Genomic DNA, 56,679 nt, shown 5'->3' with positions numbered 1-56,679 from the left:
GTGAGCAGAGCCCACAGGACGCCGGGGGCGGACGCGGCGAACGGCTCGTCCTGGTCGTACGGGGCGGTCGCCACGGGGACGAACAGGCCGTGCACACCGGCCACGGCGTCGGCGAGCGGGGTACCTGCGGGGGCCACGGCGACGACGGTGCAGCCCCTGCGATACGCCTGCTCGGCGAGCAGCGACAGTCCGGGTTCGGTGCCGTCCGGGGTGGTGATCAGCAGGAGGTCCACGGAGCCGACCCAGCCGGGCAGTTCCCACCGCAGGGCTCCCGCGGCCGGGGCGACGCCGGTGGGGGCGAGTCGGGTGACCGGGCTGCCGGCGCCGGCGAGCGTGCCGATGAGGTCGGCGGCGTGGGTGGCGGCGGCACCCGGGCCGGCGATGAGGACGGCGCGGGGGCGGCCGTCCGGCTTGAGGTCGTTGACGCCGGCCTCTGCGGCGTGGCGGGCGGCTGTGCGCACGCGGGCGCCGGCTTCCGCGGCGCCGCGGAGCAGCCCGCGGTGGTCGGCCTCGGCGAGGCCCTCAGGAGAGTCGAGCAGCGATTCGTCGAGCATGGGCGGCATTTCCCATCGCCGGGGTCCGTTGTGAGGGTGTCCTGGATCGTGCCCGCTGGGCCGGGGGTCATGTGCGTCGGGTGTCGCGCGGCTGCGTGTGAAGGCGGTCGCCTGGTCGAGACAGCCGCTGTGCGCGGTGCCGGATCAGGAATCCGGCACCCGGCTCTCACGCGGGGCGGCGGGCCTCGTCGACGAGCAGGACGGGGATGCCGTCGCGGACGGGGTAGGCCAGGCCGCAGCCGGCGTCGGTGCAGATCAGCTCGGCGTCCTGCTCCGTGAGGGAGGAGTGGCAGGCCGGGCAGGCGAGGATCTCGAGGAGGCCGGATTCGAGGGGCATAGGGGTTCCTCCGGGGGTGCGGGCGCTTGAGGTCGTGCCTGGTCAGGTTACCGCCGGTGGGGGCGGGGCCTCAGCCCCTGATGATTCCCAGTACCTCGTCCCGCACCCGGGCCATCGTGCCGGCGTCCCTCGCCTCCGCGTTCAGGCGCAGCAGCGGCTCCGTGTTGGACGGGCGGACGTTGAACCACCAGTCGGCGGAGGAGACGGTGAGGCCGTCGAGCTCGTCGAGGGTGATGCCCTCGCGGCTCCCGTACGCGGAACGGATGGCGGCGAGGCTGGCCTGCTGGTCGGCGACCGTGGAGTTGATCTCGCCGGAGCCGGCGTAGCGGTCGTACTGGGCCACGAGGGCGGACAGAGGGTCGTCCTGGCCGCCCAGGGCCGCCAGGACGTGCAGGGCGGCGAGCATGCCCGTGTCGGCGTTCCAGAAGTCGCGGAAGTAGTAGTGCGCGGAGTGCTCGCCGCCGAAGATCGCGCCGGTGCGGGCCATCTCGGCCTTGATGAAGGAGTGGCCCACGCGCGTGCGGACCGGGCTGCCGCCGTTCTCCTCGACGACCTCCGGCACCGACCAGGACGTGATCAGGTTGTGGATGATCGTGCCCTTGCCGCCGTGCCGGGCCAGTTCGCGGGCGGCGACCAGGGCGGTGATCGCCGACGGGGAGACCGGCTCGCCGCGCTCGTCGACGACGAAGCAGCGGTCCGCGTCGCCGTCGAAGGCGAGGCCCAGGTCGGCGCCCTCCTCGCGGACACGCTTCTGCAGGTCGACGAGGTTGGCCGGGTCGAGGGGGTTGGCCTCGTGGTTGGGGAAGGTGCCGTCGAGCTCGAAGTACATCGGCACCAGGGTCAGGGGCAGGCCGGCGAATACCTCGGGGACGGTGTGCCCGCCCATGCCGTTGCCCGCGTCGACGACGACCTTCAGGGGGCGGATGGAGGTCAGGTCGACCAGGGAGCGCAGGTGGGCCGCGTAGTCCGACAACGTGTCACGGCCGGTGATGACGCCCGCCTTCGCGGCCGGTTCCGGGGCGCCCGACTCGCTCCAGCGCTCCACCAGTTCACGGACCTGCGCGAGACCGGTGTCCTGCCCGACGGGAGCGGCGCCCGAGCGGCACATCTTGATGCCGTTGTACTGCGCCGGGTTGTGGGAGGCGGTGAACATGGCGCCCGGCAGGTTCAGAGCGCCCGAGGCGTAGTACAGCTGGTCCGTCGAGCAGAGGCCGATCTCCGTCACGTCGGCGCCCAGGGCTGCCGCCCCGCGTGCGAAGGCCCGCGACAGGCCCGGGGAGGAGGGCCGCATGTCGTGCCCGGTCGTGATGGCGCTCGCGCCGGTGACCCGCACGAAGGCCGCTCCGAAGAGCTCGGCCAGGGACTCGTCCCACTGGTCGGGGACGACCCCGCGTACGTCGTACGCCTTCACGACCTGCGACAGATCAGCAGCCACGGCCAACCTTCCTGAAAAAGTACTGTCGGTCCGCCCAAACTACCCTCGCCCACCGGCAACGCACCGGGCGGACTCCAAGAGGACTCCCAGCCGTAACCTCAGGTCAGGGCGGCCCTGCAGTCAGGGCCGGGGTGCGCCGACCACGATCACGCACGTCACCGGCAGCGGGCCCGGTTCCCGAGAGCTTGGATGCGCGGGTCGGGCGAGAGCCGCCCGAAGGACCGGTGCAGGGGCGGGTAACCATGTCCGCGCCAAGCTCGCGCCTATGGGTCGTGGGTCGCGCGTGAGGAGCTCGGGGGGCGGGGTCAGTTGTCGGGCGATCGCAGGACCCGCAGGTGGCCGCGCCGCGCGACCTCCCTCGGGTCGGCGCCGCGGCCTGCGCCGCCCGCCTCGGCCGCACGCTCCTGCGGACGGGCCGCCTCGCGCACGGCGTTGGCGAGCGCTTCCAGGTCGTCGCCGCTGGGGCGGGCCGGGGCCGAACCGTCGAGGAGCCGGACGACCTCCCAGCCGCGCGGGGCGGTGAGGCGCTCGGAGTGCTCGGCGCACAGGTCGTAGCAGTGGGGTTCGGCGTAGGTGGCGAGCGGGCCGAGGACCGCGGTCGAGTCGGCGTAGACGTACGTCAGCGTCGCGACGGCGGGACGGCCGCAGGCGGTGCGCGAACAGCGACGTACAGGGCTCACGACGTTGGACGGTACCGCACTCTTGAGCGGGCCGCGACGACTCTCCACCAGGTCACTCCCCCGTGTCGTGCTGTGAAACACCGCACACACCCCTTCGGGCGCGCCTTTCTGACCTGCCAGGACATCGGCGCCCGAGAGGGAGTTCGACCTCGCAAGCGATCAAGAGTCATCACAAAACCCTCGAATACCGTGAGAGGCCCGCTCTCGACGGGATACGGATTTGAGCCCAACCTTGGCTTGAATGGTCATGTAGCGACATGCCGCACGGCGGCGGCCGGAAGCCGCCCGTGCCGTCGTGCGGTGCCGGGCGCGGGAGCGCGGCGGGGACTACCCTTCACCAGTGATGGACAAGCCCGTAACGCCCCGTGCCGCCGCCCCCGGGCCCCGCCGACGTGATCGCCACGGTCGGGGCATGCGCGGCCCGATCGCACCGCCGCAGGTGCCGCTCGCCGCGAGCCGCGCGGAGGCGTTCGCCGATCTGGTGCAGGACTCCGTGGAGCGCCTGGAGCGGCGGTGGCCGCAACTCGCCGACATCGACTTCCTGGTCCTCGAGGTGCCGCGGCTCGACGGGCCCGGCCAGGCGTGGAACGACGAGGCCGTGCCGCTCGGCGGCACGATCAGCGCGCGCGAAGGACGCCCCGCGCGCGTGGTCGTCTACCGACGGCCGGTCGAGATCCGCACGAAGGGGCGCGACGAGCGGGCGGCTCTGGTGCACGAGGTCGTCGTCGAGCAGGTCGCCGAGCTCCTCGGGCTGACTCCGGAGACGGTGGATCCGCGGTACGGCGAGGACCAGGGCTGAGAGGGTCGGCCTGCCAGGGCTGAGACAGCCGGTTTGCCAGGGCTGAGACGGCCGGCCTACTTCTGGAGCACCGACAGGTCCTCCTCCGCCTCCGGTACGGCCACCGTCCCCCGGTCGTCCGGCAGGGTCTGCACGGTGAAGGCGGGGACGCCGCCCTCGTTCGCCGCAAGGGTGCGGGCCCCGTAGACCGGGCCGCCGGAGACCGGCTCGACCGTGAGCGCGTAGGTGCCCTTCAGGCCGCCGGGGACCGGGGGCTCGATGTCCTGGGTCGTGCCGGCCTTGATCGTGTACGTCTTCGACACCGGTGTGCCGCCCTCGCTGCCGGCCGAGGCGGTGACCTTGACCGTGGCGGCGGCGCCGGGGGCCGTCAGGGACAGGGTGCTGCCCTTGCCGCTGTTGTCGGCGGACGTGGCGCGTGTGCCGACGGGGCGGGTGGCGGGGATGAACGCCGTCTCCTGCTTGTCGCCCTTGCCGCGCACGACCCGCAGGGCCGCCACCACCGGCACGGACCGGTCCGTCGGGGTCAGCACCAGGGAGCCCGCCTCGCCGCGGGTGACGTCGCCCAGGTCGGCGGCGGTCGTCATGCCGCCCTTGACGTGCACGGTCTCGTGCCCGGCCGGGGTGATCAGCCCGGAGGGTGAGGCGAGGCGCACCTTGAGGTCCGCGTCGGAGTCGCCGGGGGTGAAGGCGACCAGGCTCACGGAGGTGGCGTCCTTGGGGATGCCGGGCAGGACCAGGCTGCCCGACGGGTCCGTGGACGCCGGCAGCCAGTCGCCGCCGAGCTTGTCGTCCAGGGCCTGCACGGCGGCGCCGACGCGTCCGCTGCGGACGTTGACGTGCACGGTGAGGTCGCTGCGCCGCTCGTCGGTGAGGGTGGACAGCAGGACCGGCTCGCTGGAGTGCGGCTGGACCGTGATCCCCTCCCCCACTGCGGACTTCAGGGCGCCGTCCTTGCCGTAGAGCTCGATGTCGACCACGGCGGCCGAGTCGTCCGGGTTCGTCAGGTGGACGTAGTCGGTGCGGTCGGCTTGTGTGCCGGCGCCGGGGAACCAGAAGTCGGTGTCCGGGGCCGTGCAGTTGACGCCCTGCAGGCCGCGCCCGGTCCCCGCGGCGACCTCGGTGGTCTCCTGGACGGTCCAGCCGGGCGCGAACCTGCCGTCCGCGGTCCCGACCAGCGCGGGCGCTTCGCCGCCGGAGCTGTCGCCGGTGACCGGCTTGCCGGGCTCCTTGGGCGTCAGCACGGGCTCCGCGGGCTTGTCCTGGCCGGACTTCCCGTCGCCCTTGCCCTGGTCCGTGCCCTTTTCCGTGCCCTTGCCCGTGCCCTTGTCGTCGGGCGAGGCGTCCGCGGACTCCTCGGTGGCCGCCCGGAGTTCGGCCTTGCCGCCGCTCCCGGCGCCCTTCGTGACGGGCGTGAAGGAGGTGTAGGACGTCTCCGCGAGGTCGGACGTGCTGGGCGCCGGGCACAGCAGGCTCGTGCGCTCCACGGGCAGCTGGGCGGCCGCCTTGGCGGTGCCGGGGCCCGGGGCGTCGTCCGGAGCGGACAGCGCGGCGAAGCCGGTGACGGCGGCGAGCGCGGTCGTGCCGGCGATCAGGGACAGGGTGGTGCGGTTCACTGCTGGCTCCCGTCGGGACGCTCGCTGCCCGTGCCGTGGGGGTGGTGCTCCTGCGCCGGGTCGTACGGCGTGCCGTAGCCCTGGCCCTGGTCGTAGGCCTGGTCGTAGCCCTGCTGGTCGTAGGACGGGATCTGGCCCTGGCCGCCGTAGGCGTACGGGTCGTACTGGCCGCCCTGGTACGGGTCCGCCGGGTACTGCTGCCCGTAGGCGTCCGCGGGGTACGGGGTGTTCTGGTACTGGTCGCCGTAGCCCGTGTACGCGCCGCCCTGGTGACCGGCGTTGTCCCACTGGCCGTAGTTCTGCTGCTGGGGCACCGCCGCCGGCGGTTGCTGGGGCTGCGGGGGCTCGAACTCCTCGGGGACGGCGGCCTCTTCGGACTCGGCCTCCGCCTGGGCACGCAGGCGGCGGGCTCGGCGGCCCTCGCCGGCGACGGCCTCGGCCGGGGCCGGGGCCGCCGGCTCGTCGGGGAGGTCGTCGTCGATGTCGCGACGCCGGCCGGGCAGGGCGAGCACCACGAGGACGACCGCGAGGAGGCCCTGGGCCCACAGCCAGGCCGTGTGGCCGACCGGGTCGTCGTAGGTGACGTCCAGCGTGCCGCCGGTGGCGGGGAGCCGGAAGCCCTGGGCCCAGCCGTCGACCGTGGTGGGGGTCAGCGGCTTGCCGTCCAGCGTGGCGGTCCAGCCGTCGGAGGCGGAGTCGGCGAGGCGCAGCACGCGTCCGCCGGCGCCGGCCGGGATCGTGGTGTGGATGTCGACGGGCCCGGCGGCGACGGGCTGCGGGGTCCCGGCGCCGGAGGCGGGGTCGATGGTGGCGCGCGCGACTTCGCGGTTGACGCGCCACAGCGCGCCGCCGGCCTGCTGGCTGAGCCGGGTCAGGCCGGGCGTGGCGTCCAGGACGCGGGTGACCTCGCGGGGCGCGCCCTGATGGACCAGGATGTAGCGCACGGCGAAGCCGCCGAGCTGGTCGGCCTGGTCGGCGCCGGAGCCCGCGACCAGGTTGGCGACGACCTTGTCGAGCCCGCTGTTCTCGCCGTCGGCCGCGGCGATCTCGCCGTCGCCGAGGCGGGCACCGGAGCCGCGGACCAGCATGTAGCCGACGTGGGCGCCGGAGTCGCTGTCGAGGACGAGGGTGCGGGCCTGGTCGCGGGTGCCGCTCTCCTCGGCGACGAACGCGGGGACCTGGGTCGGGTCGCGTCGCTCCAAGGGGTTGTCGGCGCCGCGGATCATCCAGCCGGCGGCGATGAGCAGCGGGCCCGCGGCCGAGGCGAAGGCGATCAGCACGGCGACCGGTTGGCGCCAGCCGAAGCTCTGCTCGGCGACCCGCGCGCGTGCCCCGTCGGCGCCCAGCGCGGCGGCCGCCAGGAGGGCGATGCCGTAGACGAGGGTCGCCGGTCCGGCCCAGGTGGAGCTGTTGGACAGGACCGCGAAGACGAAGCCGGTCAGGGCGACCGCCCAGGCCGTCCAGATGCCCGACTGGCGTTCCGAGCGCAGCAGGGCGGCGAGGGCGGCCAGCACGATGCCGATGAGCATGAGGCCGCTGACGGTGCCCGGGCCGCCCGGGCTGGCGCCCAGCAGGTCGAGGGCGGACGCGGCCGAGGGGCCGTACGCGAGGCCCGCTTCCTTGAGGAAGCCGAACGGGAGCAGCGTCAGCGACCAGGGGGCGAGGAGCAGCAGGGGGGTGCCGAGCTGGGCGAGGAACCGCAGCCCGTAGGCCGTGATGTCGCTCCGGCGCAGCACCAGCAGCCCGATGCCGAGGAGCAGCGCGATGGGCCACACGATCGGCGTGAAGGCGGTGGTGATGGTCAGCAGCATCGCGTATGCCCAGGTGGCGCGCCAGCTGCCGCGGGTCCCGGCGGAGTTCGTCAGGCCGGCGGCCGCGATGCCCGCGCGGGCGATGAGCGGCAGCAGCGCGGCCAGGACGGCGGTGCCGATGCGGCCGCCGGCGAGGGCGCCGGTGGCGGCGGGCAGGAAGGCGTAGACGACGGCCGCCCAGGCGCGCAGCAGCCGGGACTCGACGAGCGGGCGGGAGGCGAAGTAGGCGGTGACACCGGCCAGCGGCACCGAGCAGACGAGCAGGACGGTGACGGCGAGGCCGGTCGAGCCGAACATCAGGGACGCCAGCATCGCCACGAGCGCGATGTACGGAGGTGCGGAGGAGGTGCCGCCGGCGCCGACCGGGTGCCAGGCGTCCAGGTAGCGCGACCACAGCTCGGCGGAGTCGGCCGGGGCGGGCAGCAGGGCGCCGCCCGCGAGCGCGCCGCCGCCGAGGAGCTGGCGGCAGGCGACCAGGGAGACGAGCAGCAGTACGAGGAAGAGCACCGGGCCGGGCTTGCGCGCGATGCGCTTGAGCCGGGCGAACTGCTCGATCTCCAGGAAGTCGGCGTCGTCGCCGCCGGGGCCCGACTCGACGGCGCTGCCGTGCCGTCCGGCGCCGGCCGCGGCCTCCGGGTCGGAGCGGCCGACGAGGCTGCCCGCGATCTGCTCGACGGTGACGCGGACGGTCGCGCCGGGCGGCGGGAACAGCGCCCGCAGCTCCCCCTTGTCGATCCGGGGTGCGCCTCTGCCGCGCCGCCCGGCGAGGATCCGCTCGGGCCGGAGCAGGGTGCCCATCAGGCCGCGGATCTCGTCGACGGCCTGTCCGGGGACCTTGCCGACGAGATAGGCCACGGTGCGCAGCAGGGTGCCGAGCACGATCCGCAGCAGCACCCAGGGGAGGACGGCCGTACGCGAGTTGACGAGCAGGGTGTAGACCGCGCCGGCCTTGTCGACCTTGTGCGGGGAGGCCGCGGTGCGGCCCACGCAGTCGACCGTGCGGCGCTCGCGGCTGGACGCCTCGGCGTGCCGGACGACCGCCTCGGGGGCGACCAGGACCCGGTATCCCGCCGCGTGCGCGCGCCAGCACAGGTCGACGTCGTCGCGCATGAGGGGCAGGTGGCGGTCGAATCCGCCGAGCTGCTCGAAGACGTCGCGGCGCACGAGCATGCCGGCGGTGGACACCGACAGCACGGGCCGGACGTGGTCGTGCTGGCCCTGGTCCTGCTCGCGGCGGTCCAGGCCGGTCCAGCGGCGGCCGGAGTTGGCGATGGAGACACCGACCTCCAGCAGCTGCCGCCGGTCGTACCAGCCGCGGAGCTTGGGGCCCACGACGGCCACGTCCTCGCGGCCCAGCTCGTACTCGTTCTCCACGACCCGCAGCAGCTGGGCCAGGGCGTCCGGGTCCGGGGCGCAGTCGTCGTGCAGCAGCCACAGCCACTGCACCGGCTCGCCGTGCGGGAGCTCGGGCAGGTCGTAGGCGTCGTCGCGCCAGGAGCGCGTGACCGGGTCCCAGCCGCTGGGGCGCTTCAGGTACGGCAGCTCGTCCGGGGTGAGGACCGGGGCGACGCGGCCGCACTCCTCGACGGCCTGGCCGAAGCCGGTGCGGCGGGCGAGGTGCAGCACCCGGTCGGCGCCGAACGCGTCGGTGACCAGCTGCGCGGAGGCGTCCGAGCTGCCGGTGTCGGCCCCCATCGCGTACTGGACGGGACGCTCCTGGCCGAGCAGTCCGGCGAGCGCGTCGGGCAGCCAGCGGGCGCCGTCGTGGGAGACGAGGACCGCGGTCACCACATGACGCGGGAACTCAGGTGCGGCAGCGGTGTCGTGATGGGCTGCCGGGTGGCTGTGCACGGACATCGAGGTACGGGCCCCGGTTCGGTGGACTGCGGTGGACGCCTGCGCCCGGTGGGGGCGGCGGGGCGTCTCGGACGAGCGACCACACTATCGGCTGCGCACCGAGCGGCCCGCCGCCTGTGGATAACCCACGGGCGACGGGCCGTTCACGCAAGGGGGTGAGGGGTCAGACGGCCGCCTTCTTCAGCCGGCGGCGCTCCCGCTCGGACAGGCCGCCCCAGATGCCGAATCTCTCGTCGTTGGCGAGGGCGTACTCGAGGCACTCGGAGCGGACCTCACAGGCGAGGCAGACCTTCTTGGCCTCCCTGGTCGAGCCGCCCTTCTCGGGGAAGAAGGACTCGGGGTCGGTCTGGGCGCACAGCGCGCGCTCCTGCCAGCCGAGTTCCTCGTCCGCGTCGTCGACCAGCAGTTGCTGCACCGTCTCGGTCATGTGCGCCCCTCGTCTGTCTTCGCGTCCCCGTGATCTAGCCGTTACCGATTCCGGCTGAACGACACGAGTGAAATTACAAGTGTGCTGCTCCGGGCGAGTCAAGCCGAGATCTGCTATTGAGCCCCTTATTCACTCTGCGGAACCAAGCCCATGCGGAAAGTGTTCAAATCACCATAAAACCTGACACACAGATAGAGCCCGCGAGGGCTCACATCTTCCGCCGGTCCCCACGCAGCCCTGTACGAACAAGGACGCCCAGGAGTTCGATCTCGTTCCGGCACGCACGTCGAAGCGAAACGGATCACAGTCGGATCACGAGTACGCAACGGGGTTTGTGCGCCCCGGATGGACGCCATGTGTCCCGGGCGGGCCATGAACAAACCTTTCATCTGAGCGATCGACCGGATGAGGTGAACCACGTCCCACATACCGGGTGTCGAGTTGACAGTGATGGTGTGAACCGGTGTCCTTGTGGGCATGCTCGCGAACTTGGCGCTCACCTCGACCCGCACCGCCGGGTCCCACGGTGCTGCTCGCGCTCGCTGTAGCTGTTGCTGTTCCAGCTGTTGAGCCACACCTGCTCCAGCTGAAGGCCGAGCCACCCGTCTCTCGGCTCCCGTTCCCTCTGACCTTCTTCACTGAGGAACCACGCACCCCATGAACAGCGACAGCGACCTCCAGATCGCCGGCGACATCCTCGAAGTCACCCACCTCCTCCAGACCCCGCGCGAGCACCCGGCCACCGTCGCCGAGTTCGTCGGACTGGCCCGCTCCCTCGCCGAGGACCGCTCCCAGTGGGAGCACCTCGTCCGCTACGACGCCGCCAGCCGCTGGTACCACCGGCTGCGCACCGGCCCGGGCTACGAGGTGTGGCTGCTGTCCTGGGTTCCGGGACAGGGCAGCGGACTGCACGACCACGGCCGCTCCTCCGGTGTGCTCACCGTCCTGGACGGCACACTGACCGAGCGCACGGAGCGGGGCACGCGCGCGTTGCGGGCGGGCGCGCAGCGCGTGTTCGCGCCGGGGTACGTACACGAGGTCGTCAACGACGCGCTGGAGCCGGCGGTGAGCCTGCACGTGTACTACCCGGGCCTCACCGAGATGCCGATGCACACCGCTCAGCACTGCGAGGCGCGGGACGTACCGGGTGTGGTGACTGCCTGACCGGTTGTCGCAGGGGCCTGCAAGACTGTCCCACCCGTCGCCCGGCCACCACCCCTCAACGAGTCAGCCTGACGGCTGACACACTGTTTCAATGCGCATTGTGGTTCTGGCAGGCGGCATCGGCGGTGCCCGGTTCCTGCGTGGTCTGAAGCGGGCCGTCCCGGACGCGGACATCACGGTCATCGGCAACACCGGGGACGACATCCACCTCTTCGGGCTGAAGGTCTGCCCGGACCTCGACACGGTGATGTACACGCTCGGCGGCGGCATCAACGAGGAGCAGGGCTGGGGGCGTACCGACGAGACCTTCCACCTCAAGGAGGAGCTCGCGGCCTACGGCGTCGGGCCCGAGTGGTTCGGCCTGGGCGACCGGGACTTCGCCACGCACATCGTGCGGACGCAGATGATCGGCGCCGGATACCCGCTCAGCGCGGTGACGGAGGCGCTGTGCGACCGCTGGAAGCCGGGCGTGCGGCTCCTCCCCATGTCCGACGACCGCGTCGAGACCCATGTGGCCGTCGAGATCGACGGCGAGACCAAGGCGATCCACTTCCAGGAGTACTGGGTGCGGCTGCGCGCCTCGGTGCCCGCCCGGGCCGTCGTGCCGGTGGGCGCCGACCAGGCGAAGCCCGCCCCGGGCGTCCTGGAGGCCATCGGCGAGGCGGACGTGATCCTCTTCCCGCCGTCCAACCCGGTCGTGTCGATCGGCACGATCCTCGCGGTGCCCGGCATCCGGGAGGCGATCGCCGACGCCGGGGTGCCGGTCGTCGGCCTCTCCCCCATCGTCGGTGACGCGCCCGTGCGGGGCATGGCCGACAAGGTGCTCGCCGCCGTGGGCGTCGAGTCGACCGCCACGGCGGTGGCCGAGCACTACGGCTCGGGCCTGCTGGACGGCTGGCTCGTCGACTCGGTGGACGCCAAAGCGGTGGAGCGGGTCAAGGCGGCCGGGATCCGCTGCCGGGCCGTGCCGCTGATGATGAGCGACGCCGACGCGACCGCGCGCATGGCCCAGGAGGCGCTGGCGCTGGCCGAGGAGGTGCGGGGAGCGTGAGCGGCGAGGTCACCGGCGCGGAGCCGGCCGCCGCCGGTGGTGCGGGGAGCGTGAGCGGCGACGTCACCGGCGCGGAGCCGGCCGCCGCCGGGTACCGGGTGTGGGCCCTGGGCGGGCTGCCCGAGATCACGGCCGGGGACGACCTGGCCAAGCTGATCGCTGCCGCCGAGCCCGGCCTTGCCGACGGGGACGTGCTGCTCGTCACCTCGAAGATCGTGTCCAAGGCGGAGGGCCGGATCGTCCGGGCCACCGACCGGGAGGCGGCGATCGACGCGGAGACGGTCCGGGTGGTGGCCCGGCGCGGCGCCCTGCGGATCGTGGAGAACCGGCAGGGCCTGGTCATGGCCGCGGCCGGGGTCGACGCGTCCAACACCCCTTCCGGGACCGTTCTGTTGCTGCCCGAGGACCCGGACGCCTCCGCCCGCGCCATCCGTGACGGACTGCGCGACGCCCTCGGCGTCGACGTCGGGGTCGTCGTCACCGACACGTTCGGCCGGCCCTGGCGCTCCGGGCTCACGGACGTCGCGATCGGCGCCGCCGGAGTGCGCGTGCTCGACGATCTGCGCGGCGGCACGGACGCGTACGGCAATCCGCTCAGCGCCACCGTCGTCGCCACGGCCGACGAACTCGCCGCCGCCGGCGACCTCGTCAAGGGCAAGGCCGCGGGGCTGCCCGTCGCGGTGGTGCGCGGGCTCGCGCACCTGGTCGCGCAGGGCGACGACGGCGAGGGAGCGCGGGCCATGGTCCGCGGCGCACGCGACGACATGTTCCGCCTCGGCACCTCGGAGGCGGTCCGGCAGGCCGTGACCCAGCGGCGCACGGTCCGGTCCTTCACGGACGAGCCCGTCGACGCCGGTGCCGTACGGCGGGCCGTGGCCGCTGCCGTGACGGCTCCGGCCCCGCACCACACGACACCGTGGCGGTTCGTCCTGCTGGAGTCGCAGGAGTCGCGGACCCGGCTGCTCGACGCCATGCGGGACGCGTGGATCGCCGACCTGCGGCGGGACGGCAAGAGCGAGGAGTCCATCGCCAAGCGGGTCCGGCGCGGGGACGTGCTGCGCGACGCCCCCTACCTCGTCGTCCCCTGCCTGGTCATGGATGGTTCGCACACGTACGGCGACACACGCAGGGACGGTGCCGAGCGGGAGATGTTCGTGGTCGCCACCGGTGCCGGCGTGCAGAACTTCCTGGTCGCGTTGGCCGGGGAGCGGCTGGGTTCGGCGTGGGTGTCGTCGACGATGTTCTGCCGGGACGTGGTCCGCGAGGTGCTGGATTTGCCGGCGGACTGGGACCCGATGGGAGCGGTGGCGGTCGGGCACGCGGCCGGGGAACCGCGTCCGCGGCCCGAGCGGGACGCGGACGTGTTCATCGAGGTGCGGTGACAGGAGCCGGGCGGCGCCTACGCTCGTAGGGCCACTCCCCACGGAACCCCAGGGACGTCATTCATGGCAGGACGGTTCGCACCGCGGCCCACGCGTACTTCGGTGCGCGGCGGGCACGTCGCCGTGCCCCCGGGTGTGCCGCGGCAGGCGACGGGGCCGGGGCGGGTACGCACCTGGGTGCCGGACGGGCCGCTGGAACTCGGCCTGGTCCTCGGGCCGTTGCGGCGCGGGCCCGGCGATCCGACGTTCCGGGCGGCACCGGACGGGTCGGTGTGGCGCACCAGTCTCACGCCGGCCGGTCCCGGGACGCTGAGGGTGTGCCCCTACGGCGGTGGAGTGCGCGGGGAGGCCTGGGGGCCCGGGGCCCAGTGGCTGCTGGAGGGGTTGCCGGAGTTGCTCGGGGCGGCGGACGATCCGTCGGCGTTCGTGCCGCGGCACCGGCTGCTGGCGGCGGCCCAACGCCGGCGGCCGGGGTTGCGGCTGACGCGGAGCGGGCTGGTGCTGGAGTCGCTGATCCCGTCGATCCTGGAGCAGAAGGTCACGACCGACGAGGCGTACCGGGCGTGGCGGCTGCTCGTGCGGAAGTTCGGGGAGCCGGCGCCGGGGCCCGCGCCCGCGCGGATGTACGTGATGCCGGAGCCGCGGACGTGGGCGCTGATTCCGTCGTGGGAATGGCACCGGGCCGGGGTCGACGACAAGCGGGCGTCGACGATCCTGCGTGCGGTGCGGGTCGCCGCGCGGCTGGAGCAGGCCGTGGGGATGGAGCCCGGGGCGGCCCGGGCGCGGCTGGAGCTGGTGCCGGGGGTCGGGCCGTGGACCTCCGCGGAGACGGTGCAGCGCAGTCATGGGGCGGCGGACGAGGTGACGGTGGGGGATCTGCATCTGCCCGGGATCGTGGGGTGGGCGCTGGCCGGGGACCGGGATGCGGACGATGCGGCGATGCTGGCGCTGCTGGAGCCGTATGCGGGGCAGCGGCATCGGGCGGCTCGGTTGATTCTGCTGAGCGGGAGGGTGCCGGCTCGGAGGGCGCCGAAGATGCCTCGGTGGGACATCGGGCAGTTGTGAGCTCTCGGTGTCGGGTGCTCGGCGTTTGTGCTGGGGGCGGGGGGTTTCGCAGCCCGGCGTAGCGGGGTCCCGCTGCGCCCACCCGTGCCGCCCTTAGCGGCACGATTGCCCGCAGCGGGGGGCGGGCGGACGGGCGGCGGCACGCATGCCCGCAGCCAGGGCGGAACGGGCCCGCAACGGGGGCGCGCGCATGCCCGCTGAGCGGGACGGGCGACAGCGCGGGCGGGCGGCGCGCATGCGCGGCTGGGCCGGTGCGCGTTCCTGCGGCTGGGTAGCGGGGTCCCGCCCCCTGCGATTTCTTTACTGGTCCGACGAGAAGCGGACCGCTCCTGCTGGGATGCGGGCGTCGCACCATATGCGGGCGCCCTCCAGGAGTTCGTTGTCGGGGCCTATCACCGCGCCGTCTCCTATGACCGTGCCGGTGAGGACCGAGCGTCGGCCCACACGGGCGCGGGTGCCGATCAGGGAGTCGGTGATGACCGCGCCCGGCAGGATGGTGCTGCCGAAGATCCGCGCGCCCTCGGCGACGAAGGCGCCCTCGCCCACCACCGTGCCGCCCGCCAGCTTCGCGTCGGACGCGACCCGGGCCGTGGGCAGGACCAGGCGGTCGCCGCAGCGGCCGGGGACGGCGGGCGAGGGTGCCCGGCCGAGTACCAGGTCCGCCGAGCCCCGGACGAAGGCCGCCGGGGTGCCCAGGTCCAGCCAGTACGTCGAGTCGACCATGCCCTGGAGGTGCGCGCCGGCCGAGAGGAGGCCGGGGAAGGTCTCCCGTTCCACCGACACCGGCCTGCCCAGTGGGATCGAGTCGATGACCGAGCGGCGGAAGACGTACGCCCCCGCGTTGATCTGGTCGGTGACGATCTCCTCGGGAGTCTGCGGCTTCTCCAGGAACGCCAGGACCCTGCCCGTGTCGTCGGTGGGGACCAGGCCGTAGGCGCGCGGGTCGGTGACCTTGGTGAGGTGCAGGGAGACGTCCGCGCCGGTCGTCTCGTGGGTGTCGACCAGGGCCCGGATGTCCAGGCCCGTCAGGATGTCGCCGTTGAAGATCAGGACCGGGTCGTCGGGGCCGGAGTGCAGCCTGGAGGCCACGTTGCGGATGGCGCCGCCCGTGCCGAGCGGCTCCTCCTCGGTGACGTACTCGAGGTGGAGTCCCAGCGCGGAGCCGTCACCGAAGTACGGCTCGAAGACCTCGGCCAGATAGGAGGTGGCCAGGACGATGTGCTCGACACCGGCCGCTCTCGCTCTCGCCAGCTGATGCGTGAGGAAGGGCACCCCGGCCGCCGGGACCATGGGCTTGGGCGTGTGCACCGTGAGCGGGCGCAGCCGGGTGCCCTTGCCGCCGACCAGGAGGATCGCTTCAGTCACGTGTCGTCTCTGCTTCCTGCCGGGACCGGCCGAACTGTCTTTCGGCCGGTCAGTGTATGCAGATCGTTCCGTGGCGCCTTCGTTGGCCGTGCGGCGTGCCGCCCGCTGCCCCCCGACGGCGGTGAACGTGTGCTCAGCGGCCCTGGTAGCCGGCCGCCTTGGAGCGGGCCGAGCCGAGCTTTCCGTAGAGCTTGCGTCCCGGGCACTCGGTCTTGAAGCCGTCCCGGTGCCCCGAGATCACATTCAGTCGAACCTTCTTGCCTTTTCCGTAGAGATTGCTGCCGGCCGACTTCAGGTATGTCTTTCCCTTCGGGTTCACCCGGTACAGCCCCAGCTTCCAGGCGGTCAGCCGGGCGATGGCCTTGACCGCGGATTTCGACGGCTTCTTGGTGCCGTAGGACCCGAGGACGGCGATCCCCATGCTGTTGCTGTTGAAACCCAGCGTGTGCGCGCCGAGGACGGGTTTCGCCACGCCCCCCGCGCGGCCCTCGTAGATCTTTCCGCACTTGTCGATGAGGAAGTTGTAGCCGATGTCCCGCCACCCCATGCTCTTGACGTGGTAGCGGTAGATACCGCGGATGAGTGACGGGACCTGCGAGCAGCGGTAGTTGTTGCCGCTGGCCGTGTGGTGCACGAAGGCCGCCTTGACCTTCTTCGTGTACCGGAGGCCGCTCTCCCGCAAGCCTTCGTTCGCACCCCAGCCGCGCCGCGTGACGATCCCCGGGCGCGGGCCGATGTACGGCTTCGCCTGCCGCTGCTGCTCCGTCAGCTTGACGGCGTCGAAGGCGCGGTACTCCTGCTCGGTCCCGGCGCGGCTCAGTGCCGCGATCTCGGTGGCGCCGAGGGGGGCGAGGTCGGAGTTGGCGGCGGAGGCCTCGGCGAGGGCGGAGGACTCGGCGTTCCGGGCGTCGGCGGCGCGGGGGCCCCCGACGCCGAGGGATGTGGTGTCGGCCTCGCCCGGGTCGACGAGTTCGAGGCGCAGGCCCGAGGGCAGCGGGAGCGCGGCGCGCAGGTCGCGGGCGTCCGGGGTGCGCGAGCGGGAGCCGGCCGCCTTGCCGCCAGACTCGGAGCTGACCCGGAGTTCCACGCCGTTGGAGTCGCCCACCCACAGCGGTGCGGTGGCGCCGCGGACCCGGCCCGAGGCCCTCTCGGGGGTGCCCGGGTCGGCGGCGTGGTCGGCGTTGTGGGTCTCCAGGTCCTGCCAGCCCGACCAGGTGCCGGTACCGGCGGCGCGGGTGCGGACCCGGACGCGGCCGTGCAGTTCGGCGTCGGGGTCGTCCCAGATGACGCCGACGAGGGAGAAGTGCCGTACGGCGCGACGGGACAGGCCCTGCTCGGTGGAGGGGGTGGCGCGGGTGCGGGTGAGGGGTTCGAGGGGGAGGGACTGGGTGCTGCCGGCGGCGTACGGTTCGGCCGCGCGCCGGTCGGCCGGGTTCATCGCCGGGGAACCCGCGGGGAGCGCAGGTCTCGCGGCTTCCGTGGCCGGCGCCGGTCTCGCCGACGCCGCGAGGGCGGGTGGGGTGAGGGGGAGGGCCAGAGCGGCCGCGCAGGTGACACCGATCGAGGAAGCAAGGAATCCACGCATGCCCCTGATCTTGGACATAGTCGTATAAGTCTGTCCATTTGGGAGTTGACGGACCATCGGTCGGGGTTCGGCCGAACCGGTGGCGGATCCGGGGCGCGGCGCTGGGCGGGCCGTTGGGCGGGGGCCGGTGCGTTGCGTACGCTTGCGCGGGTGAACGCCACCGATCGCACCCCTGCCGACCTGCTGGGTTCCGCGCTCGCCGCGGATCCGGGACGCCCCCTGGTGACCTTCTACGACGACGCCACGGGCGAGCGGGTCGAACTGTCCGTGGCCACCTTCGCCAATTGGGTGGCCAAGACCGCGAACCTCCTCCAGGACGAGCTGTCCGTCGAGCCCGGGGACCGGGTGGCGCTGCTGCTGCCCGCGCACTGGCAGACGGCGGTGTGGCTGCTGGCGTGTGCGTCGGTGGGCGTCGTCGCGGACGTGTCCGGGGAGGTCCGGGCGGCCGAGGTCGTGGTGAGCGGGCCGGACCGGCTGGAGGAGGCCCGGGCGTGCTCCGGTTCGCGGATCGCGATGGCGCTGCGGCCCCTCGGAGGGCGGTTCCCGCAGGTACCCGAGGGCTTCACCGACTACGCGGTGGAGGTGCCGGGGCAGGGCGACCGGTTCGTGCCGTACGCACCCGTGGATCCGGAGGGTCCCGCACTGATCGTGGCCGGGCGGGAGTTCAGCGGGGCCGAGGTCGTCGAGCGGGCCCGGGCCGAGGCGACCGGGCTCGGGCTGACCGGGCCCGGGTCGCGGATCCTGTCGGGGCTGCCGTACGACACGTGGGACGGCTTGAACGCCGGGCTGTTCGGGCCCCTGGCCACGGGGGGTTCCGTGGTGCTGTGCCGGCACCTGGAGCAGGCCGGGGACGGGGTGCTGGACAAGCGGGTGGACAGCGAACGGGTCACGGTGATACGGGGTGCTGGACAAGCGGGTGGACAGCGAACGGGTCACGGTGATCGCCCACGGCACGGCGGGCCGCTGACGCCGGGCGCCGCACAGCGGACACCGCCACCCCGCCCACGGCACGGCGGGCCGCTGACGCCGGGCGCCGCACAGCGGACACCGCCACCCCGCCCGCGGCACGGCGGGCCGGTTGTCCTGCCGCTCCCCCGTTCGGGCCATCCCCATCCGCCCCCCGGCCGCCATCCGCGCCATGGTCGTAGGAGCAGTGCGCGCGGGGCGTTCCCGGTTCAGGAGGGGTGGTTGCTGCCGTGGGCTACAGGGTCGGTCCGGGCGCGGGGGCGTCCGCCAGCGGGCGGGGGCTGGTGCGGCGGCGCCGACGGCGGTGGGTGCGCATCACGGCGTTCGGGGCCACGGCTCTCCTCGTGGCGGCCGGCGGGGCCGGCTGGGCCGTGTACGCGAAGCTCAGCGGGAACATCACGCCCGACGAGGCGGCCGCCGCAGAACTCGCGCGGTACGACAAGGAGCGGCCCACCTCTCTGGTCAAGGACGCCCGGAACATCCTGCTGATCGGTTCGGACTCGCGCGAGGGAACCGACAACGCCCGCTACGGGCGGGACTCCGGCACCGAGCGGTCCGACACCACGATCCTGCTGCACCTGTCCGCCGGCCGGGGCAGCGCCACCGCCGTCTCCCTCCCCCGGGACCTGATGGTGGACCTGCCGGGCTGCCGGCGCCCGGACGGGTCCCGCAGCGCGCCCCGGTTCGCCATGTTCAACCAGGCCTTCCAGCTGGGCGGTTCGGCCTGCACCATCCGGACCGTGGAGAAGCTGACCGACATCCGCGTCGACCACCACGTCGTCGTCGACTTCCACGGCTTCAAGGAGATGGTCGACGCGGTCGACGGCGTCGAGGTGTGCCTGCGGGAGCCGATCGACGACCGGGCCGCCAAGCTGCGGCTGCCCGCCGGGCACGTGACACTGAACGGCGAGCAGGCCCTCGGCTACGTCCGCGCCCGCAAGACCCTCGGCGACGGCAGCGACACCGAGCGGATGGAGCGGCAGCAGCGATTCCTCGGAGCACTGGTCAACAAGGTGCGCAGCAATGACGTCCTGCTGAATCCGGTGAAGCTGTATCCCGTGCTGGATGCCGCCACGTCGTCCCTCACCACCGACCCGGGACTGGCCAGCTTGCGCGGTTTGTACGATCTTGTGCGCGGCCTGCGCGACATCCCCATGGAACAAGTGCAATTCCTGACCGTCCCCCGGGAGTCGTATGCGTACGACGCCAATCGCGACCAACTCGTGGAGCCCGCGGCGGACCGGCTCTTCGAGCGGCTGCGTACGGACGCACCCCTGGTCGTGGAGGGGAACGGCCCGCCGGGTTCCGCCCCGCTGAGCCTCTCCGGCACGCCCGGCGGGTCGCACGGGGACGCACATCGGGGCTCTCGCCTCGGGCCCGCCGTCACCGTTTCTCCTCCACCGACGTATCGGGGGAACACGGCAGCCGAGGACACCTGCGGGTAAAGCGGGCACCAAGGCCACTCCAAGGCAAGGAACTCTCCACCCGGGAATAGGCGAATTGCCCGAGTGTGAGGAAGTGGCGTGGGTCACCGTCGTCGCCCGGCGCCGAATGGGCCGGTTAGTGTGAGCGATCCGGTGCGCCCGGCCCCGAGGAACGGTCCCGAGGTCGCGCACTGTGTGACCGAGACCCGGGCGCCTTGGAGGGGGAAGGCGCCGCGTCCCCCGACGGAGGAATCAGGCAACCGTGGACGCGCAAGGCCGTGGGCGGGCGGACGACATGGACCCCGCAGATCAGTGGGTGCTCAACCCGAACACCGGCGAGTACGAACTGCGCCTTGGGCATTCGGCGCCGCAGGCGGGCGTCCCCTCACCTCGCAGGCCCCGGTCCTCCGATGCGCCTCCGTCCGGGCGCGGCCGCACGGAGGCCCGCGGACGTACTCAGACGCCCGGGCGGTCACGGCCCGAGACGCCCGGCCGCGCGGTGCCGCCGCCGCGCAGGCGCCGCGGGGCGCCGGAGGAGCCGCTGCCGGGGCGGCGCGGACGACGCCCGGCGAAGAAGGCCTCGAAGAGCAGGAAGGTCCTGCTGTGGACCGGCGGCACGATGGCGTTCGTGCTGGTCGCCGGCGCGGGTGCCGCCTACTTCTACATCGAGCACCTGAACAACAACATCGCGTCCGTCTCCGACGACGGGGCGAGCACCGGTGGCTTCAGCAAGGACAAGGCGATCAACATCCTGCTGATCGGCACCGACAAGCGCACCGGCAAGGGCAACGCCGACTACGGCGACGCGGGCAGTGTCGGGCACGCCGACACCACGATCCTGCTGCACGTCTCCAAGGACCGTTCGAACGCGACCGCGCTGAGCATCCCGCGTGACCTGATCACGGACATCCCCGACTGCCCGACGACGCAGGAGGACGGCACGCAGAAGATCATCCCCGGCACACGGCAGGTCCGCTTCAACACGAGTCTCGGCCAGGACGGCCGTACGCCCAGCTGCACGATGCGGACCGTGACCGAGCTGACCGGGGTCAAGCCGGACAACTTCATGGTCGCGGACTTCAACGCGGTCAAGACGCTGACCAGCGCGGTGGGCGGGGTCGAGGTCTGTGTGGGCAAGGACCTCGACGACCCGGACTCGCACCTGAAGCTGTCCAAGGGCATGCACACCATCGAGGGCGAGCAGGCGCTGGCCTTCGTGCGCACCCGGCACGCCGTCGGTTTCGGCGGGGACCTGAGCCGGATCGGGCTGCAGCAGCAGTTCCTGAGCGCGCTGATGCGCAAGCTGAAGTCCAACGACACCCTCACCAGCCCGTCGAAGATGCTCGACCTGGCCGAGGCGGGCACCAAGGCGCTGACTGTCGACTCGCAGCTGGACAGCATCGGCAAGCTCAAGGACCTCGGGCTGGAGCTGGGCAAGCTCAACACCAAGAACCTGACGTTCACCACCACGCCGGTGATCGACAACCCGGCGGAGAAGGTCAAGGCCACCGTCGTCCTGAACGAGTCGACGGCCCCGCAGGTCTTCGACATGATCAGGAACGACGTCTCCTTCACCGCCGTCAAGGAGCAGAAGAAGAAGGAGGCCGCCGCGGTCGCCGCCCGCCTGAAGGGCACCAAGGCACCGGCCTCCGAGGTCCGGGTGCGGATCCTCAACGGCGGTGCCGTCGCCGGCAGCGCCCAGGAGACCCTCAGCTGGCTGCAGAACGAGGAGGGCGTGACCAAGTCCGAGAACGCGGGCAACGCGCCCGCCGCACTGGCGAAGACGACTCTCGAGTACGCGCCCGATCAGGCCGACCAGGCCCGCCGCCTCGCCGACCTCATGGGTCTGTCCGGGTCCGCGATGAAGCCGGGCAAGAGCGTGACCAACGACCAGGGGCTGCCCGCGATGACGCTGACCCTGGGCAAGGACTTCGAAGGGGCGGGGGTCTCCCTCACCGCACCCACAAAGGCACCGGAGGGGGTGCAGAAGTCCACCGCCGACAAGGTGGAGTGCGCCAAGTGACGTGAATGTCCTTCGCGTTCACCCAACTTCCTTCAAACAAATGGGCGGGATTGCCCAGTTGTGAGAACGTGCAATTTCTCACCCACGTCGCTTGACGCCGAAGTGTGCGGATAGTGTGTGCGATCCAGTGCTCTCACTCATGAGCTCCGTCCTGGGGAGTGCACTGCTTGACCAGCACCGTGCGCCTTCCGGGGGAGGGCGCCGCGTGGCCCGACGGAGGAACAGGCAACCGTGGACGCGCAAGGCCGTGGGCGGGCGGACGACGTCGATCCCGCAGACCAGTGGGTACTCAACCCGAACACCGGCGAATACGAACTGCGACTGGCCCCTTCCGCAGCGCAGTCGTCCGTTCCCGGGCCCCGTGGCTCCGGTGGCCGTAACCCGGCCGGGGCGGGCGGCGCGGCACGCGCCCGCCGGACCGAACCGGCCCGCCGGACCGAATCCGCCCGGCGTTCCGGGGCGGCGGCATCCGGCGGTGAGGCTCCCTCCCCGCGCAGACGCTCCGGCGCCCCGGCCGACGCGGCCGCGGGCCGGCGCGGGCACCGTCCGGCGCAGAAGAAGGGGAAGGGCAAGAAGGTCCTGATGTGGACCGGCGGCTCCCTGGCCTTCGTGCTCGTCGGGACGAGCGCGGCCGCGTACCTCTACTACGAGCACCTCAACAACAACATCACCTCCGTCTCCGACGACGGCGCCGGCACCGGCGGGTTCAGCAAGGACCGCGCGATCAACATCCTGCTGATCGGCACCGACAAGCGCACCGGCAAGGGCAACGGCGGCTACGGCGACAAAGAGAGCGCCGGGCACGCGGACACCACGCTCGTGCTGCACGTCTCCAAGGACCGCACGAACGCGACCGCGCTGAGCATCCCGCGTGACCTGATCACCGACATCCCGGACTGCCCGACGACGCAGGAGGACGGCTCGGAGAAGATCATCCCGGGCAAGCAGCGCACCCGCTTCAACAACAGCCTGGGGCAGGAGGAGCGGACGCCGAGCTGCACCATGCGCACGATCACCGAGCTCACCGGGCTGAAGATGGACCACTTCATGGTGGCCGACTTCAACGCGGTCAAGACGCTGTCCAGCGCGGTGGGCGGGGTCAAGGTCTGTCTGGCCAAGGACATCAAGGACCCCGACTCCAAGCTCGACCTGCCCAAGGGCGAGCACTTGATCGAGGGCGAGGAGGCACTGGCCTTCGTCCGGACCCGGCACTCCGTGGGCTTCGGCGGTGACCTGAGCCGGATCGAACTGCAACAGCAGTTCCTGAGCTCGATGATGCGCAGCCTGAAGTCCAACGACACCCTGGGCGACCCGTCCAAGATGATCAAGCTGGCCGAGGCGGGCACCGAGGCACTGACCGTCGACTCGCGGATCAGCACGATCAAGAAACTGGCCGATCTCGGGGCGGAGCTCGGCAAGTTCGACACGAAGAACCTCACGTTCGCGACCGTGCCCGTCGACGACAACCCCGCGGAGAAGGTCAAGGCCACGGTGGTCCTGAAGGAGCCTCAGGCCCAGCAGCTGTTCGCGATGGTCCGCGACGACGTGTCGCTGACCGCGGTGAAGCAGGAGAAGAAGAAGGAGAAGGCCGCCGAGGCCGCCCGGCTGAAGGGCACCAAGGCACCGGCCTCCGAAGTGCGGGTGCGGATCCTCAACGGCGGTGCCGTCGCCGGCAGCGCCCAGGAGACCCTCAGCTGGCTGCAGGTCCAGGAGGGCGTGACCAAGTCCGAGAACGCGGGCAACGCCGAACAGCCGCTGGCCAGGACCACGCTGGAGTACGGGCCCGACGAGGCGGACCAGGCGCGCCGGCTCGCCGAGATCATGGGCCTGTCCGGGGCCGCCCTCAAGCCGGGCAAGAGCGTGACCAACTCCCAGGGCCTGCCGGCGATGACGCTGACCCTGGGCAAGGACTTCGAGGGCGCGGGCGTTCCCCTCACCACTCCGGCGAAGGTGCCGGACGAGGTGCAGAAGGCCACGGCCGACAAGGTCGAGTGCGCGAAGTGACCTGACCGTCCCTTCCTGCGTCTAACAGGTGGACGGAGCAAGCCCGGACGAATCGGCCGGGTGTACATCCGACCGGGCATGTCAGAGGTCCAACCAGAAGCGGGGACGCCCGTGCTCCGGCGGAGCAGCGGGGGAACCCGTGGTCCGGACGGACACGGGTCGCCCGCGATCCGAACACGACGCGGGGCGGACCCGTGGGTCGGCCATTGGGGTGGGGAGGCAGGGGTATGGCGCAGAGTGACGTGCGTGCAGGCGGCACACGGCACGATTCGGGCGGCCCGGCCCAGGACAAGCGTCCGGGGACGGCGGCGCCCGCCGCGGGCGGGGGCGAGGGGGGCAGAGGCGGCCGCGGTCGTCGGCGTGGCCGGCGGCGCGGCGGCGGACGCCGGATATTGCGCTGGTCCGCGATCGTGCTGTCGGTCCTGATACTCGGGACGGCCGGCGCCGGATACCTCTACTACCGCCATCTCAACGGCAACATCGACAAGGGCAAGCGCAACAGCGGCGAGTCCGACGTCACGAAGACCGGCCCCAACGCGGCGGGCCAGACGCCGCTCAACATCCTGCTCATCGGCTCCGACAGCCGGAACTCGGCGGAGAACGTCAAGCTCGGCGGCGGCAGGGACAACGTCGGCAGCAAGCCCCTGGCGGATGTGCAGATGCTCCTGCACGTCTCGGCGGACCGCGAGAGCGCGTCCGTGGTGAGCATCCCGCGGGACACCCGGGTGGACATCCCCAAGTGCGTCGACCCCGACACCGGGGAGAAGTACCCGGCGAAGAACACGATCATCAACGAGACGCTCCAGCGCGGCGGCCCGGGCTGCACCCTCGCCACCTGGCAGAACCTGACCGGTGTGTACATCGACCACTGGATGATGGTCGACTTCGCCGGAGTGGTGGACATGGCGGACGCCATCGGCGGAGTCCCGGTCTGCGTCAACCAGAACGTGTGGGACCGGCCGCTGTCCGGCCAGCGCGGCGGCTCCGGACTGAAGCTGACGGCCGGCACGCACAAGGTGCAGGGCAAGGAGGCGCTGCAGTGGCTGCGCACCCGCCACGCCTGGGGCAGTGACCCGCTGCGCGCCAAGGCACAGCACATGTACATGAACGCGATGATCCGGACGCTGAAGCAGCAGAACGTCTTCACCGACACCGGCCGCCTGATGGGCCTGGCCGAGGCGGGCACGAAGGCGCTGAAGGTGTCCGAGGAGATCGGCACGGTCAAGGAGCTGTACGACGTCGGCATGCAGCTCAAGTCGGTCCCGACGAACCGCATCACGATGACGACGATGCCGTGGCTGGAGGACCCCCTGGACCGCAACCACCTGGTGCCCAAGCCGGAGGACGCCGACAAGCTGTGGGCGATGCTCCGCGACGACGTCTCCTTCGACAAGAGCGGCAAGGCGCGCACGGCGGCCGCGGACGCGGGCCCGTCCCCGGCTTCGGTGAAGGCCACCGGGCCCGCCGCCGCGCCGGCCGCGGGGCTGTCGGTCTCCGTCGTCAACGGCACGGCCGATGACGAGCAGGCCGCCGTTCCCCAGCGGGCCGCCGCGATCGTGGCGGCGCTGCAGCGGGAGGGCTTCACCCAAGCCGTCGCCTCGAGCGGGCAGGACCCGCAGGCGCGGACCCGGGTGACGTACCCGAAGAGCACGGGCGAGCAGGGCCGGGCCAACGCGCTGTCGGTGGCGAAGGCGGTCGGCGTCCCGAGCAGTCAGGTGCGGGCCACGGACGACGTGACCACGACGCTGACCGTCGGCAGCGACTGGCGGGAGGGCACGACCTACCCGAAGCAGAAGGCGCCCGAGGCGGGCGACCTGCCCGACTCCGCGGACGCGCTGACCGCGGACAAGACGGAGTGCATGGACGTGTACAAGCCCTATCGGTGGTGACCGGCTGCGCGGCATGAGGGAGCGGGGCCCACCGTCCGGGAGGACGGCGGGCCCCGCTTCGTATCCGGGGGCGGGTCAGCGGCGCAGTGCCTCCGCCGGACTCCAGCGCCGAGTCGCTCGTGCTGTTCGGCCCGCGGGAAGGCCACAACGCTCAGGCGAAGCAGAACGGCAAGGCCATCCCCAAGGGGGGTGCCGGGGCCAATCCCTGCGCGACCTCGCCTCCAAGGGCCCAAGTCCACCCGGACCAGGAGGAGTTCGCCCCGTGTCGGGTCAGCTCGCGGCGGCGTCGGCGCGCACCGCGGGGCGCCGGGAGGCGATGACCTTCCTCGCCAGCGCCCGCGGGCTGGTCAGGAAGCCCCAGCCCCACGACATGTGCATGGTGGCCAGCGCCACGGGGATCTGCAGCCGCGCTTTCAGCGGCAGGCCCTTGCCCGCCGGGACCGAGCCGAGCAGGATCGCCGCGAGATAACCGCCGGGCACCACGAAGCCCCACGGCGTCAGCAGGGCGCCCACCAGGATCCCGGCCCCGATCGCGCACACGGCGGTCGGCGGGGCGAGGTAGCGCAGGTTGATCGAGCCCTCGTGGAAGCGGGCGACCACGTGCCGCCAGCGGCCGTAGTCCTTGTACTGCTTGGCGAGCGCCTTCACGCTCGGCCGCGGCCGGTACGACACCTTCAGCTCGGGCGAGAACCAGACGAGGCCGCCCGCCTCACGGATGCGGAAGTTCAGCTCCCAGTCCTGGGCGCGGATGAACTCCACGTTGTAGCCGCCCTGCTGTTCCAGCGCCTCGCGCCGGAACACCCCCAGGTAGACCGTCTCGGCCGGCCCCGCCTGGCCACCGGTGTGGAAGGCGGCGTTGCCGACCCCTATCTTCGAGGTCATCGCGGCGGCGACCGCGTGCTCCCAGTCGTTCTCGCCCTCGGCGTGCATGATGCCGCCGACGTTCTGCGCGCCGGTCTCCTCCAGGAGCCGTACCGCGGTCGCGATGTAGTTCGGCGAGAGCATGCCGTGCCCGTCGACGCGGACGACGATCGGATGCCGGGAGGCGTTGATCGCCGCGTTCAGCGCCGCGGGCGTACGGCCGGTGGGGTTGGGGACGGTGTGGACACGCGCGTCTTCGGCCACGAGCTCGGCGGCGATCTCGTCCGTGCGGTCCGTGGACGGACCGAGGGCGATCACGACCTCCATCTCGCCGGCGTACTCCTGCGCGAGGATCGCTTGGACTGCTCCCCGCAGATGCCGTTCCTCGTTGAGGACGGGCATGATCACGGAAACGGCGGGGTGGCGCACGTCGGGATTGGCGTTCATAGGGGGGTCACGTTACCGCGAACGGGGGACACCGGTGCGCGCCGCCGGGGCGGTACCGCGGGCCGCAGATCGTATCGGCCTACGGTTTCACAGATCCCACGTACGGCCGTCGTCCGGAGGTGTTCCCATGCCCACGCCGCCGCGGTCCTCCCGGTCCACCGCCGGCCCTCAGCGCCGCCCGCAGCCCCCCGTCCCCCGCCGCGCTCCGCGCAGGCCCGCACCGCCCGCGCGCAAGCCGCGCTGGGCCTTGCGGGCGGCCACCACGTTGTCCGTGGTGGTCCTCGCCTCCGCCGGCATCGGGCACGCGGTGATGACCAGCCTGGATGCGGACATCGCCCGGGTCGACCCCTTCAAGGACATGAAGAACCGTCCGCAGGCGGGCCACGGCATGAACCTGCTGCTCGTCGGCACCGACGGCCGGGAGAAGATCGGCCGGGAGGAGCGCCGCACGTACCGGCTGGGCGGTGCGCCCTGCCACTGCACCGACACGATCATGATCGTGCACATCTCGGAGAACCGGGACCGGGCCAGCGTGGTGAGCCTGCCGCGCGACTCGTACGCGGTGACGCCGGCGCATGTCGACCGTACGACCGGCAAGCGGCACGACGGACACCCCCTGAAGCTGAACGCCGCGTACGCCGAGGGCGGGCCGCAGCTGACCGTGCGCACCGTCGAGGACATGACCAAGGTGAAGATCGACCACTACCTGGAGGTCGACTTCACCAGCTTCATGAAGACGGTGGACGTGGTCGGGGGCGTGCAGATCTGCACGGCCGACCCGCTGCACGACAGCTACACCGGGCTGAACCTCCCGGCCGGCCGGCACACGCTCCGGGGCGGGCAGGCGCTCCAGTTCGTGCGCGCCCGCCATGTCGACGGAGCCTCCGACCTGGGCCGCATGAAGCGGCAGCAGCGCTTCATGGCGGCGCTCGTGGAGCGGCTCACCTCGTCCGGGATCCTCCTCAACCCGCTGAAGTTCCGGGACGTGACGCGGGCGGTGCTGGGCTCGGTACGGGCCGACAAGGGCTTCGGCACGGACGAGATGCTGGACCTGGGCCGCGCCATGCGGAACTTCTCCCCCTCCTCCTCCGAGTTCACCACCGTCCCGGTCGGGCAGATGGGGTTCTTCGTGCAGGGCGTCGGCTCTACGCTGAAGTGGGACCCCGTGAAGGCGGAGCGCCTCTTCCAAGCCCTGCGCAAGGACCGGCCGCTGTCGGTGCACCGGCCGCGCGGCGCCGCCCGGGTCGTCCCGGTCGCCCCGCAGCAGATCCGCGTCCAGGTGGAGAACGGCACCCGCACGCCCGGCCTCGGCCGCAGGGTGGACGCGGCCCTGGCGGCGACGGGCTTCCGCACGACCCGCGCGCCCGTGAACGCCGCCACGCTCGACGTGAAGCGCACGGTGGTCGCCTACGACCCCGGCTGGGACCGCTCGGCCAAGTCCCTCGCGGCCGCCCTGCCGGGCAGCGAGCTGCGCGCGGTCCCGGGCCTGGGCGCGACCCTGAAGGTGATCGCGGGCCAGGACTTCGAACGCGTCCGCAAGGTGCGGGCCGAGGATCCGGGACAGGGCGAGGTCGGGGTGGTCCGGGGGGACGAGGTGGCGTGCGGTTAGGGCCTGTCGTCCTGCCCTGGAGCCTGGCGCTCGGCCCGGGAGAGTCCGGCCGTCGGACCTCGAGCCTGTCGCACCCGGGCTCGCGGACCCAAGGGCCGAACGACAGGCTCCGAGGGCGAGCGCCGGACTCGGGTCAGTCCTCGAAGCCCTCCGCCGCGCGCTTCTCGCGCAGGTCCATGATCGCTCGGCGGCGGGCCAGGCGGTGGGTGCGGCGGATCTGGGCCTCCTGGTAGCGGCGCTTGTCGCGCTCCGTCTCCGGGAGGACCGGCGGGACCCGGCGGGGCCTGCCATCGGCGTCGACGGCGGCGAAGACTAGGTAGGCGGAGCCGACCTGGGTGGCCGGGTCGGACTCGTTCCAGCGTTCGGCCAGGACCCGGACCCCGACCTCCATGGACGTCCGGCCGGTCCAGTTGACCTGCGCCTTGACGTGCACCAGGTCACCGACGCGGACCGGCTCCAGGAACACCATCTCGTCCATGGACGCGGTGACCGCCGGCCCGCCGGAGTGCCGTCCGGCCACGGCCCCCGCCGCGTCGTCGACCAGCTTCATGATCACCCCACCGTGCACGGTCCCCAGAAGGTTCGTGTCGTTGTGGGTCATGATGTGGCTGAGGGTGGTGCGGGACGCCGAAGTCGGCTTGCCCGGGATATCCGGACTGCCGGACTCCGCAGCTGGGGCCAGGTCTGTCATGGCCTCTACCTTAAGCCGAGGCTGTGCGTGGGGGTTTTGTGTCAGCTTCGCCACAGCCGTGCTCTGATTTTCCGACGACTCTTGTATGGCGCACTACGGGGACCTGCACACTGGGGCGCATGAATGACTGGCCCGAGGGATCCTCCGGTGACAACCGCGGCAACCGCTTCGGACGCGGCAGCTCGAGCGCACGGCCCGAGAGCGCCCGCGTCATGCGGCAGGTCCGCCGCGGCCCGGCGGCATCGCCCGGGCAGGCGGGACACGGCGGCGCCCCGCCGTACGGCGGCGGCGTACCGCAGCAGCCGTCCTACGTGGACGGCGGCGGCTACGGCCCCGGTGACGGCTACGACAGCGGGTACAACACCGGCCATGTCTACGGCTCCCCCGGCGGCAGAGGCCCCGGCGGCCCGGGCGACGGCGGGTACGAGCCGCGTCCCGCGCCGAACTGGCGCCGCCGTATCAAGGTGACGGCCATCACGCTGGTGACGCTGCTGGTCGTGACGAGCGTCGGCACGTACTTCTGGGCCGACTCCAAGCTCAACCGCGAGGTCGACCTGTCGAAGGTCATCGACCGGCCGGAGGCGGGCGAGGGCACGAACTACCTGATCGTCGGTTCCGACAGCCGCAAGGGCATGTCGGCCGAGGAGAAGAAGAAGCTGCACACCGGGTCCGCCGAGGGCAAGCGCACCGACTCGATGATGATCCTGCACACCGGCGACGGCGCCCCGACGCTGGTCTCGCTGCCCCGCGACTCGAACGTCACCATCCCGTCGTTCAAGGGCTCCGACTCCGGCAAGCTCTACCCGGCCACGGGCCGCCAGACCAAGCTGAACGCGGCCTACGCCGAGGACGGCCCGGAGCTGCTGGTCCGCACGGTGGAGGCCAACACGGGCCTGCACATCGACCACTACGTGGAGATCGGCTTCGCCGGCTTCGCGAACATCGTGGACGCGGTCGGCGGCGTCGAGATGGACATCCCGCAGGACATCAAGGACACCAAGTCCGGCGCGGACCTCAAGAAGGGCAAGCAGACGCTGAACGGCGAGCAGGCCCTCGCCTTCGTCCGCACCCGCTACGCGCTCGCCGGCTCCGACCTGGACCGTACGAAGAACCAGCAGAAGTTCCTCTCGGCCCTGGCCAACCAGGTCGCCACCCCGGGCACGGTCCTGAACCCCTTCAAGCTGTACCCGACCATGAGCGCCGGTCTCGACACCCTCGTGGTCGACAAGGACATGGGCCTGTTCGACCTGGCGGACATGTTCTGGGCGATGAAGGGTGTCAGCGGCGGCGAGGGCAGGTCGATGAACATGCCGATCGCCGGCAACACCCCCAACGGCAACCTCCAGTGGAACACCGCGAAGGTGAAGACGCTGGTGAACGAGCTGAAGAACGACGAGACGGTCACCGTCTCCGGCAACTGAGCGGGCAGGCGAGGCGAAGGGGGCACCCGGGTGGGTGCCCCCTTCGCCGTGAGGCGGTTCTCACATCGAGGCGCCCGACATCGAGCGGCACGACTCGGCGCAGCGGCGACAGGCCTCGGCGCAGCGCATCATCTGCGCGTCCTCCGGCATGGACATACACGCCTCGGCGCACATGTCACAGGCCCGGGCGCACATCGCGCACATCTCGGCCATGAGCGGCGAGCGGCGCATCATCATGTCGGCGCACATGCGCGTCATCTCGGCGCAGTCCATGACCGCGCGCATGATCTGCATCTGGGCCGGGCCGCCCATCTGAAGGCAGGAGCTCATGGTCTCCTCGCACACGCTGTGGCAGGTCATGCAGGTCTGGACGCAGTCCTGCATCTCCTTGCTCAGCGGGGTGGTGGTGGCGGGCTGCTGGGTCATGACGTCCTCCCAGGGGATGGCGGGAGCCGCGGATCGGCGCCCGCACCTCTCGTCCTACGCCTGCGGCCCCATGAGCACCACAGGGCGGACCCTCCCGCGTGTGTGAAGCACGACTCAGCGGGCTCTGCGTGAAAGCGCCGACAGCGGCAAAAAGGGGTTGCAGGCGCGCCGGGGCCCGGCGCGGCAGGGCGGGGCGGCGCAACCGTGCAGGGGGGAGACCCACACATGACACAGCAGACGTACGACGAACCGCGGGCGCAGGAGCCGGAGGGCGAGCGGGAGGCGAGAGGACCGGAGGCGAGAGGGCCAAAGGATCAGAAACTGCGGTTGCGCAGACGGCTGGAGCGGTTGATCGGCATCGCCGCGACCGAGGGCAACGAGCTGGTGCCGCTGCGCAACGGCGACGAGATCTTCCCGGCGATGCTGGCCGCCATCCGGGCCGCCGAGCACACCGTCGACATGATGACGTTCGTGTACTGGCGCGGCGAGGTCGCCCACGAGTTCGCCGCGGCCCTGGCCGAGCGGGCCCGGGCGGGTGTCCGGGTGCGGCTGCTGCTGGACGGCTTCGGGGCCAAGGAGATAGAGCCGGACCTGCTGGACGCCATGGACGAGGCGGGCGTCCAGGTGGCCTGGTTCCGCAGGCCCACGCGCCTGTCACCGATGCGGCAGAACCACCGCTGCCACCGCAAGGTGCTGGTCACCGACGAGCACACGGCCTTCACCGGTGGCGTGGGCATCGCCGAGGAGTGGTGCGGCGACGCGCGCAACCCCGGCGAGTGGCGGGACACCCACGTCCGGGTCCGCGGGCCCGCCGTGGACGGCATCGCCGCGGCCTTCGCCCAGAACTGGGCCGAGTGTCACGACGACCTCTACGACCAGCACGACCGCTTCACCACCCAGGAGCAGCCGGGACAGGCCACGGTCCAGGTCGTACGGGGCTCGGCCTCCTTCGGCTGGCAGGACATGCAGACGATCCTGCGGGTCCTGATCACCTCGGCGCAGGAGCACCTGCGGCTGGCCACGGCCTACTTCGCTCCCGACGCCTACTTCGTCGACCTCCTGGCCGCGGCGGCCCGTCGCGGGGTCAGGGTCGAGATCCTGCTCCCCGGACCGCACACCGACCAGCGGGCGTGCCTGCTGGCCGGGCGGCAGCACTACCGGACGCTCGTCGACGCCGGTGTGGACGTGCGGGAGTACCAGCCGACGATGCTCCACACGAAGATCATGACGGTGGACGGGGTCTGCTCCCTCATCGGCTCCACGAACTTCAACCGCCGCTCCATGGAGCACGACGAGGAGGTCGTCCTGGCCGTCCTCGACGAGGACTTCACCGCGCGGCTCGACGCCGACTTCGAGGCCGACAGGAAGCGGAGCGAGCCGATCGACCTGGCCCGCTGGAAGCGGCGGCCCTTCACCGAGCGTCTGGCCGAGGCAGCGGTGACCCCGATCCGCCGCTTCCTGTGAGAACGCCGGGGGCCGGAACGTCCGGCCCCCGGAGGCGGGCTACGGCAGGTTGCGCGCCATGACGATGCGCTGGACCTGGTTCGTGCCTTCGTAGATCTGGGTGATCTTGGCGTCGCGCATCATGCGCTCCACCGGGTAGTCGCGCGTGTAGCCGTAGCCGCCGAGGAGCTGGACGGCGTCCGTGGTGACCTCCATCGCCACGTCCGAGGCGAAGCACTTGGCGGCGGCGCCGAGGTAGGTGAGGTCGGCGTCGACGCGCTGGGAGGCGGCGGCGGCCTGGTAGGTCAGGGCGCGGGCGGCCGAGATCTTCATGGCCATGTCGGCGAGCATGAACTGGATGCCCTGGAAGTCGGCGATCGCCTTGCCGAACTGCTTGCGCTCCTGGACGTAGCCCTTGGCGTAGTCGAGGGCGCCCTGGGCGATGCCGAGGGCCTGGGCGGCGATGGTGATGCGGGTGTGGTCGAGGGTCTTCATCGCCGTGGCGAAGCCGGTGCCCTCCTCGCCGATCATGCGGTCGGCGGGGATGCGGACGTTGTCGAGGTAGACCTCGCGGGTCGGGGAGCCCTTGATGCCGAGCTTCTTCTCCGGCGCGCCGAAGGAGACGCCCTCGTCCGACTTCTCGACGACGAAGGCCGAGATGCCCTTGGAGCGCTTGGCCGGGTCGGTGACGGCCATCACCGTGTAGTACTCGGACTCGCCGGCGTTGGTGATCCAGCGCTTCACGCCGTTGAGGATCCAGTGGTCGCCGTCGCGGACGGCCTTGGTCTTCATGCCGGCGGCGTCGGAACCGGCGTCCGGCTCGGACAGGCAGTAGGAGAACATGCCCTCGCCCTTGGCGAGCGGGGTCATGTACTTCTTCTTCAGGTCCTCGGAGCCGGAGAGGATCACCGGCAGGGAGCCCAGCTTGTTCACGGCCGGGATGAGGGAGGAGGAGGCGCACACGCGGGCGACCTCCTCGATCACTATGACGGTGGCCAGCGCGTCCGCGCCGGAGCCCCCGTACTCCTCGGGTACGTGCACGGCGTGCAGGTCGTTCGCGACCAGGGCCTTCAGGGCCTCGCGGGGGAAGCGGGCCTCCTCGTCCACCGCGGCGGCGTGCGGCGCGATCTTCGCCTCGGCCAGCGAGCGGACGGCGTCACGGAGCATGTCGTGCTCCTCGGACGGGCGGTACAGGTCGAAGTCAGCCGATCCGGCCAAGGTCTCTCACGCTCCAAAACGCTGCGATGCTGAAGCTAACTACCGTTAAGTAATCAAAAGTTTATGGGGTCGCCCACCCCAGTGATACGTGAGCTAGGCGACAGCGGAGAAGTTGCCCATGAGGGCGCGCCGCCATGCCCCGGATATGCTCGGGCGCGCACCGCATGCCGTAGACCCCTGGAGCACCCCATGGCCCTGAAGATCACCGTGATCGGCACCGGTTATCTCGGCGCGACACATGCGGCGGCCATGGCCGAACTGGGCTTCGAGGTTCTCGCCCTGGACGTCGTGCGCGAGAAGATCGAGAAGCTGGAGCGGGCCGAGGCCCCGATGTACGAGCCGGGCCTGGAGGAGCTGCTGCGCAAGCACGTGGCCGGCATCGAGGGCTCCAGCGGCCGGCTGCGCTTCACCCAGGACTGGGCCGAGGTCGGCGCGTTCGGCGATGTGCACTTCGTCTGTGTGAACACCCCGCAGCGGCACGGCGAGTACGCCTGCGACATGAGCTACGTCGACTCCGCGTTCGCCTCCCTCGCCCCGCATCTGCACGGTCCGGCGCTGGTCGTCGGCAAGTCGACCGTGCCGGTGGGCTCCGCGGACCGCCTCGCGGCCTACCTGGCCGCGCACGCGCCCGCCGGTGAGGACGCGGAGCTGGCGTGGAACCCGGAGTTCCTGCGCGAGGGCTTCGCCGTGGACGACACGCTGCACCCCGACCGTCTCGTGGTGGGCGTGCGCAGCGAGCGGGCCGAGAAGCTGCTGCGGGAGGTGTACGCGACGCCGATCGCCGAGGGTTCGCCGTTCGTGGTGACGGACTTCCCGACCTCGGAGCTGGTGAAGACCTCCGCGAACTCCTTCCTCGCCACCAAGATCTCGTTCATCAACGCGATGGCGGAGGTGTGCGAGGCCGCGGGCGGTGACGTGGCCAAGCTCGCGGAGGCCATCGGGTACGACGACCGGATCGGCAGGAAGTTCCTGCGGGCCGGGATCGGCTTCGGCGGTGGCTGTCTGCCGAAGGACATCCGGGCGTTCATGGCGCGCGCCGGTGAGCTGGGCGCGGACCAGGCGCTGACGTTCCTGCGGGAGATCGACTCGATCAACATGCGCCAGCGCGGGCAGATGGTGGAGCTGGCCCGGCAGGCGCTGGGCGGCGGGCCGTTCCTGGGCAAGCGGGTGGCGGTGCTGGGCGCGACCTTCAAGCCCGACTCGGACGACGTGCGGGACTCCCCCGCGCTCAACGTGGCCGGGCAGATCCACCTCCAGGGCGGCCAGGTCACGGTCTACGACCCGAAGGGCATGGACAACGCCCGCAGTGTGTTCCCGACCCTCGGCTACGCCGACTCGGCGCTGGACGCGGTGCGCGGCGCCGACATCGTGCTGCATCTGACGGAGTGGCGGGAGTTCCGGGAGCTGGACGCCGAGGCCCTGGGCGAGGTCGCGGCGGTCCGGGTCATCCTGGACGGGCGCAACGCCCTGGACCCGGAGCTGTGGCGCAAGGCCGGCTGGACGTACCGGGCGATGGGGCGGCCCAGGGCCTGAGCGCGTTGATACAGGCGATGGGGCGTCCCAGGGCCTGAGCGCGTAAGGCGTGATACAGGCGATGGGGCGTCCCAGGGCCTGAGCGCGTAAGGCGTCCACACAGGCGACGCCGGTTCGGCCGAGGCTCAGTCGGCCGAACCGGCGTCTTCGTGCATTCTGCCCCACCCGGACGTGCGGCGGGGCGGCCGGCGGGCTTCTGGGCGGAGCGGGCCGGGCGTGGCGACGCCGCGGAGCTCCGCCGGAGGCTTCTACGCCCCCTTGGCCCGGTAGCGGCGCATCTTCGCGCGGGCCCCGCAGACCTGCATGGAGCACCAGCGGCCACGTCCGGCCGGGCTGCGGTCGTAGTAGGCCCAGTGGCAGTCGGCTGCCTCGCAGGCCTTGAGGCGGGTCCAGGTGCCGGCGACCAGGGCCTCGGCGACGGCGGCGGCCACGCGTGCGTACAGGGAGCGGTCGTCGGCGGGTGCCAGGGCGGCCGAGCCGTCCGCCGCGTCGACGGTGACGAGGAGCGGGGCTTCGGCCAGGAGCGCGCCGAGCGGGGCGACCTCGCGGTGCGGCGGGTGGCCGGCGTGGGCGAGCAGGGTCGCGCGCAGGGACTCGCGCAGGGTGCGGGCCCGGTCGGTCTCGTCCGCGGTGATGCCGAGGCGCTCCCGGCCCTCGGGCGTGTCCAGCGCGTCGGCGCCGGACTCGATGTCCAGCGTGTTCACCAGGGCCTCGACCAGGGTCAGGCCGCCGGGCGCGGGCGATCTCTCCGTCATGGCTGGACCGTACCTCTCGCGAATTCCCTTGCGAGGTTACCGCCAATGGGGGAGCATGCAGTAACGGTTACTGGTTACCCGCTTCTGCGGGTAACGCCGACTTCGAGGAGGAAGTCATGGCTCTCGCCAAGCTGGGTGTCGTGGTCCTGGACTGTCCCGACCCGCACGCGCTGGCCGGTTTCTACGCCGAGGTGCTCGGGGGCACGCCGACGGTGGAGACCGACGGGGACGACGTGTGGGTCGACCTGAAGGTGCCGGGCGGCACACCGCTGGCCTTCCAGGCCGCTCCCGGACACGTACCGCCGCAGTGGCCGTCGTCCGACGGCTCGCAGCAGTTCCACCTCGACCTGGTGGTGGACGACCTGGACGAGGCCGAGAAGGGCGTGCTGGCCCTCGGCGCGAAGGCGCTGGACGCCGAGGACCGCAAGCGGTCCTTCCGGGTTTACGCCGATCCGGCCGGGCACCCGTTCTGCCTCTGCGCCTGCTGACCCCTGGAGGCCCCATGTCCGCCGTGGCACGTTTCCGTTCCGTGGTCCTCGACTGCCCCGACCCCCACGCGCTGGCCCGCTTCTACGCGCAGGTCGTCGGCGGTACGCCGGAGCGGGAGGACGACGACCCCGGCTGGGTGGTGCTGCGCGTCCCCGGTGGGCCCCGGCTCGCCTTCCAGCGCTCCCCGGGTTACACCGCGCCGGAGTGGCCGCGGGCCGACCGCAACGCCCAGCAGTTCCACCTGGACTTCGACGGCGGGGCCACCTGGGACGAGATCGACGCGGCCGAGGAGCGGGTGCTGGCGCTGGGCGCGCGGGTGCTGGACAAGGAGGACGACGGGAAGAAGGACTTCCGCGTCTACGCCGACCCGGTGGGACACCCGTTCTGCCTGTGCCGGATCGAGCACGACTAGGGCCTGACGGCTTCGGGCCGTACAGCGCGACTGATCCGGGCAGCGCGCCCGGTCTGCGAGCCCGCTACCCGTCCAGCTCCGAGATCGTCGCCGTCGACGGCTCCCGGCGTTGCTGGGCGGCGCGGGCCGTGAAGTCGGCGCCGCGCAGGACGCGCTGGACGTTGCCCCAGGTCAGCTGGGCCACATCGGCCTCCTCCCAGCCGCGCCGCAGCAGCTCGGCGACCAGTCGTGGATAGCAGGAGGTGTCGGCGAGCTCCTGCGGGTGGGCCGCCCCGGAGTCGTAGGTGCCGGACAGTCCGACGCAGTGAGCTCCGGCCACGTCCCGGATGTGGTCGAGGTGGTCGGCGACGTCGCGGACGGTGGGGCCCGCCTGCTCGGCGGTCAGCGGCACCAGGCACAGCCCCTTGGCCGCCCCCAGCTCCGCCAGCAGGTCGTCGGGGAGGTTGGCGGGGTGGGGGCGCAGGCTCCGGGCCGCCGAGCGGCTGCACAGAACAGGGGCCCGGGAGAGGCTCAGGGCCCGGCGCAGGGTCTGCGCGGAGGCGCCCGAGAGGTCCGCGATCACGCCGAGGCGGTTCATCTCGCGCACGACCTCCTCCCCGAACCGGGTCAGCCCCGCGTCACTCGCCCAGGACACCCCGGTCAGGGTGAGGACACGCAGGCCGAGCAGGTGCAGCTGGCGCAGGATGCCGAGCGAATCGCCCAGGGCCGCGGCACCGGCGGGGCCGAGCAGCACGGCGACGCGGCCGCAGTTGCGGGCGTCCGCGACCTGCCCGGCCGTGCAGGCCGGCCGCAGACCCTCCTCGCAGGTCCGCACGATGGTCTTCGCCAGGTCCAGGTGCTCCAGGGTGGCGCCGACGGCCCGGTCGCCGTCGAGGCCCTCGGGCAGGTGCAACGACCAGAACAGGGCGCCCACATGGCCGCTGCGCAGCCGGGGCACGTCCGTGTCGACGGTGCTCTCGCCGTCCTGAAGGTCGTACCAGGACAGGCGCTTGAGCGCCCAGGGCAGTCCGTTGTAGCCGTCGGCGACGGGGTGGGCGGCGAGGATGGCGCGGGCCCGGGTCATGGGCGCGTCGTCCGGGTCGGAGACCGGCTCGTAGGGCTCCGACGTGACAAGGCCCTCGTCGGGGTACGGCTCGGCCAGCTCGTCGAACTCGCCGGCGGCCGATGCGGCGGTGCGCAGGTCGTCCTGGAGATCTGCCATGGCGGCTCCGTACGGTCGTTCGTGAGGTACGGTCACCGTCGCACGGAGCGGGATGTGGTTCCTGGTGGGCGGGGCGTTCGGAGTACGGTGCCGGCCTCGCGCGCGGATGCCCTCAGGACAGCCGGGCGGCCTCGATCACCTCGTCCAGGGTGTCCCGCGAGCGGACGAGATCGGCGATCATCCGGTCGATGCGGGCCCGCTCGGCGGTGAGGTCGCCCACGAGCTCCGGGGTGGCGACGGCGGAGGGGCCGCCGTCGGTGTCCCGCATGCAGGGCAGCAACTGGACGATCTTCTCGCTGCCCAGTCCCGCCGCGAACAGCTCCTGGATCCGGATGACCCGGTCCACGGCCGCCTCCGGGTACTCCCGGTGCCCGCCCGGGGTGCGCTCGGCGAACAGCATCCCCCGCTTCTCGTAGTAGCGCAGCGACCGCTCGCTCACGCCGGTGCGCCGGGCCAGTTCACCGATCCGCACGTGCCACCCCCGGACTTGAATCTGACATGAGTGTCAGGTTCTAGCGTACCGGCATGACGTACTCGACAGCGCTCTTCGAACCGGCTCGGCTGCCCGGGCTGGACCTGCCCAGCCGTCTGGTGATGGCTCCGCTGACCAGGAACCGGGCCGAGGCCGACGGCACCGCGACCCCGCTCATGGCCACGTACTACGCCCAGCGGGCCTCGGCCGGGCTGATCATCGCCGAGGCCTCGACGCCGAATGCGGCCGGTCAGACGTACCCGAACATCACGGCCATCCACAGCCCGGCGCACGTGGCCGGCTGGCGGCGGGTCACCGATGCAGTGCGGGACGCGGGCGGGCGGATGTTCCTGCAGCTCCAGCACGGCGGCCGGGTCGGCCACCCCGCGACCAGCGGACTCACGCCGCTGGCGCCCTCGCCCGTCCCACTGCCCGAGACGATCCACACGCCACAGGGGCGCCTGCCGTCCGTCGTCCCCCGGGAGATGACCGCCGAGGACATCCGCACCACCGTCGCCGACTTCGCGAAGGCCGCGCGCAACGCCCTGGACGCCGGGTTCGAGGGGGTGGAGGTGCACTCCGCCAACGGCCATCTGCCGCACCAGTTCCTCGCCCGCAACACCAACCTCCGCACCGACGGCTACGGCGGCTCCGTCGCCGCCCGGATCCGGTTCACCGCCGAGGTGAGCGAGGCGGTGGCCGCCGAGATCGGTGCGGAGCGGACGGGGCTGCGGGTCTCCCCCGGCAACACCGTCAACGGCATCGCGGAGGGCGAGACCGACGAGCTCTACCCGGCGCTCGCCGAGCGGCTCGGCGGGCTGGGGCTCGCCTATCTGCACCTGGTGCACGCCGACCCGGACACGGCGGTGTTCCGGAACGTACGCACCGCCTGGCCGGGCGTGCTGATCGGCAATCCGGTACTGAAGGAGGTCTCCACGCAGGAGGTGCACCGGGCTTCCGGGGCGCTGCTGGCCGCCGGGGCCGACCTGATCGCGCTGGGCCGCCCCTTCCTCGCCAACCCCGACCTGGTGACGCGGCTGCGGACGGGCGCACCGCTGAACGCGATGCGCGAGGGCTCCTTCATGTACGTGGGCGGGGCGACCGGCTACACCGACTACCCCGCCCTCGACGCTCAGCCGGCGGGCGCGTCCAGCGACTCGATCGTGGCGTTGGACGGCGACCGCGTCGCCTGAAGACCCCGGGCGACGTCCTCCGCGGCGTCCAGGACCCGGACCGCGTTCTTCCAGGTCACCTTGGCCAGATCGGCCTTGGACCAGCCGCGGTCGAGCAGTTCCGCGAGGAGGTTCGGGTAGCCGGAGACGTCGGCGAGGCCGTCGGGGGTGAAGGCCGTGCCGTCGTAGTCGCCGCCGATGCCGAGGTGGTCGATGCCGGCGGCCTCGCGCATGTGGTCCAGGTGGTCGGCCACCGTCGACACCGTCGCGACCGGCCGCGGGTGCCGCTCCTCGAAGGCGCGGTGGACCTTCATGGCCTCCGCGGTGGTGTCGAGGTGGTGGAAGCCGTGGGCGCGCATGTTCTCGTCGGCCGCGGCCGTCCAGTCCACGGCCGCCTGGAGCACGAACTTCGGCACGAACGTCACCATCGCGATGCCGCCGTTGGCGGGCAGCCGCTCCAGGACGTCGTCCGGGATGTTGCGCGGGTGGTCGCACACCGCCCGTGAGGACGAGTGGGAGAAGATCACCGGGGCCGAGCTCGCGTCGAGCGCGTCCCGCATGGTCGTCGCCGCCACGTGGGACAGGTCGACGAGCATCCCGAGCCGGTTCATCTCCCGCACGACCTCACGGCCGAACGCGGTCAGGCCACCGGCCTTCGGCTCGTCGGTCGCGGAGTCCGCCCAGTCGACGTTGTCGTTGTGGGTGAGCGTGAGGTAGCGCACACCGAGCCCGTACAGGCCGCGCAGGGTGCCCAGGGAGTTGGCGATGGAGTGCCCGCCCTCCGCGCCCATGAGGGAGGCGATACGGCCCTCCCCGCGCGCGGCCTCCATGTCGGCGGCGGTGAGCGCGGGGCGCAGGTCCTCGGGGTGGCGGGTCAGCAGCTGCCGTACGCAGTCGATCTGTTCGAGGGTGGCGGCGACCGGGTCGGGCGCGTCCGTGCGGACGTACACCGACCAGTACTGGGCGCCGACCCCGCCCGCGCGCAGCCGGGGGATGTCGGTGTGCAGATGGGCGCTCTGGTCGGCGGCGATGTCGCGGGCGTCGAGGTCGTAGCGGACCTGCTCGCGCAGCGCCCAGGGCAGGTCGTTGTGGCCGTCGACGACCGGGAACTCGGCGAGGAGTTCCCGGGCTGCCTCCTGGGAGGTCATCGTCGTCACTTCCCCGCGCCGAAGCCGAAGCCGCCCGCGCCCTCGACCTTGGAGCGCAGGCGCTTGCCCTTCTCGGTGGCCTGGTCGTTCAGCTCCTGCTGGAACTCGCGCATGCGGGTGCGCAGGTCCTCGTCGTGCGCGGCGAGGATGCGGGCCGCCAGCAGACCGGCGTTGCGGGCACCGGCGACGGACACCGTGGCGACCGGGACACCGGCCGGCATCTGCACGATGGACAGCAGGCTGTCCATGCCGTCGAGGTACTTCAGCGGCACGGGCACGCCGATGACCGGCAGCGGGGTCACGGAGGCGAGCATGCCGGGCAGGTGGGCGGCGCCGCCCGCCCCGGCGATGATCACCTTGAGCCCGCGGGCGTCGGCCTGCTCGCCGTAGGCGACCATCTCGCGCGGCATGCGATGCGCGGAGACGACGTCGACCTCGTAGGCGATCTCGAACTCGTCGAGGGCCTTGGCGGCGGCCTCCATGACGGGCCAGTCGGAGTCCGACCCCATGACGATGCCAACAACAGGGCTCATTCGGTGATGGTGCCTCTCAGGTAGCCGGCTGCGTGACGGGCGCGCTCCAGCACGTCGTCCAGGTCGTCGCCGTAGGTGTTGACGTGTCCGACCTTGCGGCCGGGCTTCACGTCCTTGCCGTACATGTGGATCTTGAGCTGGGGGTCGCGGGCCATGCAGTGCAGGTACGCGGAGTACATGTCCGGGTAGTCGCCGCCGAGGACGTTGACCATGACCGTCCACGGGGCGCGCGGGCGCGGATCGCCGAGCGGGAGGTCCAGGACGGCCCGCACATGGTTGGCGAACTGGCTGGTGACGGCACCGTCCATCGACCAGTGACCGGAGTTGTGCGGGCGCATCGCGAGCTCGTTGACGAGGAGGCGTCCGTCGCGGGTCTGGAACAGCTCGACCGCGAGGTGGCCGACGACGCCGAGCTCCTTGGCGATGTTCAGCGCCATCTCGGAGGCCTCCAGGGCGAGGGCCTCGTCGAGGTCGGGCGCCGGGGCGATGACCGTGTCGCAGACGCCGCCCACCTGGCGGGACTCCACGACCGGGTAGGCGACGGCCTGGCCGTGCGGGGAGCGCACGACGTTGGCGGCGAGCTCGCGCAGGAAGTCGACCTTCTCCTCGGCGAGCACGGGGACCCCGGCCTTGAAGGGGTCTGCGGCCTCCTCGACCGAGTCGACGACCCATACGCCCTTGCCGTCGTAGCCGCCGCGGACGGTCTTGAGGACGACCGGGAATCCGTCGCCCTCGGCCGCGAAGGCGGCCACGTCCTGCGGATCGGAGACGATCCTGTGTCTGGGGCAGGGGACGCCGATCGCGTCGAGCTTCGCGCGCATCACCCCCTTGTCCTGGGCGTGCACGAGCGCGTCGGGGCCGGGGCGGACGGGGATGCCGTCCGCCTCCAGGGCCCTGAGGTGCTCGGTGGGTACGTGTTCGTGATCGAAGGTGATCACATCGCACCCCCGGGCGAACTCGCGCAGCGTGTCGAGGTCGCGATAGTCGCCGATGACGACATCGCTCACGACCTGCGCAGCGGAGTCCTGCGGGGTGTCACTGAGGAGCTTGAACCTGATGCCCAGCGGGATGCCCGCCTCGTGTGTCATACGAGCGAGCTGGCCACCGCCGACCATGCCGACTACCGGGAACGTCACGCCCCCAGGGTATCGGCCGCGCCAGGGTGGCCGGTTTCCTGTCCCTCCCCGGCCCCGCCCGGACCGTCTCCGGCCGCCCACCGGCATCCGCAGGAAGATCGCGCGGGAGGGTGGTTAGCATGGCTGGGTTGACGCCGACGAACGGACGGGGGCCTGTACGACCATGGGACATGGTGCCTCCCGGCTCCGACGGATCGTCCGCGAAGTCGCCAAGTTCGGCGCGGTGGGCGGTGCGGGGGTGCTGGTCAACCTCCTCGTCTTCAACCTGGTGCGGCACACCACCGACCTCCAGGTGGTCCGCGCGAGCGTGATCGCGACCGTCGTCGCGATCGTCTTCAACTACGTCGGCTTCCGCTACTTCACGTACCGCGACCGCGACAAGAGCCGCCGCACGCGTGAGATGACTCTCTTCCTGCTGTTCAGCGCGATCGGCCTGGTCATCGAGAACGGCGTCCTGTACGCGGCCACGTACGGCTTCGGCTGGAACACCCCGCTCCAGAACAACGTCTTCAAGTTCCTGGGCATCGGCATCGCGACCCTGTTCCGCTTCTGGTCCTACCGCTCCTGGGTCTTCCGCGCGCTGCCCGCCAGGGAGGCGGCACCGGCGTCGGCCCGGTCCGGGCCCGCCGACCCCGAGAAGACGAAGCAGCAGGTGCCGTAGCCCTTCGGAGCCCACGGCCCTAGCGGACCATCGGCTCCTCGGCGTCGTCCGCGAGCTTCTGCAGCGGGGTACGGGACAGGAACAGGCCGAAGACCGGCGGTTTGGTCTGGAGCATCTCCAGGCGGCCGCCGTCGGCCTCTGCCAGGTCGCGGGCGACCGCCAGGCCGATGCCCGTGGAGTTGCGGCCGCTGATCGCCCGTTCGAAGATGCGGGCGCCGAGATCGGCGGGGATGCCCGGGCCCTCGTCCGTGACCTCGATGACCGCCTGGTTGCCGGTGACGCGGGTGCGCAGGGCCACCGTGCCGCCGCCGTGCATGAGGGAGTTCTCGATCAGCGCGGCCAGGACCTGCGCGACCGCGCCGGGCGTGCCCACCGCGCGCAGATGCCGTTTGCCGGAGCTGACGATCGCCCGCCCCGCGCTGCGGTACGCCGGCCGCCACTCCGCGAGCTGCTGCTGGATGACCTCGTCGAGGTCGAAGGAGACGGCGGAGCCGGTGCGCGGATCGCGGGAGTTCGTCAGCAGCCGCTCCACGACGTCCGTGAGCCGCTCGACCTGCGTCAGCGCGATCGTCGCCTCCTCCTTCACCGTGTCCGGGTCGTCGGTGAGGGTGATCTCCTCCAGCCGCATCGACAGCGCCGTGAGGGGCGTGCGCAGCTGGTGGGAGGCGTCCGCGGCCAGCCGGCGTTCGGCGGTCAGCATGCGGGCGATGCGCTCGGCGGAGCCGTCCAGCACGTCCGCCACCCGGTCCAGCTCGGGCACCCCGTACCGCTTGTGCCGGGGCCGCGGATCGCCCGAGCCGAGCCGCTCGGCCGTCTCCGCGAGGTCGGTCAGCGGCGACGCCAGCCGGTTCGCCTGGCGGACGGCCAGCAGCACCGCGGCCACCACCGCCAGCAGCGCGACCAGCGCGATGATCAGCAGCGTCCGGCCGACCTCACGGGTCACCGAGGAGCGCGGTTCCTGGACGGTGACCGTCTCGCCCTCCTCGCCGGGCGCGGTCGCGGTGATGACGTCACCGTCCGGCCTGCTCCCGACCTCGATGGGCGACTCGCCGGGGATGCGGATCACCGCGTAGTAGCGGTTCTGGGTGACCTGCTCGCGCAGCACCTCCGCGTCGACCTGCTGCGCCCCGAAGAGCCTGCTGTCGACGATGCTGGCCAGCCGGACCGCCTCGGAGTCCACCCGCTCCTGGGCGCTGTTGCTGATCGTCCGGGTCTCGACGATGACGAGGGAGACGCCGAAGACGGCGATCACGACGAGCACCACGGCGAGCGTGGACTGGATCAATCGGCGACGCATGTCCTGTTACCCGAGCCCGCCTCGCGGCTCAGCTCTTCTCGAAACGGAAACCCACACCGCGCACGGTGGCGATGTAGCGGGGGTTGGCCGCGTCGTCGCCGAGCTTCTTGCGCAGCCAGGAGATGTGCATGTCGAGGGTCTTGGTCGACGACCACCAGGTCGTGTCCCAGACCTCCCGCATCAGCTGGTCGCGGGTGACGACCCGGCCCGCGTCGCGCACCAGGACCCGCAGCAGGTCGAACTCCTTGGCGGTGAGCTGGAGCTCCTCCTCGCCCATCCAGGCGCGGTGCGACTCGACGTCGATGCGCACGCCGTGCGTGGCGGGCGGCTGCTGCGGCTCGGAGACACCGCGACGGAGCAGGGCCCGCACCCGGGCGAGCAGCTCGGCGAGCCGGAAGGGCTTGGTGACGTAGTCGTCGGCGCCCGCGTCGAGCCCGACGACGGTGTCCACCTCGTCGGCCCGCGCGGTCAGGATGAGGATCGGGATGGCGTGGCCTTCGCCCCGCAGGCGACGGGCCACCTCCAGGCCGTCCATGCCGGGCAGACCGAGGTCGAGCACGACCAGATCGACGCCACCCTGCAGTCCGGCGTCGAGAGCGGTGGGTCCGTCCTCACGGACCTCGACCTCGTAGCCCTCCCGGCGCAGAGCACGGGCCAGCGGCTCCGAGATGGACGCATCGTCCTCGGCGAGCAGTACACGGGTCATGAGGTGATGGTAGACCTGCAACGCCCTGAGCTGGGGTGTGACCAGAACCCTTGATTCTTACCGTCGGCACGCGCGGCTCTTACGTGCCTGAGGTACGCGTAAGAACCTCGGCCCATGGGGTGCGATCCTGGTAAGGACCTTGGAAACGGTCGTGTGGTTCCCCCGACACCTGTGATCCGTGTCTCAAGTCCTTCCATATGGGGCGGTGTCCTGCCGTATGGTGAATCAACGCCTGTAGCACCATGGCGACCTTCAGAGGCCGTTTGCCCTGAGGGTCTCTTTTGTGTGCGGGCCGGTTTCCGCCGGCCCCCAACGTGAAACGACCTGTGGCCGGGCCTCGCAGTGCGGCGACGCGCGTAGAGGCGTGGATCCCGGTGGCGACCGCCCGCCGCTTCGTGACCCGGAGCGGACCCCCCGAAGGCGTCGGGTGGACGGCCGTACCCACCGGTGCCGGCATACCCCCACCGGGCGCACCACCGCTGCTGCGGGGCGCGTCCCGAGCAGCAAGGAACGACCATGGCGTCCAGCCTGACGAAGGACTCGGCCCGACCGGGCACCCCCGGTTCCGAGAAGACCTTCTTCGGCCACCCCCGCGGACTGGCCACTTTGTTCATGACCGAGATGTGGGAGCGGTTCAGCTTCTACGGCATGCGGGCCCTGCTCGTCGTCTACCTGCTCTCCGGCGGTCCGGACGCCAAGAAGGGCAGCATGGGCGGCGGTCTGGGCATGGACCTCGCCACGACGACGGCGATCTACTCGGTGTACCTGTCGATGGTGTACCTGCTCGCCATGCCGGGCGGCTGGCTCGGCGACCGCGTCTGGGGTCCGCGCAAGACGGTGGCGATCGCGGCCGTCACGATCATGGCCGGCCACCTGGTGCTGGCCCTGCCCGGCGGCCAGGCGCCCTTCTTCGCCGGTCTGGGCCTGGTCGCGCTCGGCTCCGGCCTGCTGAAGGCCAACATCTCCACGATGGTCGGCCACCTCTACGACGGCCCGGACGACCCGCGCCGTGACGGCGGCTTCACGATCTTCTACATGGGCATCAACATGGGTGCCTTCTTCGCGCCGCTGATCATCGGCACCGTCGGCCAGCAGGTCAGCTGGCACCTCGGCTTCGGCCTGGCCGCGGTCGGCATGGGCATCGGCCTCATCGCCTTCCTCCTCGGCACCCGCAACCTCAGCCCGCAGAGCAACGTCGTGCCCAAGCCGCTGGCGGCCGAGGAGCGCGCGTCGTGGCTGCGCAAGGGCCTGCTGTGGCTGATCGTCGCGACCGTCTTCTACGGCGCCGTCGCGTTCACCGGCCACTTCACCCTGAACTGGGCGATGATCCCGCTGACGGTCATCGGCCTGGTCATCCCGGCCGGCGTGCTGATCCGGATCAAGCGGGACAAGGAACTCAGCACGGTCGAGCAGTCGAAGATGACCGGCTACATCTGGTTCTTCGTCGCGGCCGCCGCGTTCTGGATGATCTACGACCAGGGCGGATCCACGGTTCAGGCGTTCGGCGAGACGAAGGCTTCCGGCTCGCTGCTCGGCTTCGACTTCCCGTCCTCCTGGTACCAGTCGCTGAACCCGGTGTTCATCATGGCGCTGGCCCCGGTCTTCGCCTGGTTCTGGCTGTGGCTGAACCGCAAGGGCAAGGAGCCGAGCACCGTCGCCAAGTTCGCCGCGGCGCTGTTCTTCATCGGTGTCTCGTTCTTCTTCTTCCTGCTGCCGCTGGGCATGGCCGGCGGCGACACGCTGGTCAGCCCGATGTGGCTGGTGGGCATCTACCTGATCCAGACCGTGGGTGAGCTGTGCCTCTCGCCGGTCGGCCTGTCCGTGACGACGAAGATGGCCCCGGCGAAGTACGCCAGCCAGATGATGGGCGTCTGGTTCCTCGCGGTCACGGCGGGTGACTCGGTGACGGGTCTGCTCTCCAACCCGGCCGTCGGCGGCGTGGACCTGAGCGGCACCGGTGCGGTCGCCGCGGAGGCGGTGCTCGCGGTGCTCGCCGGTCTCGCGGTGTACATGTACCGCAGGCAGGTCAAGTCCCTGATGGGCGACGTTCACTGATCGCCGCCGTCCGTCATCGGGAGAAGGGCCGTCACACCCCGGGTGTGACGGCCCTTCCTCATGTCCCGGTCCCCCTCGGCGGGTCGCCGTCCGGGGCGAACCAGGGCGTGGCGGAGGCCCGGCGGGGGGCCGGTAGCGGCAGACGGCGGGCCGGTGGGGCCGCGTGGCCCGGGCGGCGGGGCCGTGCGTGGTCGATCACGGCCAGTCCGCCGCGCACCAGCGCCGCCGGTACGACCAGGAGGACGAGGACCCAGAACAGGGTCACGCCCCAGGGGCGGTCCACGCCCCAGGGGTGTTCGGCGAGCACCTTGCCGCCGTACTTCAGCGACACGGTGTAGTCGCCGTGCGCCCCGGCGCCGAGTTCCACGGGCAGCTCTATGCGGGCCTTGTCGCCGGGCCGGATCGTGCCGCGCCAGCGCTGGTCCTGCCAGTGGGGGGCGTATACGCCGTGCGAGGTGCCGACCTGGAAGACCGGGTTCTTCACGGGGGACGTGCCGACGTTGCCGACCGTGACCACGAGGGTCCGGGCGGGCGGGGAACCGAACCAGGTGAGCAGGCCGCCGGAGCCGCGCAGCCGGGTGTCCGCGAGCAGGGACAGCCGTCCGCCGGCCGCTTCAGCGGGCAGCGGCTCGACCGTGTGCCCGGCGACCTGGAGGGCCGCGTCGGCCTCGGCCGCGGCTCCCGTCACGGTCGCCACGTGCACCACGCAGGGGCACGGCACGGGTGGCTCCACGACGGGCAGTTCGCGGCGGAAGCGCCCGTCGGCTCCGGTGGTGACGGCCCGGCCGTCGGTGTTGGCACAGGAGTTGGTGCCGCCGGTCACGCCCCGCCGCGGCTCGGCCTGCCCGCACACGAGCAGCGTCAGCAGGGCACGCGGCCGCCAGCCGCTGCCGCTGACCGTGACCGAACCGCCCGTGCCCGCCCGGGACTTGGACAGCTCCACGGTGGGCCGGTCCACCGCCCCGACGGACCCGGCACCCGCCAGGACCAGCAGCAGCGCCAGCAGCACCGGCAGTGACACATACGGAAGACGGACGGTGAACGGCATCGGCGGCTCCAGCGGTCGTACGGTGCCGGCGTAGGGGCCGCACCGAGCGGCATGCGGCCCTGCACTCGGCGGTGCGCCGGCCGGGAACGGCATCGGCGGCTCCCGCGGTCGTACGGTGCCGGCGTAGGGGCCGCACCGAGCGGCATGCGGCCCTGCACTCGGCGGTGCACCGGCCGGGAACGGCATCGGCGGCTCCAGCGGTCGTACGGTGCCGGCGTGGGGGCCGCACCGAGCGGCATGCGGTCCGGCCCTCGGCGGTACACCGGCCGGGAACGGCATCGGCGGCTCCAGCGGTCGTACGGTGCCGGCGTAGGGGCCGCACCGAGCGGCATGCGGCCCTGCGCTCGGCGGTGCACCGGCCGGGAACGGCATCGGCGGCCCCAGCGGTCGTACGGTGCCGGCGTAGGGGCCGCACCGAGCGGCATGCGGCCCTGCACTCGGCGGTGCACCGGCCGGGAGGGGCGCACGGTGGCGGTCGGCCCGTGCTTTTGGAGCGGTGCGCCCGCCAGGGGGCTCCCGTCAACGGCCCGCCCGTGCCCCCTGGTGGCGGCGTGTCAACCACAGGGCACCTGCCGCGCCGGCGAGCAGGACCGTGCCGCCGAGGGTGCCGAGGGCGACCGCCGAGTCCTCGGGCCCGGTCTGCGGCAGCCCGGCGCCGGTGTCGGGGCCGGAGCCGCCTCCCTGGGCGGAGCCGGTCGTGCCACCGCCCCCCGCGGCCTCGACGTCGAGGGTGAGGGACGGGCCAGGGTCGTTCGTCGGGGTGCAGGTGGTCGTCGTACCGAGCGCCTTGATGGTGAGCACACCAGCCGTGAAGGTGATCTCGCCGCTCTTCTTCGACCTGTACGTGCCGCTCAGGTCGCTGATCTTGATGGGTGTGTTGGCCGGGATCGCGGCGTCGTTGGCGGGGCCGGTCACCGACAGGGTGCCGCTGTCCGCACCGCCCAGGGCGATGGTGGCGCTCGGCGTCATCGCGCCCTTGCCCAGTTCGACCGGGCTGGAGGAGACGCCCTTCTGCCAGGACATGGTGATCCGGTAGCCGTTGCCGCTCTTGACGCCCTTGATGTCGATGGGAGAGACGGCACTCTTGTCGCCGATCGGCGTCTTGCACTGGTAGTTGACGTCGACGACCTCGGCCCGGGCGACGGGGGCGGCCATCCACACCGCCGAGCCGGCCAGGGCCGCGGCGGACGCGAGCGCGGCGGTTCGTTTCCGGTACGACACGGTGCCGCTCCCCTTCCTGTTCCTGACGGAGTATCAGATAGGGCCGTCAAGGTACGCCCGGGGCCTTGAGGAAGGAAGACACAGCGCCCGCCGGATCTGTGGGGATCCGGCGTGCGGCGAGTGACGTACGAGGGGATGCGCGGCGGGGATCCCGTGCGGGATGGCCGCCCGTTCGGACGCACCTCAGGGCGCCCCACCGGGGCCTGATATCAACACGAAAACCCGCTAACGGACAGAAATGCCCGCGATCGCACAGGCCCGCCCCCGGCGGTCGGTCGGCTACGCGCCGGGGCCGAACGCGCACTCCCCGCGATCAGGCCGGTGCGCCCAGTTCCGCCCACACCGTCTTGCCGGAGACTCCCGGCGTGCGGACGACACCCCAGTCGAGGCACAGGCGCTGGACGATGAACATGCCATGACCGCCCGGGCGACCCGCGCGGTGCGGGGTACGGGGTGCGGGCTGGCCGGTGCCCCGGTCGGCGATCTCGACGCGGATCACCTTGTTGTCACAGGAGATCCGCAAGTGGTCCGGCCCCTCGGCATGCAGGCAGGCGTTGGTCACCAGCTCGGAGACGACCAGCAGCACATCCTCGGCGGCGGCCCGCTGGTCGGCGGAGGCGGCGGGCAGCCAGCCCCACGCGTACAGCGCCTGGCGGGTGAAGTCGCGGGCCAGCGGAACGACGCCGCTCTCGTCGTCGAAGCTCAGCCGACGCACCTGTGGACCCCCCGGCGGCGCCGCGGCCCCGGACGGCGCTCCCGCGCCCTCGCCGGACGCACCGGTCGCCGCTACGCCACCCTCGGACGCCCCGGAAGCGCCGCTGGGCTCCGGCCCGCGGTCGCCCGGCGGGTAAGGCCGGGTGGTGCTCATCAGCGCTTCACCTCACCGATTCACCAGTTCACGATTCAAAAACTTCACTGCACAGCCAGTCACGACCCGGTCAGTCACGCAGTGCGTGGCACGTCGGCTTCGCGGCGCCGCCGCCGTCCGGGTTCCCAACAGGTTCAGGATGTCTCCTGCCCGGGGGGACGGGCTGAACACCCATGTATTCCGCACGAAAGACGTGACAGGGCTGGGACACCGGTCACAGAGGGGTCGCCGAGGCACCGCGCGCCGACGCACCGCCGGTCAGCCCGACTCGTCGGCCAGGGCCGCCTCGAGCGAGTCATGGACACTGAAGACCGCGTCCGCACCCGTGATCTCGAACACCCGCGCCACCACCGGCTGCATGCCGGCGAGCGAGACGCCACCACCGGCGGCCTCCGCCTTCAGCCGTGCCCCGAGGAGCACGTTGAGCCCCGTGGAGTCACAGAACTCCAGGCGTGCGCAATCGATGACCAGGCGCTTGAATCCCTTGGCGAGGCAGTCGTCGAGTGGCTCACGCAACAGATCGGCGGTGTGGTGATCCAACTCACCCGCCGGGGTCACGACGGCACTAGAGCCCTCTTCCCGCACCTCCACCAGAAGCCGGCCAGACTGTGCGCTGCCGACCGTCCCGCGGTCCATGCCGTCTCTCTCTCCCGACGTCGAGGTGGTTGCTGACGCCCTCGAACACTACGCCTTCCCCGCACGGTCCGACACCCGAACAACTACACACAAACGGACATATGACCACAGAACGCACTTGCGGTGGGCTCAGGAAAGCGGGTAGGCCTAGTAAGGACACGTACCCGACACGGCCGGCTTTGGAGGCGCCGCACACCGCAGTGCACCTAACGGCTCCGGCAGCCATATGCCGAGAACGATGGAGGACATCATGTCACCCCGGCTCGACGGATCGCGTACCCACAAAGCGACGTCGACACCCCCTCCGGACCATCTGGATCCCATCGAGCAGGCCGAGATGCTCGTCACACAGGACGGCCTCCTCGCCGGACTTCCGGACATCCCCCCGTACGGGGAAGTCGACGCGGTCGACGCCCGGGCGCTGTCCAAGACCCTCTTCCGGCGTCTGGAGACGCTGGAGGAAGGGACCCACGAGTACTCGTACGTCCGCAACACTCTCGTCGAACTGAACCTCGCGCTGGTCAAGTTCGCCGCCTCCCGGTTCCGCTCCCGCAGCGAGCCGATGGAGGACATCATCCAGGTCGGCACCATCGGCCTGATCAAGGCGATCGACCGCTTCGAGCTGTCCCGCGGTGTGGAGTTCCCCACGTTCGCGATGCCGACCATCGTCGGCGAGATCAAGCGCTTCTTCCGCGACACCTCGTGGTCCGTGCGCGTTCCGCGGCGGCTGCAGGAGCTGCGGCTCGACCTGGCCAAGGCCGGTGACGAGCTGGCCCAGAAGCTGGACCGCGCCCCGACGGTGACCGAGCTCGCCGAGCGCCTCGGCCTCTCCAACGACGAGGTCGTCGAGGGCATGGCCGCGTCGAACGCCTACACCGCCTCCTCGCTGGACGCCCAGCCGGAGGAGGACGACTCCGAGGGCGCGCTCGCGGACCGCATCGGCTACGAGGACCACGGACTCGAAGGCATCGAGTACGTCGAGTCGTTGAAGCCGCTGATAGCCGAACTCCCGCCGCGCGACCGGAAGATCCTGTCCCTGCGGTTCGTCGCGGGCATGACCCAGTCGGAGATCGGCGAAGAGCTCGGCATCTCGCAGATGCACGTCTCGCGTCTGCTGTCGCGGACGCTGGTGAAGCTGCGCAAGGGGCTGACCGTCGAGGAGTGATCCTCGACCCTGGTGTACGTGTCCCTCGGGGGCGGGCCGGACGGCCCGCCCCCGGGCGCGTGCCACCGGTGGCCGGCGGCGGCTTCAGGAGTTGAGGAACAGCGCGGCCGTCGGCAGCAGCGGGGCCGTCAGGCTCAGCAGCCAGTAGGTGTGCGGGGCGAGTGCCGTCCGGCGCCTCAGCGGCCTGTTGGCGAGCCACCAGATCAGGCCGTAGAGCGTGACGACGGGGACGACGATCACGAGCCAGAGGGCCATGCCGTCGTTCTCGGTGGGTTCCCGCACGGTCCAGCCGGCATCGGCGAGCGGCCAGTTCACCGCGAGGTACCAGAGCAGCCAGAACGGCACCACGCCCGGGATCCCGAGCAGCACGTTCACCACGAGTGGTACCGACCAGTGCTTCGCCAACCGTCCCCGTGCCATGGGTCCCCGCCCTCCGCCGATGCCGGTCGTCCTCCCGACGCGGCATCGCATTATCGCGGGGCCGGTGATCACACCACACGCTCCGCACCGCCACACCCTGCTGATCAGCGGCACGCCGGATCATCGCGGCCGGTGATCACACCACGCGCTCTCCGCACCGCCACACTCCGCTGACCAGCGGGACGCCGGGGCGGTAGGCCAGGTGGACATGGCTCGGGGCGTCGAGGAGCGTCAGGTCCGCGTACGCGCCCGGGGTGAGCCGGCCGACGTCGTCGCGCCGCAAGGCCGCCGCGCCGCCCGCGGTCGCCGACCACACGGCCTCGTCCGGGGTCATCCCCATGTCCCGTACGGCCAGCGCGACGCAGAACGGGACGGACGAGGTGAAGGACGAGCCGGGGTTGCAGTCCGTGGACAGCGCCACCGTGACACCCGCGTCCAGCAGCCGCCGTGCGTCGGGCCACTCGGCCCGCGTGGAGAACTCGGCGCCGGGCAGCAGGGTGGCGACCGTACGGCTGCCCGCCAGGGCGTCCACATCCGCGTCGGTGAGGTGGGTGCAGTGGTCGGCGCTGGCCGCGTCGAGCTCGACCGCGAGTTGTACGCCCGGGCCGTACGACAACTGGTTGGCGTGGATGCGGGGGTGCAGGCCCTTCGCCTTGCCGGCGGTGAGGATCGCGCGGGCCTGGTCGCCGTCGAAGGCGCCCTTCTCGCAGAAGACGTCGATCCAGCGGGCGTGCGGGGCGCAGGCGTCCAGCATCTCGCCGGTGACCAGGGCGACGTAGCCGGCAGGGTCCTCCGCGAACTCGGGGGCGACGATGTGGGCGCCGAGGTAGGTGACCTCGTCGGTGTGGGCGGCGGCGATGCGCAGGGCGCGGGCCTCGTCCTCGACGGTCAGGCCGTAGCCGGACTTGGTCTCGAACGTGGTGGTGCCCTGGCGGAGGGCCTCGCGGAGGTAACGGGTGACGTTGGCCCCGAGTTCCTCGTCGCTCGCCGCCCGCGTGGCCGCGACGGTGGTGCGGATGCCGCCCGCGCTGTACGGCCGCCCGGACATGCGGGCGTTGAACTCCTGCGTCCGGTCGCCGGCGAAGACGAGGTGGGAGTGGGAGTCCACGAAGCCGGGGACGACCGCCCGGCCTTCGGCGTCGACCCGATTGTCAGTGGCGGGTGCTTTGCTTTGATCACCGGTCCACACGACGCGGTCGCCCTCGATGACGACGGCCGCGTCCTGGACCAGTCCCAGGGGGGAACCGTCACCGGAGGAGGGGTCGTTGGTGACCAGGGCTGCGATGTTGGTGATGAGCGTGCTTGCGGTGCTCGCGGAGTGGGCGGGGTTGACGGTCGTCGCGTTGCTCATGGCGTCCTTGGTGGCCTGGTCGGCGGTGGGGTCGGGTTCGGGGTCGGAGGCGGGCCGCGCGGGCGGGCGGCCCGGGGTCATCCGCGCAGGGCTTCGACGGCGTCCGCGAGGGCCCGCGGCACATCCGGTACGAGGGAGTGGACCCCGTCCCGTACGACGTGCCGACCTGCCACGACCGTATGCGACACGTCCGCTGCCGACGCGGCGAATACGGCCGTCTCGGCCCCGAGCCGCGGAAGCGGCCCTGCCGTCCTGACCGAGTCGAGCGCGAGGGTGGTGAAGTCGGCGAGCGCGCCGGTCTCCAGCGCCCCCGCCTCGTCCCAGCCGAGGGCCGCGTGGCCGTCGGGCGAGGCCGCCCGCAGCAGGGCCGCCGCCGTCCAGTGACCCCGGGTGCGGGTGCGCAGCCGCTCGTTCAGTTCCAGCGCCCGCGCCTCTTCGAGCAGGTCGATCACGGCATGGCTGTCGGAGCCGAGACAGAGCGGTGAGCCCTCGTTCTGCAGGGCGACGGCCGGTCCGATGCCGTCCGCGAGGTCCCGCTCGGTGGTCGGGCACATGCAGGTGCCGGTGCCGCTGCCGCCGATGAGCGAGATGTCCTCGGCGGTGAGGTGGGTGTTGTGGACGCCGGTGGTGCGCGGTCCGAGGACGCCGTGCAGGGCGAGGAGCTGGGTCGGGGTGCAGCCGTGGATGTCCAGGCACGCCTCGTTCTCGGCGGTCTGCTCGGACAGGTGCACATGGAGCGGGGCCCGCCGCTCCTCGGCCCACCGCGCGACGGTCTCCAACTGCTCGGCGGGCACGGCCCGTACGGAGTGGATCGCCGCGCCGATCCGTGCGTGATCCCGTTCCTTGAGAAGTGAAGAGCGTGCGGCCCAGGCCTCGGCGTCGCCGTCGGAGAAGCGGAGCTGGTGGGTGGTGGGCGGCTGCCCGAAGCCGGAGGAGAGGTAGGCGGTGTCGAGGAGGGTGATGCGGATCCCGGCTTCGGCGGCGGCCGCGATGAGGGCCTCGCCCATGGCGTTGGGGTCGGCGTAGGCGGTGCCGCCGGGGGCGTGGTGGACGTAGTGGAACTCGCCGACGGCCGTGATGCCGGCCAGGGCCATCTCGGCGTACACCGCGCGGGCGAGGGCGTGGTAGCTGTCCGGGGTGAGCCGGGCGGCCGTGGCGTACATGACCTCGCGCCAGGTCCAGAAGGTGCCGGAGCCGACCTGGACGGTGCCGCGCAGGGCACGGTGGAAGGCGTGGCTGTGGGCGTTGGCCAGGCCGGGCAGGGTGAGCCCGCGCAGGACCTCGGCGCCGGGGGGTGGGGCGGGGGTGCCGGTGCGGACGGCGGCGATGCGGCCGTCCCTGACGTCGACGGCCACGCCCGGCTCGACAGATGTGCCGAGCCAGGCGTGCTCCAGCCAGTACGTCCGCGGGGCTGCTGTCGTCACCTGCACGCCAGTCCTTCCAGTACGTCGGCGAGTGCGAGTACCCCGGCCACGCAGTCGTCCTCGCTCGCGGACTCGGCCGGGGAGTGGGAGACGCCGGTGGGGTTGCGCACGAACAGCATGGCGGTCGGGATGCTCCCGGACAGGATCCCGGCGTCGTGTCCCGCGCCGGTGCCGAGGACGGGGACCGTGAGGTCGGTGTCCGTGCCGAGGATGCGGGCGAGTTCGTCGCGCAGGGCGTGGTCGAACTCGACGACGGGGGTGAAGGACTCGCGGACGATGTCGAGGTCGACGCCGTGCGCGTCCGCGTAACTCCGGGCCGCCTTCTCGATGCCGCCGACCACGGTGTCGAGACTCACCTGGTCCTCGGCGCGGGAGTCGAGCCAGCCGCGCACCAGGGAGGGGATGGCGTTGACGCCGTTGGGCTCGACGGTGATCTTGCCGAAGGTGGCGACGGCTCCGGCGAGTTCGGCCTCGCGCCGGGCGGCGAGCACGGTCTCGGCGTAGGACAGCATGGGGTCGTGGCGGTCGGCGAGCCGGGTGGTGCCGGCGTGGTTGGCCTCACCGCGGAAGTCGAACCGCCACCGGCCGTGGGGCCAGATGGCGCTGGCGATACCGACCCGGTCGCCGGACAGGTCCAGGGCCCGGCCCTGCTCGACGTGCAGTTCGACGAAGGCGCCGATGCGGGCGAGCCGTTCGGGGTCCGGCCCGATGGCGTCCGGATCGTATCCGGCCGCTTCCATGGCCCGGGGCAGCGTCACGCCGTCGCCGTCGGTGAGGCGGTGCGCCTGCTCGCGGGTGAGCTGCCCGGCGGTGAGCCGGGACCCGACGCAGGCGAGCCCGAACCGGGCGCCCTCCTCGTCACCGAAGTTCACGATGGCGAGGGGCCGGTCGAAGCGGGCGCCCCTGTCGCGCAGCTCGTCCAGGGCGGCGAAGGCGGACACGACGCCGAGGGGGCCGTCGAAGGCGCCGCCGTCCGGCACGGAGTCGAGGTGAGAGCCGGTGACGACGGCGTCGCCCTCGGCGGGGTCCCCGAGCCAGGCCCACTGGTTGCCGTTCCGGTCGACCTCGTAGCGCAGCCCTCGGGCCGTGGCCTGCTCTTCGAACCAGGCCCGGCAGTCGCCGTCGACACCGCTCCAGGCGAACCGGCGGTAGCCGCCGGAGGCGGGGTGCCGCCCGATGGGGAGCAGCTCGCGCCACATCTGGTGGAAGGAGCCGCCGTCGCTCCGGGTCACGCCGGGTCGCCTTCGCGCATCGGGACGCGGACGCCCCGCTCCCCCGCCACCGACTCCGCGATGTCGTACCCGGCGTCGACGTGCCGGATGACGCCCATGCCGGGGTCGTTGGTGAGCACCCGGCGGATCTTCTCGCCCGCGAGCGCGGTGCCGTCGGCCACCGTCACCTGCCCGGCGTGGATGGACCGGCCCATCCC

At 72.0% G+C, this 56,679-nt stretch carries 49 protein-coding genes and 1 pseudogene (2 of these 50 only partly in view); 20 read left to right on the top strand and 30 right to left on the bottom strand.

Features of this window, described 5'->3' with window-relative positions; genetic code table 11:
* The 4 genes from FDO69_RS14960 to FDO69_RS14945 all read right to left on the bottom strand — a co-directional run.
* A protein-coding gene (locus tag FDO69_RS14960; protein ID WP_104780315.1) for an SIS domain-containing protein crosses the window boundary here: on the bottom strand, positions 1–554 show its 5' end (the start). The gene continues 574 nt to the left of window position 1, outside the view; the window shows 554 of its 1,128 coding nt (coding positions 1–554); the start codon lies at positions 552–554; its stop codon lies beyond the left edge, outside the window.
* Positions 555–720: 166 nt separating this feature from the next.
* Positions 721–891, bottom strand: a complete 171-nt coding sequence (locus FDO69_RS14955; RefSeq protein WP_104780278.1) for a Trm112 family protein — start codon at positions 889–891, stop codon at positions 721–723.
* Positions 892–961: 70 nt separating this feature from the next.
* A complete protein-coding gene (locus FDO69_RS14950) occupies positions 962–2,326 on the bottom strand; it encodes a phosphomannomutase/phosphoglucomutase (protein ID WP_104780277.1) in 1,365 nt (454 codons plus the stop codon).
* A 305-nt stretch (positions 2,327–2,631) separates the two neighbouring features.
* Positions 2,632–3,054: a DUF3499 domain-containing protein gene (locus FDO69_RS14945; RefSeq protein ID WP_053675638.1), complete on the bottom strand. Its 423-nt coding sequence runs from the start codon at positions 3,052–3,054 to the stop codon at positions 2,632–2,634.
* A gap of 295 nt (positions 3,055–3,349) precedes the next feature.
* On the opposite strand from FDO69_RS14945, the gene FDO69_RS14940 reads away from it, so the two are divergent.
* The gene (locus FDO69_RS14940; RefSeq protein WP_078885356.1) at positions 3,350–3,805 is read left to right on the top strand and encodes a metallopeptidase family protein; all 456 of its coding nucleotides are present in this window, start codon (positions 3,350–3,352) and stop codon (positions 3,803–3,805) included.
* Between the two features lie 56 nt (positions 3,806–3,861).
* Here the strand turns inward: FDO69_RS14940 and FDO69_RS14935 are convergent, their stop codons facing one another.
* The 3 genes from FDO69_RS14935 to FDO69_RS14925 all read right to left on the bottom strand — a co-directional run bounded on the left by FDO69_RS14935 (position 3,862) and on the right by FDO69_RS14925 (position 9,513).
* Positions 3,862–5,418 carry a DUF5719 family protein gene (locus FDO69_RS14935; protein ID WP_104780276.1) on the bottom strand — a complete coding sequence of 519 codons (1,557 nt, stop codon included), beginning with the start codon at positions 5,416–5,418 and terminating at the stop codon, positions 3,862–3,864.
* Positions 5,415–9,086: a glycosyltransferase family 2 protein gene (locus FDO69_RS14930; protein WP_104780275.1), complete on the bottom strand. Its 3,672-nt coding sequence runs from the start codon at positions 9,084–9,086 to the stop codon at positions 5,415–5,417. The genes FDO69_RS14935 and FDO69_RS14930 overlap by 4 nt, the downstream gene beginning before the upstream one ends.
* A gap of 163 nt (positions 9,087–9,249) precedes the next feature.
* Positions 9,250–9,513: a WhiB family transcriptional regulator gene (locus tag FDO69_RS14925; RefSeq protein WP_010034659.1), complete on the bottom strand. Its 264-nt coding sequence runs from the start codon at positions 9,511–9,513 to the stop codon at positions 9,250–9,252.
* A 657-nt stretch (positions 9,514–10,170) separates the two neighbouring features.
* On the opposite strand from FDO69_RS14925, the gene FDO69_RS14915 reads away from it, so the two are divergent.
* From FDO69_RS14915 to FDO69_RS14900, 4 genes are all read left to right on the top strand, one after another.
* Complete coding sequence (locus FDO69_RS14915; protein ID WP_104780274.1) at positions 10,171–10,677, top strand: cysteine dioxygenase; 507 nt, start codon at positions 10,171–10,173, stop codon at positions 10,675–10,677.
* 91 nt (positions 10,678–10,768) lie between these two features.
* Positions 10,769–11,728: a 2-phospho-L-lactate transferase gene (gene cofD, locus FDO69_RS14910; protein WP_104780273.1), complete on the top strand. Its 960-nt coding sequence runs from the start codon at positions 10,769–10,771 to the stop codon at positions 11,726–11,728.
* A gap of 50 nt (positions 11,729–11,778) precedes the next feature.
* Positions 11,779–13,110, top strand: coding sequence for a coenzyme F420-0:L-glutamate ligase (locus tag FDO69_RS14905; RefSeq protein ID WP_104780314.1), 1,332 nt, complete (start codon positions 11,779–11,781; stop codon positions 13,108–13,110).
* Positions 13,111–13,173: 63 nt separating this feature from the next.
* Positions 13,174–14,175, top strand: coding sequence for a DNA-3-methyladenine glycosylase family protein (locus FDO69_RS14900; protein ID WP_104780272.1), 1,002 nt, complete (start codon positions 13,174–13,176; stop codon positions 14,173–14,175).
* 300 nt (positions 14,176–14,475) lie between these two features.
* Here FDO69_RS14900 and manB read toward each other — a convergent pair whose 3' ends face one another.
* A complete protein-coding gene (gene manB, locus FDO69_RS14895; RefSeq protein ID WP_104780271.1) occupies positions 14,476–15,540 on the bottom strand; it encodes a mannose-1-phosphate guanylyltransferase in 1,065 nt (354 codons plus the stop codon).
* Between the two features lie 133 nt (positions 15,541–15,673).
* A complete protein-coding gene (locus tag FDO69_RS14890; RefSeq protein ID WP_104780313.1) occupies positions 15,674–17,125 on the bottom strand; it encodes an N-acetylmuramoyl-L-alanine amidase in 1,452 nt (483 codons plus the stop codon).
* A 150-nt stretch (positions 17,126–17,275) separates the two neighbouring features.
* On the opposite strand from FDO69_RS14890, the pseudogene FDO69_RS14885 reads away from it, so the two are divergent.
* The 5 genes and pseudogenes from FDO69_RS14885 to FDO69_RS14865 form a co-directional block, all read left to right on the top strand.
* Positions 17,276–18,022: pseudogene (locus tag FDO69_RS14885) on the top strand (TIGR03089 family protein); the annotation flags it as partial.
* A gap of 299 nt (positions 18,023–18,321) precedes the next feature.
* On the top strand, positions 18,322–19,536 hold the full coding sequence (locus tag FDO69_RS14880; protein WP_167526591.1) for an LCP family protein: 1,215 nt from the start codon (positions 18,322–18,324) through the stop codon (positions 19,534–19,536).
* Between the two features lie 241 nt (positions 19,537–19,777).
* A complete protein-coding gene (locus tag FDO69_RS14875; RefSeq protein WP_104780268.1) occupies positions 19,778–21,538 on the top strand; it encodes an LCP family protein in 1,761 nt (586 codons plus the stop codon).
* A 231-nt stretch (positions 21,539–21,769) separates the two neighbouring features.
* Complete coding sequence (locus FDO69_RS14870) at positions 21,770–23,542, top strand: LCP family protein (protein WP_104780267.1); 1,773 nt, start codon at positions 21,770–21,772, stop codon at positions 23,540–23,542.
* Positions 23,543–23,769: 227 nt separating this feature from the next.
* The gene (locus FDO69_RS14865; RefSeq protein WP_104780266.1) at positions 23,770–25,431 is read left to right on the top strand and encodes an LCP family protein; all 1,662 of its coding nucleotides are present in this window, start codon (positions 23,770–23,772) and stop codon (positions 25,429–25,431) included.
* Between the two features lie 270 nt (positions 25,432–25,701).
* Here the strand turns inward: FDO69_RS14865 and FDO69_RS14860 are convergent, their stop codons facing one another.
* Positions 25,702–26,739, bottom strand: coding sequence for a glycosyltransferase family 2 protein (locus FDO69_RS14860; RefSeq protein ID WP_104780265.1), 1,038 nt, complete (start codon positions 26,737–26,739; stop codon positions 25,702–25,704).
* A gap of 127 nt (positions 26,740–26,866) precedes the next feature.
* On the opposite strand from FDO69_RS14860, the gene FDO69_RS14855 reads away from it, so the two are divergent.
* Positions 26,867–28,348, top strand: coding sequence for an LCP family protein (locus FDO69_RS14855; protein WP_104780264.1), 1,482 nt, complete (start codon positions 26,867–26,869; stop codon positions 28,346–28,348).
* Between the two features lie 133 nt (positions 28,349–28,481).
* Here FDO69_RS14855 and FDO69_RS14850 read toward each other — a convergent pair whose 3' ends face one another.
* Positions 28,482–29,039 carry an acyl-CoA thioesterase gene (locus FDO69_RS14850; protein WP_104780263.1) on the bottom strand — a complete coding sequence of 186 codons (558 nt, stop codon included), beginning with the start codon at positions 29,037–29,039 and terminating at the stop codon, positions 28,482–28,484.
* A 119-nt stretch (positions 29,040–29,158) separates the two neighbouring features.
* Here FDO69_RS14850 and FDO69_RS14845 point away from each other — a divergent pair, with 119 nt between their 5' ends.
* Positions 29,159–30,460 carry an LCP family protein gene (locus tag FDO69_RS14845; protein ID WP_104780262.1) on the top strand — a complete coding sequence of 434 codons (1,302 nt, stop codon included), beginning with the start codon at positions 29,159–29,161 and terminating at the stop codon, positions 30,458–30,460.
* A gap of 60 nt (positions 30,461–30,520) precedes the next feature.
* Here the strand turns inward: FDO69_RS14845 and FDO69_RS14840 are convergent, their stop codons facing one another.
* The gene (locus FDO69_RS14840) at positions 30,521–30,886 is read right to left on the bottom strand and encodes a four-helix bundle copper-binding protein (RefSeq protein ID WP_104780261.1); all 366 of its coding nucleotides are present in this window, start codon (positions 30,884–30,886) and stop codon (positions 30,521–30,523) included.
* A 225-nt stretch (positions 30,887–31,111) separates the two neighbouring features.
* Between FDO69_RS14840 and FDO69_RS14835 the strand changes: the two genes are divergently transcribed.
* Positions 31,112–32,350: a phospholipase D-like domain-containing protein gene (locus FDO69_RS14835; RefSeq protein ID WP_104780260.1), complete on the top strand. Its 1,239-nt coding sequence runs from the start codon at positions 31,112–31,114 to the stop codon at positions 32,348–32,350.
* Positions 32,351–32,389: 39 nt separating this feature from the next.
* On the opposite strand, the gene FDO69_RS14830 is transcribed toward FDO69_RS14835, so the two are convergent.
* Positions 32,390–33,547 (bottom strand): acyl-CoA dehydrogenase family protein, encoded by a 1,158-nt coding sequence (locus FDO69_RS14830; protein ID WP_104780259.1) that lies wholly within the window; start codon positions 33,545–33,547, stop codon positions 32,390–32,392.
* A 189-nt stretch (positions 33,548–33,736) separates the two neighbouring features.
* On the opposite strand from FDO69_RS14830, the gene FDO69_RS14825 reads away from it, so the two are divergent.
* Positions 33,737–35,080: a UDP-glucose dehydrogenase family protein gene (locus tag FDO69_RS14825; protein WP_104780258.1), complete on the top strand. Its 1,344-nt coding sequence runs from the start codon at positions 33,737–33,739 to the stop codon at positions 35,078–35,080.
* 248 nt (positions 35,081–35,328) lie between these two features.
* Here the strand turns inward: FDO69_RS14825 and FDO69_RS14820 are convergent, their stop codons facing one another.
* Positions 35,329–35,835: a CGNR zinc finger domain-containing protein gene (locus FDO69_RS14820; RefSeq protein ID WP_104780257.1), complete on the bottom strand. Its 507-nt coding sequence runs from the start codon at positions 35,833–35,835 to the stop codon at positions 35,329–35,331.
* Positions 35,836–35,951: 116 nt separating this feature from the next.
* Here FDO69_RS14820 and FDO69_RS14815 point away from each other — a divergent pair, with 116 nt between their 5' ends.
* Both FDO69_RS14815 and FDO69_RS14810 read left to right on the top strand, forming a co-directional pair.
* A complete protein-coding gene (locus tag FDO69_RS14815; protein ID WP_104780256.1) occupies positions 35,952–36,323 on the top strand; it encodes a VOC family protein in 372 nt (123 codons plus the stop codon).
* Between the two features lie 14 nt (positions 36,324–36,337).
* The gene (locus tag FDO69_RS14810) at positions 36,338–36,736 is read left to right on the top strand and encodes a VOC family protein (RefSeq protein WP_104780255.1); all 399 of its coding nucleotides are present in this window, start codon (positions 36,338–36,340) and stop codon (positions 36,734–36,736) included.
* Between the two features lie 64 nt (positions 36,737–36,800).
* Here FDO69_RS14810 and FDO69_RS14805 read toward each other — a convergent pair whose 3' ends face one another.
* Together FDO69_RS14805 and FDO69_RS14800 are read right to left on the bottom strand one after the other, a co-directional pair.
* Positions 36,801–37,937 carry a dipeptidase gene (locus FDO69_RS14805; protein ID WP_104780254.1) on the bottom strand — a complete coding sequence of 379 codons (1,137 nt, stop codon included), beginning with the start codon at positions 37,935–37,937 and terminating at the stop codon, positions 36,801–36,803.
* A gap of 112 nt (positions 37,938–38,049) precedes the next feature.
* Complete coding sequence (locus tag FDO69_RS14800) at positions 38,050–38,409, bottom strand: MerR family transcriptional regulator (RefSeq protein ID WP_104780253.1); 360 nt, start codon at positions 38,407–38,409, stop codon at positions 38,050–38,052.
* A 53-nt stretch (positions 38,410–38,462) separates the two neighbouring features.
* On the opposite strand from FDO69_RS14800, the gene FDO69_RS14795 reads away from it, so the two are divergent.
* Positions 38,463–39,602: an alkene reductase gene (locus FDO69_RS14795; RefSeq protein ID WP_104780252.1), complete on the top strand. Its 1,140-nt coding sequence runs from the start codon at positions 38,463–38,465 to the stop codon at positions 39,600–39,602.
* Here the strand turns inward: FDO69_RS14795 and FDO69_RS14790 are convergent.
* Genes FDO69_RS14790 through FDO69_RS14780 form a run of 3 tightly spaced genes read right to left on the bottom strand, consistent with a single transcriptional unit; the run spans position 39,542 to position 42,398 of the window.
* The gene (locus FDO69_RS14790; protein ID WP_104780251.1) at positions 39,542–40,729 is read right to left on the bottom strand and encodes a dipeptidase; all 1,188 of its coding nucleotides are present in this window, start codon (positions 40,727–40,729) and stop codon (positions 39,542–39,544) included. The genes FDO69_RS14795 and FDO69_RS14790 overlap by 61 nt on opposite strands.
* A gap of 5 nt (positions 40,730–40,734) precedes the next feature.
* Positions 40,735–41,262 (bottom strand): 5-(carboxyamino)imidazole ribonucleotide mutase, encoded by a 528-nt coding sequence (purE, locus tag FDO69_RS14785; RefSeq protein WP_170320882.1) that lies wholly within the window; start codon positions 41,260–41,262, stop codon positions 40,735–40,737.
* Positions 41,259–42,398 carry a 5-(carboxyamino)imidazole ribonucleotide synthase gene (locus FDO69_RS14780; RefSeq protein WP_104780249.1) on the bottom strand — a complete coding sequence of 380 codons (1,140 nt, stop codon included), beginning with the start codon at positions 42,396–42,398 and terminating at the stop codon, positions 41,259–41,261. Before FDO69_RS14780 ends, purE begins: the two co-directional genes overlap by 4 nt.
* Before the next feature lie 163 nt (positions 42,399–42,561).
* Here FDO69_RS14780 and FDO69_RS14775 point away from each other — a divergent pair, with 163 nt between their 5' ends.
* On the top strand, positions 42,562–43,059 hold the full coding sequence (locus tag FDO69_RS14775) for a GtrA family protein (protein ID WP_104780248.1): 498 nt from the start codon (positions 42,562–42,564) through the stop codon (positions 43,057–43,059).
* A 19-nt stretch (positions 43,060–43,078) separates the two neighbouring features.
* Here the strand turns inward: FDO69_RS14775 and FDO69_RS14770 are convergent, their stop codons facing one another.
* Together FDO69_RS14770 and FDO69_RS14765 are read right to left on the bottom strand one after the other, a co-directional pair.
* Positions 43,079–44,356 (bottom strand): ATP-binding protein, encoded by a 1,278-nt coding sequence (locus FDO69_RS14770; protein ID WP_104780247.1) that lies wholly within the window; start codon positions 44,354–44,356, stop codon positions 43,079–43,081.
* A gap of 28 nt (positions 44,357–44,384) precedes the next feature.
* Positions 44,385–45,062, bottom strand: coding sequence for a response regulator transcription factor (locus FDO69_RS14765; protein WP_053675697.1), 678 nt, complete (start codon positions 45,060–45,062; stop codon positions 44,385–44,387).
* Between the two features lie 516 nt (positions 45,063–45,578).
* On the opposite strand from FDO69_RS14765, the gene FDO69_RS14760 reads away from it, so the two are divergent.
* Entirely contained in the window at positions 45,579–47,117 is a 1,539-nt protein-coding gene (locus FDO69_RS14760; RefSeq protein ID WP_104780246.1) for a peptide MFS transporter, read from the top strand.
* 58 nt (positions 47,118–47,175) lie between these two features.
* Here FDO69_RS14760 and FDO69_RS14755 read toward each other — a convergent pair whose 3' ends face one another.
* The 4 genes from FDO69_RS14755 to FDO69_RS14740 all read right to left on the bottom strand — a co-directional run bounded on the left by FDO69_RS14755 (position 47,176) and on the right by FDO69_RS14740 (position 50,890).
* Complete coding sequence (locus FDO69_RS14755) at positions 47,176–48,165, bottom strand: hypothetical protein (protein ID WP_104780245.1); 990 nt, start codon at positions 48,163–48,165, stop codon at positions 47,176–47,178.
* 519 nt (positions 48,166–48,684) lie between these two features.
* A complete protein-coding gene (locus FDO69_RS14750) occupies positions 48,685–49,386 on the bottom strand; it encodes an LPXTG cell wall anchor domain-containing protein (RefSeq protein WP_104780244.1) in 702 nt (233 codons plus the stop codon).
* A gap of 313 nt (positions 49,387–49,699) precedes the next feature.
* The gene (locus FDO69_RS14745; protein ID WP_104780243.1) at positions 49,700–50,254 is read right to left on the bottom strand and encodes an ATP-binding protein; all 555 of its coding nucleotides are present in this window, start codon (positions 50,252–50,254) and stop codon (positions 49,700–49,702) included.
* 258 nt (positions 50,255–50,512) lie between these two features.
* On the bottom strand, positions 50,513–50,890 hold the full coding sequence (locus tag FDO69_RS14740; RefSeq protein WP_030844747.1) for an STAS domain-containing protein: 378 nt from the start codon (positions 50,888–50,890) through the stop codon (positions 50,513–50,515).
* A 250-nt stretch (positions 50,891–51,140) separates the two neighbouring features.
* On the opposite strand from FDO69_RS14740, the gene FDO69_RS14735 reads away from it, so the two are divergent.
* Positions 51,141–52,055 (top strand): RNA polymerase sigma factor SigF, encoded by a 915-nt coding sequence (locus FDO69_RS14735; protein WP_104780312.1) that lies wholly within the window; start codon positions 51,141–51,143, stop codon positions 52,053–52,055.
* A gap of 84 nt (positions 52,056–52,139) precedes the next feature.
* Here FDO69_RS14735 and FDO69_RS14730 read toward each other — a convergent pair whose 3' ends face one another.
* The 5 genes from FDO69_RS14730 to hutU form a co-directional block, all read right to left on the bottom strand.
* Positions 52,140–52,475 (bottom strand): hypothetical protein, encoded by a 336-nt coding sequence (locus tag FDO69_RS14730; protein ID WP_167526589.1) that lies wholly within the window; start codon positions 52,473–52,475, stop codon positions 52,140–52,142.
* Positions 52,476–52,611: 136 nt separating this feature from the next.
* Positions 52,612–53,907 (bottom strand): imidazolonepropionase, encoded by a 1,296-nt coding sequence (hutI, locus tag FDO69_RS14725; RefSeq protein WP_104780242.1) that lies wholly within the window; start codon positions 53,905–53,907, stop codon positions 52,612–52,614.
* Positions 53,904–55,256 carry a formimidoylglutamate deiminase gene (locus FDO69_RS14720; RefSeq protein WP_104780241.1) on the bottom strand — a complete coding sequence of 451 codons (1,353 nt, stop codon included), beginning with the start codon at positions 55,254–55,256 and terminating at the stop codon, positions 53,904–53,906. The genes hutI and FDO69_RS14720 overlap by 4 nt, the downstream gene beginning before the upstream one ends.
* Positions 55,247–56,449 (bottom strand): allantoate amidohydrolase, encoded by a 1,203-nt coding sequence (locus tag FDO69_RS14715; RefSeq protein ID WP_104780310.1) that lies wholly within the window; start codon positions 56,447–56,449, stop codon positions 55,247–55,249. The genes FDO69_RS14720 and FDO69_RS14715 overlap by 10 nt, the downstream gene beginning before the upstream one ends.
* A gap of 29 nt (positions 56,450–56,478) precedes the next feature.
* Positions 56,479–56,679, bottom strand: partial view of a urocanate hydratase gene (gene hutU / locus FDO69_RS14710; RefSeq protein WP_104780240.1) — the final stretch only. Its footprint extends 1,464 nt past the window's final position; the window shows 201 of its 1,665 coding nt (coding positions 1,465–1,665); its start codon lies beyond the right edge, outside the window — the gene reads right to left on this strand; the stop codon is at positions 56,479–56,481.

It is taken from the genome of Streptomyces tibetensis (assembly GCF_007655005.1).
Lineage (GTDB): Bacteria > Actinomycetota > Actinomycetes > Streptomycetales > Streptomycetaceae > Streptomyces > Streptomyces tibetensis.
This window is presented reverse-complemented; position numbering and strand designations above follow the sequence as displayed.

Excerpts from the sequence above, each read along its gene's own strand:
- FDO69_RS14955 (WP_104780278.1), bottom strand. The coding sequence starts at position 891 with ATGCCCCTCGAATCCGGCCTCCTCGAGATCCTCGCCTGCCCGGCCTGC.
- FDO69_RS14940 (WP_078885356.1), top strand. The coding sequence starts at position 3,350 with ATGGACAAGCCCGTAACGCCCCGTGCCGCCGCCCCCGGGCCCCGCCGA.
- FDO69_RS14930 (WP_104780275.1), bottom strand. The coding sequence starts at position 9,086 with ATGTCCGTGCACAGCCACCCGGCAGCCCATCACGACACCGCTGCCGCA.
- FDO69_RS14925 (WP_010034659.1), bottom strand. The coding sequence starts at position 9,513 with ATGACCGAGACGGTGCAGCAACTGCTGGTCGACGACGCGGACGAGGAA.
- FDO69_RS14915 (WP_104780274.1), top strand. The coding sequence starts at position 10,171 with ATGAACAGCGACAGCGACCTCCAGATCGCCGGCGACATCCTCGAAGTC.
- cofD (WP_104780273.1), top strand. The coding sequence starts at position 10,769 with ATGCGCATTGTGGTTCTGGCAGGCGGCATCGGCGGTGCCCGGTTCCTG.
- FDO69_RS14900 (WP_104780272.1), top strand. The coding sequence starts at position 13,174 with ATGGCAGGACGGTTCGCACCGCGGCCCACGCGTACTTCGGTGCGCGGC.
- FDO69_RS14890 (WP_104780313.1), bottom strand. The coding sequence starts at position 17,125 with ATGCGTGGATTCCTTGCTTCCTCGATCGGTGTCACCTGCGCGGCCGCT.
- FDO69_RS14865 (WP_104780266.1), top strand. The coding sequence starts at position 23,770 with ATGGCGCAGAGTGACGTGCGTGCAGGCGGCACACGGCACGATTCGGGC.
- FDO69_RS14860 (WP_104780265.1), bottom strand. The coding sequence starts at position 26,739 with ATGAACGCCAATCCCGACGTGCGCCACCCCGCCGTTTCCGTGATCATG.
- FDO69_RS14855 (WP_104780264.1), top strand. The coding sequence starts at position 26,867 with ATGCCCACGCCGCCGCGGTCCTCCCGGTCCACCGCCGGCCCTCAGCGC.
- FDO69_RS14850 (WP_104780263.1), bottom strand. The coding sequence starts at position 29,039 with ATGACAGACCTGGCCCCAGCTGCGGAGTCCGGCAGTCCGGATATCCCG.
- FDO69_RS14845 (WP_104780262.1), top strand. The coding sequence starts at position 29,159 with ATGAATGACTGGCCCGAGGGATCCTCCGGTGACAACCGCGGCAACCGC.
- FDO69_RS14840 (WP_104780261.1), bottom strand. The coding sequence starts at position 30,886 with ATGACCCAGCAGCCCGCCACCACCACCCCGCTGAGCAAGGAGATGCAG.
- FDO69_RS14835 (WP_104780260.1), top strand. The coding sequence starts at position 31,112 with ATGACACAGCAGACGTACGACGAACCGCGGGCGCAGGAGCCGGAGGGC.
- FDO69_RS14825 (WP_104780258.1), top strand. The coding sequence starts at position 33,737 with ATGGCCCTGAAGATCACCGTGATCGGCACCGGTTATCTCGGCGCGACA.
- FDO69_RS14820 (WP_104780257.1), bottom strand. The coding sequence starts at position 35,835 with ATGACGGAGAGATCGCCCGCGCCCGGCGGCCTGACCCTGGTCGAGGCC.
- FDO69_RS14815 (WP_104780256.1), top strand. The coding sequence starts at position 35,952 with ATGGCTCTCGCCAAGCTGGGTGTCGTGGTCCTGGACTGTCCCGACCCG.
- FDO69_RS14810 (WP_104780255.1), top strand. The coding sequence starts at position 36,338 with ATGTCCGCCGTGGCACGTTTCCGTTCCGTGGTCCTCGACTGCCCCGAC.
- FDO69_RS14805 (WP_104780254.1), bottom strand. The coding sequence starts at position 37,937 with ATGGCAGATCTCCAGGACGACCTGCGCACCGCCGCATCGGCCGCCGGC.
- FDO69_RS14795 (WP_104780252.1), top strand. The coding sequence starts at position 38,463 with ATGACGTACTCGACAGCGCTCTTCGAACCGGCTCGGCTGCCCGGGCTG.
- FDO69_RS14790 (WP_104780251.1), bottom strand. The coding sequence starts at position 40,729 with ATGACCTCCCAGGAGGCAGCCCGGGAACTCCTCGCCGAGTTCCCGGTC.
- purE (WP_170320882.1), bottom strand. The coding sequence starts at position 41,262 with ATGAGCCCTGTTGTTGGCATCGTCATGGGGTCGGACTCCGACTGGCCC.
- FDO69_RS14775 (WP_104780248.1), top strand. The coding sequence starts at position 42,562 with ATGGGACATGGTGCCTCCCGGCTCCGACGGATCGTCCGCGAAGTCGCC.
- FDO69_RS14770 (WP_104780247.1), bottom strand. The coding sequence starts at position 44,356 with ATGCGTCGCCGATTGATCCAGTCCACGCTCGCCGTGGTGCTCGTCGTG.
- FDO69_RS14765 (WP_053675697.1), bottom strand. The coding sequence starts at position 45,062 with ATGACCCGTGTACTGCTCGCCGAGGACGATGCGTCCATCTCGGAGCCG.
- FDO69_RS14760 (WP_104780246.1), top strand. The coding sequence starts at position 45,579 with ATGGCGTCCAGCCTGACGAAGGACTCGGCCCGACCGGGCACCCCCGGT.
- FDO69_RS14755 (WP_104780245.1), bottom strand. The coding sequence starts at position 48,165 with ATGCCGTTCACCGTCCGTCTTCCGTATGTGTCACTGCCGGTGCTGCTG.
- FDO69_RS14745 (WP_104780243.1), bottom strand. The coding sequence starts at position 50,254 with ATGAGCACCACCCGGCCTTACCCGCCGGGCGACCGCGGGCCGGAGCCC.
- FDO69_RS14740 (WP_030844747.1), bottom strand. The coding sequence starts at position 50,890 with ATGGACCGCGGGACGGTCGGCAGCGCACAGTCTGGCCGGCTTCTGGTG.
- FDO69_RS14735 (WP_104780312.1), top strand. The coding sequence starts at position 51,141 with ATGTCACCCCGGCTCGACGGATCGCGTACCCACAAAGCGACGTCGACA.
- FDO69_RS14730 (WP_167526589.1), bottom strand. The coding sequence starts at position 52,475 with ATGGCACGGGGACGGTTGGCGAAGCACTGGTCGGTACCACTCGTGGTG.
- hutI (WP_104780242.1), bottom strand. The coding sequence starts at position 53,907 with ATGACCCCGGGCCGCCCGCCCGCGCGGCCCGCCTCCGACCCCGAACCC.
- FDO69_RS14715 (WP_104780310.1), bottom strand. The coding sequence starts at position 56,449 with ATGTGGCGCGAGCTGCTCCCCATCGGGCGGCACCCCGCCTCCGGCGGC.